Origin of the sequence: Catenuloplanes atrovinosus, assembly GCF_031458235.1 — a bacterium.
GTDB classification, from domain to species: domain Bacteria; phylum Actinomycetota; class Actinomycetes; order Mycobacteriales; family Micromonosporaceae; genus Catenuloplanes; species Catenuloplanes atrovinosus.
Genome location: NZ_JAVDYB010000001.1, coordinates 343,967 through 401,637 on the forward strand (window position 1 = coordinate 343,967; position 57,671 = coordinate 401,637).

Annotated in this window: 48 protein-coding genes (1 of these 48 cut by a window edge); 26 read left to right on the forward strand and 22 right to left on the reverse strand. The window is 72.7% G+C overall.

The window, feature by feature from the left end:
* Window positions 1-33 precede the first annotated feature (33 nt).
* The 5 genes from J2S41_RS01535 to J2S41_RS01555 all read right to left on the reverse strand — a co-directional run bounded on the left by J2S41_RS01535 (window position 34) and on the right by J2S41_RS01555 (window position 7,239).
* A complete protein-coding gene (locus J2S41_RS01535) occupies window positions 34-1,620 on the reverse strand; it encodes a DUF2637 domain-containing protein (protein WP_310362010.1) in 1,587 nt (528 codons plus the stop codon).
* A gap of 229 nt (window positions 1,621-1,849) precedes the next feature.
* Window positions 1,850-3,916, reverse strand: a complete 2,067-nt coding sequence (locus J2S41_RS01540) for a 3-hydroxyacyl-CoA dehydrogenase NAD-binding domain-containing protein (protein ID WP_310362012.1) — start codon at window positions 3,914-3,916, stop codon at window positions 1,850-1,852.
* Window positions 3,917-5,110 carry a thiolase family protein gene (locus J2S41_RS01545; protein WP_310362015.1) on the reverse strand — a complete coding sequence of 398 codons (1,194 nt, stop codon included), beginning with the start codon at window positions 5,108-5,110 and terminating at the stop codon, window positions 3,917-3,919.
* A 138-nt stretch (window positions 5,111-5,248) separates the two neighbouring features.
* Window positions 5,249-6,571 (reverse strand): HRDC domain-containing protein, encoded by a 1,323-nt coding sequence (locus J2S41_RS01550; RefSeq protein ID WP_310362017.1) that lies wholly within the window; start codon window positions 6,569-6,571, stop codon window positions 5,249-5,251.
* Window positions 6,572-6,669: 98 nt separating this feature from the next.
* Window positions 6,670-7,239 (reverse strand): DUF3000 domain-containing protein, encoded by a 570-nt coding sequence (locus J2S41_RS01555; protein ID WP_310362020.1) that lies wholly within the window; start codon window positions 7,237-7,239, stop codon window positions 6,670-6,672.
* A gap of 153 nt (window positions 7,240-7,392) precedes the next feature.
* Here J2S41_RS01555 and hemE point away from each other — a divergent pair, with 153 nt between their 5' ends.
* The 4 genes from hemE (at window position 7,393) to hemQ (ending at window position 11,364) form a co-directional block, all read left to right on the forward strand.
* Window positions 7,393-8,469 (forward strand): uroporphyrinogen decarboxylase, encoded by a 1,077-nt coding sequence (gene hemE / locus J2S41_RS01560; RefSeq protein ID WP_310362024.1) that lies wholly within the window; start codon window positions 7,393-7,395, stop codon window positions 8,467-8,469.
* A gap of 8 nt (window positions 8,470-8,477) precedes the next feature.
* Window positions 8,478-8,972 carry a flavin reductase family protein gene (locus J2S41_RS01565; RefSeq protein ID WP_310362026.1) on the forward strand — a complete coding sequence of 165 codons (495 nt, stop codon included), beginning with the start codon at window positions 8,478-8,480 and terminating at the stop codon, window positions 8,970-8,972.
* 218 nt (window positions 8,973-9,190) lie between these two features.
* Window positions 9,191-10,666, forward strand: a complete 1,476-nt coding sequence (gene hemG, locus J2S41_RS01570; RefSeq protein ID WP_310362029.1) for a protoporphyrinogen oxidase — start codon at window positions 9,191-9,193, stop codon at window positions 10,664-10,666.
* Complete coding sequence (hemQ, locus tag J2S41_RS01575) at window positions 10,663-11,364, forward strand: hydrogen peroxide-dependent heme synthase (protein WP_310362032.1); 702 nt, start codon at window positions 10,663-10,665, stop codon at window positions 11,362-11,364. Before hemG ends, hemQ begins: the two co-directional genes overlap by 4 nt.
* Window positions 11,365-11,417: 53 nt before the next feature.
* On the opposite strand, the gene J2S41_RS01580 is transcribed toward hemQ, so the two are convergent.
* The 4 genes from J2S41_RS01580 to J2S41_RS01595 form a co-directional block, all read right to left on the reverse strand.
* The gene (locus J2S41_RS01580) at window positions 11,418-12,431 is read right to left on the reverse strand and encodes a pectate lyase family protein (RefSeq protein ID WP_310362034.1); all 1,014 of its coding nucleotides are present in this window, start codon (window positions 12,429-12,431) and stop codon (window positions 11,418-11,420) included.
* A gap of 1,419 nt (window positions 12,432-13,850) precedes the next feature.
* A complete protein-coding gene (locus J2S41_RS01585; protein WP_310362037.1) occupies window positions 13,851-14,714 on the reverse strand; it encodes a transglutaminase family protein in 864 nt (287 codons plus the stop codon).
* A gap of 42 nt (window positions 14,715-14,756) precedes the next feature.
* Window positions 14,757-15,755, reverse strand: coding sequence for a FecCD family ABC transporter permease (locus J2S41_RS01590; protein WP_310362039.1), 999 nt, complete (start codon window positions 15,753-15,755; stop codon window positions 14,757-14,759).
* Window positions 15,755-16,744, reverse strand: coding sequence for a FecCD family ABC transporter permease (locus tag J2S41_RS01595; protein WP_310362041.1), 990 nt, complete (start codon window positions 16,742-16,744; stop codon window positions 15,755-15,757). Before J2S41_RS01595 ends, J2S41_RS01590 begins: the two co-directional genes overlap by 1 nt.
* 88 nt (window positions 16,745-16,832) lie before the next feature.
* Here J2S41_RS01595 and J2S41_RS01600 point away from each other — a divergent pair, with 88 nt between their 5' ends.
* The 4 genes from J2S41_RS01600 (at window position 16,833) to J2S41_RS01615 (ending at window position 22,277) form a co-directional block, all read left to right on the forward strand.
* Complete coding sequence (locus tag J2S41_RS01600; protein WP_310362044.1) at window positions 16,833-17,876, forward strand: ABC transporter substrate-binding protein; 1,044 nt, start codon at window positions 16,833-16,835, stop codon at window positions 17,874-17,876.
* Window positions 17,877-17,938: 62 nt separating this feature from the next.
* A complete protein-coding gene (locus tag J2S41_RS01605; RefSeq protein ID WP_310362045.1) occupies window positions 17,939-18,217 on the forward strand; it encodes an isoamylase early set domain-containing protein in 279 nt (92 codons plus the stop codon).
* Window positions 18,218-18,292: 75 nt separating this feature from the next.
* The gene (gene fgd / locus J2S41_RS01610; RefSeq protein WP_310362046.1) at window positions 18,293-19,294 is read left to right on the forward strand and encodes a glucose-6-phosphate dehydrogenase (coenzyme-F420); all 1,002 of its coding nucleotides are present in this window, start codon (window positions 18,293-18,295) and stop codon (window positions 19,292-19,294) included.
* A 187-nt stretch (window positions 19,295-19,481) separates the two neighbouring features.
* A complete protein-coding gene (locus tag J2S41_RS01615) occupies window positions 19,482-22,277 on the forward strand; it encodes an EAL domain-containing protein (RefSeq protein WP_310362047.1) in 2,796 nt (931 codons plus the stop codon).
* Here the strand turns inward: J2S41_RS01615 and msrB are convergent.
* Window positions 22,274-22,684, reverse strand: coding sequence for a peptide-methionine (R)-S-oxide reductase MsrB (gene msrB, locus J2S41_RS01620; RefSeq protein WP_310362048.1), 411 nt, complete (start codon window positions 22,682-22,684; stop codon window positions 22,274-22,276). The genes J2S41_RS01615 and msrB overlap by 4 nt on opposite strands.
* A 192-nt stretch (window positions 22,685-22,876) precedes the next feature.
* Between msrB and J2S41_RS01625 the strand changes: the two genes are divergently transcribed.
* The 3 genes from J2S41_RS01625 to J2S41_RS01635 all read left to right on the forward strand — a co-directional run bounded on the left by J2S41_RS01625 (window position 22,877) and on the right by J2S41_RS01635 (window position 25,247).
* A complete protein-coding gene (locus tag J2S41_RS01625) occupies window positions 22,877-23,536 on the forward strand; it encodes a chaplin family protein (protein ID WP_310362050.1) in 660 nt (219 codons plus the stop codon).
* Between the two features lie 61 nt (window positions 23,537-23,597).
* Window positions 23,598-24,608 (forward strand): non-homologous end-joining DNA ligase, encoded by a 1,011-nt coding sequence (gene ligD / locus J2S41_RS01630; RefSeq protein ID WP_310362052.1) that lies wholly within the window; start codon window positions 23,598-23,600, stop codon window positions 24,606-24,608.
* Window positions 24,609-24,803: 195 nt separating this feature from the next.
* Window positions 24,804-25,247: a potassium channel family protein gene (locus J2S41_RS01635; protein ID WP_310362055.1), complete on the forward strand. Its 444-nt coding sequence runs from the start codon at window positions 24,804-24,806 to the stop codon at window positions 25,245-25,247.
* Here J2S41_RS01635 and J2S41_RS01640 read toward each other — a convergent pair.
* On the reverse strand, window positions 25,198-26,763 hold the full coding sequence (locus J2S41_RS01640; RefSeq protein WP_374728101.1) for an alpha/beta hydrolase: 1,566 nt from the start codon (window positions 26,761-26,763) through the stop codon (window positions 25,198-25,200). The two genes, J2S41_RS01635 and J2S41_RS01640, sit on opposite strands and share 50 nt — an antisense overlap.
* A gap of 101 nt (window positions 26,764-26,864) precedes the next feature.
* Here J2S41_RS01640 and J2S41_RS01645 point away from each other — a divergent pair, with 101 nt between their 5' ends.
* Window positions 26,865-27,788, forward strand: a complete 924-nt coding sequence (locus J2S41_RS01645) for an AEC family transporter (RefSeq protein ID WP_310362057.1) — start codon at window positions 26,865-26,867, stop codon at window positions 27,786-27,788.
* Window positions 27,785-28,438: a hypothetical protein gene (locus J2S41_RS01650; protein ID WP_310362061.1), complete on the forward strand. Its 654-nt coding sequence runs from the start codon at window positions 27,785-27,787 to the stop codon at window positions 28,436-28,438. The genes J2S41_RS01645 and J2S41_RS01650 overlap by 4 nt, the downstream gene beginning before the upstream one ends.
* A 3-nt stretch (window positions 28,439-28,441) precedes the next feature.
* On the opposite strand, the gene J2S41_RS01655 is transcribed toward J2S41_RS01650, so the two are convergent.
* Window positions 28,442-29,509 (reverse strand): ATP-dependent DNA ligase, encoded by a 1,068-nt coding sequence (locus J2S41_RS01655; RefSeq protein WP_310362063.1) that lies wholly within the window; start codon window positions 29,507-29,509, stop codon window positions 28,442-28,444.
* A gap of 30 nt (window positions 29,510-29,539) precedes the next feature.
* A complete protein-coding gene (locus J2S41_RS01660) occupies window positions 29,540-30,649 on the reverse strand; it encodes an endonuclease/exonuclease/phosphatase family protein (RefSeq protein WP_310362065.1) in 1,110 nt (369 codons plus the stop codon).
* 184 nt (window positions 30,650-30,833) lie between these two features.
* On the opposite strand from J2S41_RS01660, the gene J2S41_RS01665 reads away from it, so the two are divergent.
* From J2S41_RS01665 to J2S41_RS01675, 3 genes are read left to right on the forward strand one after another with little or no spacing between them, the layout of a single operon-like run.
* Window positions 30,834-31,832 carry a hypothetical protein gene (locus tag J2S41_RS01665; RefSeq protein ID WP_310362068.1) on the forward strand — a complete coding sequence of 333 codons (999 nt, stop codon included), beginning with the start codon at window positions 30,834-30,836 and terminating at the stop codon, window positions 31,830-31,832.
* Window positions 31,829-32,332: a hypothetical protein gene (locus tag J2S41_RS01670; RefSeq protein ID WP_310362071.1), complete on the forward strand. Its 504-nt coding sequence runs from the start codon at window positions 31,829-31,831 to the stop codon at window positions 32,330-32,332. The genes J2S41_RS01665 and J2S41_RS01670 overlap by 4 nt, the downstream gene beginning before the upstream one ends.
* Window positions 32,329-34,245 carry an ATP-binding protein gene (locus J2S41_RS01675; RefSeq protein WP_310362074.1) on the forward strand — a complete coding sequence of 639 codons (1,917 nt, stop codon included), beginning with the start codon at window positions 32,329-32,331 and terminating at the stop codon, window positions 34,243-34,245. Before J2S41_RS01670 ends, J2S41_RS01675 begins: the two co-directional genes overlap by 4 nt.
* A 67-nt stretch (window positions 34,246-34,312) precedes the next feature.
* Here the strand turns inward: J2S41_RS01675 and J2S41_RS01680 are convergent, their stop codons facing one another.
* The 3 genes from J2S41_RS01680 to J2S41_RS01690 form a co-directional block, all read right to left on the reverse strand.
* Complete coding sequence (locus J2S41_RS01680) at window positions 34,313-36,523, reverse strand: S8 family serine peptidase (protein ID WP_310362076.1); 2,211 nt, start codon at window positions 36,521-36,523, stop codon at window positions 34,313-34,315.
* Between the two features lie 162 nt (window positions 36,524-36,685).
* Complete coding sequence (locus J2S41_RS01685; RefSeq protein ID WP_310362078.1) at window positions 36,686-37,174, reverse strand: DUF3592 domain-containing protein; 489 nt, start codon at window positions 37,172-37,174, stop codon at window positions 36,686-36,688.
* Between the two features lie 327 nt (window positions 37,175-37,501).
* Window positions 37,502-38,965 carry a benzoate/H(+) symporter BenE family transporter gene (locus J2S41_RS01690; RefSeq protein ID WP_310362079.1) on the reverse strand — a complete coding sequence of 488 codons (1,464 nt, stop codon included), beginning with the start codon at window positions 38,963-38,965 and terminating at the stop codon, window positions 37,502-37,504.
* Window positions 38,966-39,028: 63 nt separating this feature from the next.
* Between J2S41_RS01690 and J2S41_RS01695 the strand changes: the two genes are divergently transcribed.
* The 7 genes from J2S41_RS01695 (at window position 39,029) to J2S41_RS01725 (ending at window position 45,741) form a co-directional block, all read left to right on the forward strand.
* Complete coding sequence (locus J2S41_RS01695; RefSeq protein WP_310362082.1) at window positions 39,029-39,553, forward strand: helix-turn-helix domain-containing protein; 525 nt, start codon at window positions 39,029-39,031, stop codon at window positions 39,551-39,553.
* 759 nt (window positions 39,554-40,312) lie between these two features.
* Window positions 40,313-40,948, forward strand: a complete 636-nt coding sequence (locus J2S41_RS01700; protein WP_310362083.1) for a sigma-70 family RNA polymerase sigma factor — start codon at window positions 40,313-40,315, stop codon at window positions 40,946-40,948.
* The gene (locus tag J2S41_RS01705; RefSeq protein WP_310362085.1) at window positions 40,945-41,742 is read left to right on the forward strand and encodes a hypothetical protein; all 798 of its coding nucleotides are present in this window, start codon (window positions 40,945-40,947) and stop codon (window positions 41,740-41,742) included. The genes J2S41_RS01700 and J2S41_RS01705 overlap by 4 nt, the downstream gene beginning before the upstream one ends.
* Before the next feature lie 199 nt (window positions 41,743-41,941).
* Window positions 41,942-42,619: a hypothetical protein gene (locus J2S41_RS01710; protein ID WP_310362088.1), complete on the forward strand. Its 678-nt coding sequence runs from the start codon at window positions 41,942-41,944 to the stop codon at window positions 42,617-42,619.
* Between the two features lie 189 nt (window positions 42,620-42,808).
* Complete coding sequence (locus J2S41_RS01715; protein WP_310362090.1) at window positions 42,809-43,573, forward strand: DUF4142 domain-containing protein; 765 nt, start codon at window positions 42,809-42,811, stop codon at window positions 43,571-43,573.
* Between the two features lie 246 nt (window positions 43,574-43,819).
* The gene (locus tag J2S41_RS01720; RefSeq protein WP_310362093.1) at window positions 43,820-44,683 is read left to right on the forward strand and encodes a Pecanex-like protein 1; all 864 of its coding nucleotides are present in this window, start codon (window positions 43,820-43,822) and stop codon (window positions 44,681-44,683) included.
* Between the two features lie 206 nt (window positions 44,684-44,889).
* Window positions 44,890-45,741: a DNA-3-methyladenine glycosylase family protein gene (locus J2S41_RS01725; protein WP_310376237.1), complete on the forward strand. Its 852-nt coding sequence runs from the start codon at window positions 44,890-44,892 to the stop codon at window positions 45,739-45,741.
* Between the two features lie 600 nt (window positions 45,742-46,341).
* Here the strand turns inward: J2S41_RS01725 and J2S41_RS01730 are convergent.
* From J2S41_RS01730 to J2S41_RS01755, 6 genes are all read right to left on the reverse strand, one after another.
* A complete protein-coding gene (locus J2S41_RS01730; RefSeq protein ID WP_310362095.1) occupies window positions 46,342-46,797 on the reverse strand; it encodes an ester cyclase in 456 nt (151 codons plus the stop codon).
* A 386-nt stretch (window positions 46,798-47,183) separates the two neighbouring features.
* Complete coding sequence (locus tag J2S41_RS01735; RefSeq protein ID WP_310362098.1) at window positions 47,184-48,176, reverse strand: hypothetical protein; 993 nt, start codon at window positions 48,174-48,176, stop codon at window positions 47,184-47,186.
* Window positions 48,173-50,794: an AAA family ATPase gene (locus J2S41_RS01740; RefSeq protein WP_310362101.1), complete on the reverse strand. Its 2,622-nt coding sequence runs from the start codon at window positions 50,792-50,794 to the stop codon at window positions 48,173-48,175. Before J2S41_RS01740 ends, J2S41_RS01735 begins: the two co-directional genes overlap by 4 nt.
* Window positions 50,791-51,957 (reverse strand): exonuclease SbcCD subunit D, encoded by a 1,167-nt coding sequence (locus tag J2S41_RS01745; RefSeq protein WP_310362103.1) that lies wholly within the window; start codon window positions 51,955-51,957, stop codon window positions 50,791-50,793. Before J2S41_RS01745 ends, J2S41_RS01740 begins: the two co-directional genes overlap by 4 nt.
* A gap of 12 nt (window positions 51,958-51,969) precedes the next feature.
* Entirely contained in the window at window positions 51,970-53,733 is a 1,764-nt protein-coding gene (locus J2S41_RS01750) for an ATP-binding protein (protein ID WP_310362105.1), read from the reverse strand.
* Between the two features lie 102 nt (window positions 53,734-53,835).
* Complete coding sequence (locus J2S41_RS01755) at window positions 53,836-54,570, reverse strand: pyrimidine reductase family protein (RefSeq protein ID WP_374728102.1); 735 nt, start codon at window positions 54,568-54,570, stop codon at window positions 53,836-53,838.
* A gap of 271 nt (window positions 54,571-54,841) precedes the next feature.
* Here J2S41_RS01755 and J2S41_RS01760 point away from each other — a divergent pair, with 271 nt between their 5' ends.
* The 3 genes from J2S41_RS01760 to J2S41_RS01770 all read left to right on the forward strand — a co-directional run.
* Entirely contained in the window at window positions 54,842-56,149 is a 1,308-nt protein-coding gene (locus J2S41_RS01760) for an ABC transporter substrate-binding protein (protein WP_310362108.1), read from the forward strand.
* 109 nt (window positions 56,150-56,258) lie between these two features.
* Window positions 56,259-57,257 (forward strand): carbohydrate ABC transporter permease, encoded by a 999-nt coding sequence (locus J2S41_RS01765; protein WP_310362111.1) that lies wholly within the window; start codon window positions 56,259-56,261, stop codon window positions 57,255-57,257.
* 77 nt (window positions 57,258-57,334) lie between these two features.
* Window positions 57,335-57,671 carry the start of a carbohydrate ABC transporter permease gene (locus J2S41_RS01770; protein ID WP_310376242.1) on the forward strand. The gene runs 488 nt beyond the window's last position, so only the first 337 of its 825 coding nucleotides appear in the window; its start codon is at window positions 57,335-57,337; the stop codon falls past the right edge of the window.

The following is a 57,671-nucleotide window of genomic DNA, read 5'->3' on the forward strand; positions in this document are numbered from 1 at the left end:
CCGTGCTGCGGGGCACCCGGCCGGGGTCCGGGCTCAGGCGGGCAGGGTGTCGGCGGCGCGGCGGACCTCGCGGAGGCGGCGCGTGGTGATGCCGAGTTGGTCGGCGACGGCGGCCTCGGTGATGCCGGGGTTGCGGGCCTCGATGTCGGCGGCGAGGGCCGCGGTCTCGGCGGCGGAGCGGCGTGGCCGGGCGCTGGTCTGGCCGGTCGATGCCATAGTCGTCGACGTGGCGGCCGGCCGTGTGCCGTGTCGCGAGGCGCCGAGGTCTTCGCCGTTGCCGCCGGCCCGGCCGGTGCCACCGGCGGCGTTGCTGCCGGTGGCGCGGCCGGTGGTGTCGGTGGCGCTGGTGGCGGGGGCTGTGCGGGCGGTGATGCGGCCCGTGGTGGTCTGCCTGGTGGTGGAGGTGGCGGCGGAGGTGCGGGCGGTGCTGCGTGCCGGGGAGATGCGCTGCGTCGCCGGGTCGGTCTGTGCGGTGCCGGCCGCTCCGGTGGTGGCGGGGACGTCGGCCGGGGCGCCGTCGTCCGGGACCGTCGCGCGGCCGGCGAGCGAGCCGCTGGCCGCGGAGATGCCGGCGCGACTGCGCGGGCTGGCGCCGCCGCGCACGCCGCGGGCGACCGGGCGACCGCTGAGCGCGGCCTCGACGGCGGCGGCGACGTCGGAGGCGAGCATCGGCTGGGAGCCGGTGGTGGTCAGCGGGTCGCGGTCGCGCCGGTCGCCGGCCATCGCGGCGGCGCGCCGGCGGTCGGCCGCGTCCACCAGGCGGTACTCGTCGGTGGCGTACCCGTCGCCGCGGGCCGGGCCGCGACCGTCGGCGGCGGTCGTGAGCTGGGGGTACGCGTCGGTGGACGACGGAGTGAGCGGACGCGGGACCAGGGCCGCGATGCCGGGGACGTCGTGGTCGGTGAGACGGTCGGGGTCGTCCGGCCATTCGTCGTCCGCGCCGGGCCGCGAGGCGGTCGCATCGGCACGCGAGGCGGTCGCGCCGGCGGATGCTGTGGTCACGTCGGGCCGCGAGGTGGCCGCGCCGGCGGGTGGTGTGATCGCGCCGGGGTGCGTGGCGTCCGGTCCGGTGGCGTGGGGGGTGTCCGTGCCGGGACGGGAGCGGGCGGCGGGCTGGAGCGCGGGCCCGACCGGCAGCGAGTGCTGCTCGTCGGCGACGTGGCCCGCGGCCGGGACGCCGGTCGCTGCCGCGGCGGCGGCCTCGGCGGCGGCGCGCTTGGCGGTCTGGGCGTCGGCGATGCGGCCGCCCAGCTCGATCAGGCAGATGGAGGCGACCACGATCAGGCCGTCCACGGAGATCGGGAGCAGGTAGGCGCTGGCGCCGGTCTCGCCGTACTTGGCGGCCACGCCGGCCATGTGCCAGTAGGAGATCCAGGCGGCGATGCCGGCGATCGCGGCGGTCGCGACCATCCGGATGAACGCGAGCGACCGCCGGTGCACCGGCACGCGCGAGATCAACTCGACCGTGAGCAGCAGAGCGAAGGGAGGCCAGGCGGCGATGGCTTGGCTGATCGGGTTGTCGACGGCATGCAGAACGTTGGCGACCACCGAGGCGGCGACACCCAGCAGCAGGGTTGCGCGAACGGCCCAGCGGATGCGGAGAAGCTGGGGGAGGGTCACCGGTATCGCTCCAATCGTCGGCGACAAGATCCGTGATTATGTCGCAGACATCCTGAACCGGGAATGTTTCCTGACCGAGTACCTCCACGTCGTTCGGCGTGTCGCTCTTGACGAAACCAGAGATCGTCACCTTCCGTTCCATCGTGGAGCCTTGCGCGGGCCGCGTGACGGCGACCGCCCGCCCCCGCGACGATGGCGCGGGGACGGGCGGCCGGCAGGCGGTACGTGGTCAGGCGAGCGAGGCCGTGCCCTTCGGCAGGAACCGCTGGCCGGTGACCGACTCGGAGGTGCCGGTGCGGTCCAGGTAGGGCGTGATGCCGCCCAGGTGGAACGGCCAGCCCGCGCCGAGGATCATGCACAGGTCGACGTCCTGCGCCTCCGCGACCACGCCCTCGTCGAGCAGGATGCGGATCTCCTGGGCGAGGCCGTCGAGGACCTTCTGGCGGACCTCGTCCGGGGAGAGCGGCGCGTCGCCCACCGTCAGCAGCGCGGTGACCGCCGGATTGATCTCGTCGTCCACCAGCAGCGGCAGGCGGGCGTCGGCGAGCGCCTTCAGGTTGGCGCTGAGCGGGAACCGGTCCGGGAACGCGGCGTGCAGCGTCTCCGTCACGTGGTACGCGATCGCGGGCCCGACCAGCTGGAGCAGGGCCAGCGGGCGCATCGGGAGGCCGAGCGGGTCGATCGCGGAGTCCGCCACCTCCAGCGGCGTGCCCGCGTCGATCGCCGACTGGATCTCCGACAGGAAGCGGACCAGCACCCGGTTGGCGACGAACGCGGGCGCGTCCTTGACCAGCACGCAGCTCTTCCGCAGCTGCTTGCCGACCGCGAACGCGGTGGCCAGCGCGGCGTCCGAGGTGCGCTCACCCCGGATGATCTCCAGCAGCGGCAGCACCGCCACCGGGTTGAAGAAGTGGAAGCCGACCACCCGCTCGGGGTGCTCCAGGTCCGCGGCCATCGCGGTGACCGACAGCGAGGACGTGTTGGTGGCCAGCACCGCCTCCGGCGAGACGATCTTCTCCAGCTCGGCCCAGACCTGCTTCTTGACGGACAGTTCCTCGAAGACCGCCTCGATCACGAAGTCCGCGTCGGCGAAGACCGACTTGTCGACGGAGCCGGTGACCAGCGCGCGTACCTTCGCCGCGGTACCGGTGTCCATCCGGCCCTTGCCGACCGCCTTGTCGATCTCGGCGTGCACGTAGGCGACGCCCTTGTCGACGCGCGCCTGGTCGAGGTCGGTCATCACGACCGGCACCTGGAGGCGCCGCGCGAACAGCAGCGCCAGCTGCGAGGCCATCAGGCCGGCGCCGACCACGCCGACCTTGGTGACGTCCTTCGCGTGCGCGGGCGACGGCGCGCCGACCGGCTTCTTCGCCCGGCGCTGCACCAGGTCGAAGGCGTAGAGCCCGCTGCGCAGTTCCTCGCTGAAGACCAGGTCGGCGAGGGCCTGGTCCTCCAGCGCGGTGCCCTCGGCGAACGTGGCGCCCTTGGCGACGCCGATCAGCTCCAGCGCGCGGTTCGCGGCCGGCACGGCGCCGTGCAGGCGCTTGTCCAGCATCGCCTTGGCGAAGTAGAGCACGCCGTCCCACGAGTCGCGGTCGACCTCGGGGCGCTGGACCGTGACCGTGCCGGAGACCACGTCCGCGGCCCAGGCCAGCGAGCGCTCCAGGAAGTCGGCCGGCTCCAGCAGCAGGTCCGCGATGCCCATCTCGGCGGCCTGCTTCGGCTTCAGCATGCGATTCTGCGTCAGCGGGTTCTGGATGATCACCGTGGCCGCGTTGGCCGGGCCGATCAGGTTCGGCAGCAGTTGGGTGCCGCCCCACCCGGGAACCAGCCCGAGCGAGACCTCGGGCAGCGCGAGCGCGGCCGCGCCGGAGGAGAGCGTCCGGTAGTGACAGTGCAGCGCCAGCTCCAGGCCGCCGCCCATCGCCGCGCCGTTGATGAAGGCGAACGTCGGGATCGTGCTGTCCTTGAGCTTCGCGAAGACGCGGTGACCGAAGCGGCCGAGCTCCAGCGCCTGCGCGTGCGTCTCCAGCAACGGCATGCCGGTGAGGTCCGCGCCGACGCAGAAGACGTACGGCTTGCCGGTGATCGCGATGAACGCCGGGTCCGCCGCGATCGCCTCGTCGATCGCCGTGGACAGCGATGTCAGGCCGCCGGGGCCGAACGTGTTGGGCTTCTTGTGGTCGAAGCCGTTGTCCAGCGTGATCAGCGCGACCTGTCGCTCGACGCCCGGGACCCGGATGAGCCGCAGCAGCGACTTCGTCACGACCTCGGACGGGAAGGAGATGTCCGTCATTTACTTGTCACCCTCCCAGGCGGGGTTCTCCCAGATGACCGATCCGCCCATGCCGATGCCGATGCACATGGCGGTGATGCCGTACCGGACCTGCGGGTTCTCCGCGAACTGGCGGGCCAGCTGGGTCATCAGCCGGACGCCGGACGAGGCCAGCGGGTGCCCGACCGAGATCGCGCCGCCCCACGGGTTGACGCGCGGGTCGTCGTCCGCGATGCCGAAGTGGTCGAGGAACGCGAGCACCTGGACCGCGAAGGCCTCGTTCAGCTCGAACAGCCCGATGTCCTCGATGCCCAGGCCGGCGATGCGCAGCGCCTTCTCCGTGGCGGGGATCGGGCCGACGCCCATCACCTCGGGCTCGACGCCGACGTACCCGAACGAGACCATCCGCATCGCGACCGGCAGGCCCAGCTCGCGGGCCACGTCCTCGGCCGCGATAAGGCTGGCGGTGGCGCCGTCGTTCAGTCCCGCCGCGTTGCCGGCGGTGACCTTGCCGTGCGGGCGGAACGGCGTCTTCAGCGTGGCGAGCTTCTCCATGCTGGTCTCGCGCGGCGCCTCGTCCGTGCTGGCCAGACCCCAGCCGGTCGCCGGGTCGCGGACCGCCATGGTGACCAGGTCGGGCTGGAGCTTGCCGTCCGCGTACGCCTTGGCGGTCTTGACCTGCGACGCCAGCGCGAACGCGTCCGCGCGCTCCTTGGTGATGCGCGGCGCGCGATCGTGCAGGTTCTCCGCGGTCGCGCCCATCACCAGCGCGGACGGGTCGACGAGCTTCTCCGCCAGGATTCGCGGGTTCGGGTCGACGCCCTCGCCCATCGGGTGGCGGCCCATGTGCTCCACGCCGCCGGCGATGGCCACGTCGTAGGCGCCCATGGCGATGCCGCCGGCCACGGACGTCACCGCGGTCATGGCACCGGCGCACATGCGGTCGATGGAGAAGCCGGGCGTGCTCTTCGGCAGACCGGCCAGCAGCGCGGCCGTCCGGCCGATGGTGAGGCCCTGGTCGCCGATCTGCGTGGTGGCCGCGATCGCGACCTCCTCCACGCGGTCGGGCGGCAGCTGCGGGTTGCGCGCCAGCAGCTCCCGGATGCAGCGGATCACGAGGTCGTCGGCGCGGGTGTCGGCGTACATGCCACCCGCCTTGCCGAACGGAGTGCGGACACCGTCGACGAAGACGACGTCCCGGACTTGACGGGGCACAGCGGGCCTCCTCGCGAAATCTCAACGTGTGCGGCAATGCTACTCGCCGGTAACCAAGCGTCGCAGGCCGACGCCCCTATGGTCCAGGCCACACCTGAACATCCGCACGATTTCACAGGGAAGGCCCCGCCGTCCGTCTCACTCCTGCGGCGGCAACGCCTCCGCCAGTCCCGGGGACAGCAGGTTCACCTGCCAGTTGCGGGCGTTGTATCCGCGCAGCGTGTCGCCGACCGTCGCGGTGGTGATCTCCTCCGGTGGCGTCCACGCCAGGCGCCGGATCGAGTCCGGGGAGATCAAGTTCTCCGGCGGCAGGTTGTGCGCGCCGGCGACCTGGAGCACCACCTCTCGGCAACGGGCCAGCCGGGCGGCGGCGGCCGGGTCCCGATCGGCCCAGCGGTGCGGCGGCGGCGGACCCTCTATCGGCGGCGAGACCGGCAGCTCCGAGTCCGGCAGCGCCCGGGCCTCGCGCAGCGCCTCCAGCCAGGTCTTGGCCAGCCGGCGCACGGATCGGCCGCCGAAGCCCGGCACGGTGAGCAGCGTGCGCTCGTCCTGCGGGTCCAGCTCCGCCGCGGCGATGATGGCGGCGTCCGGCAGCACCCGGCCCGGCGCGGAGTCACGGCGGGCGGCGACGGCGTCCCGGGCGTACCAGAGCGCCCGCACCCGCGCCTGCGCGCGCTGGCCGCGGATGCGGTGGATGCCGGAGGTGCGCCGCCACGGGTCGGTGCGCACCTTCGGCGGCTGCCCGCCGGACGCGACCAGCGCGGCGAACTCCTCCGCCGCCCACTCCGCCTTGCCCTGGCGCTGCAACTCCTCCGCGAGGACGTCCCGCAGATCGGTCAGCATCTCCACGTCCAGCGCCGCGTAGGTGAGCCACGACTCCGGCAGCGGCCGGCTGGACCAGTCCGCCGCGGAGTGGTGCTTCTCCAGCGAATAGCCGAGCAGCGACTCGGTCAGCGCCGCCAGCCCGACCCGTTCGAACCCGCCCAGCCGCGCGGCCAGCTCCGTGTCGAACAGCCGCCGCGGGCGCAGGCCCAGCTCCGCGAGGCAGGGAAGGTCCTGGTTGGCGGCGTGCAGCACCCACTCCGCGTCGGCGATCGCCGCGTCCAGGACGCGCAGGTCACCGAGGGGCAGCGGGTCGATGAGCACGGTGCCCGCGCCGACCCGGCGCAACTGCACCAGGTACGCCCGCTGGCTGTAGCGGTATCCGGAGGCGCGCTCGGCGTCGACCGCCACGGGCCCGGTGCCGGCGGCGAACCGGGCGACGGCGTCGTCCAGTTCCTTGCCGGTCTCCACGGGCTTGGGCGTGCCGTCGCGGGGCACGAGCAAGGGGACCGCCCCGCCGGGGGAGGGGTCGGGCCTCACGTCTGACTCCGCCGCCGGGCGGTCGTCGGCTGGGTTGTGCGGTCCGTCCCCTGCCTGGCGTTGCGCGTCCCGACGGTGCAGGGGTGGTTCGTCGGTCACCTTGTAACCCTACGGGTTGCTGGACGTTAACCCGCCTCAGCACCTGTGTCGGCGCGTCGGAACCGGGTCCGGCGGCCGTTACCGCAGGTGAGCCCGGCTCAACGGTGGAGGGGGGAGATCGCGGTCACGCCGGGCGGCGGCAGGCCCGCGGTGGAGGAGAGCAGCGCGCACCAGCCGAGCAGGTGGGCGGTGAGCGCGGGTGCGGTGTCGTCCAGCGGGGTCCAGGACGCCCGCAGCTCGATGTCGGCGGTGGCCGGCGGCCCGGCCAGGTCGCCGAACCGGGTCGACGTGGTCTGCGTGACCGTGCCGGCCAGCGCGGTGTGCGTGGCGCCCTGGGTCTCCAGCGCGTCGGTCAGCCAGGTCCAGGCCACGGCCGGCAGCAGCGGGTCCGCGGCCAGCTCCGGTTCGAGCTCCGCGGTGACGTAGCTGACCAGCCGCAACCGGCCCTGCCACGCCTCGTGACCGGCCGGGTCATACAGCAGCACCAGGCGACCGGTCGCCACCTCCTCGCCGTCGCGGAGCACCGTGGCGCTCAACGCGAACGCGTAAGGAGCCAACCGCTGCGGGGCGGTGACCTCCTCCAGCAGGATCTCCGGGCGGGGGGTGGTGGCGCGCAGGCCGGCTACGGCACGCGCGAACGTCTCCGGGAGAACGGTCGAGGGTGCCATGTCCGCAGCCTAAGCGCGGGCCTTACCGGATCGACACCCGGCGCGCCGAGGGCATCGGCGTCGATCGTGTCGCGGCCACCGGGATCGCGTACCGGCGAAGGGAAGCGCGAGGGGCGGCGGAGCCGGCCGGGAGAGCGTGCGAGCATGGAGGGGATGACCACCACAGCCTCGGGCGCCGCCCGCGCCTCCTCCCAGGTCCCGGCCACCGCAGACTCCGCGTTCGTGCGCGCCGCCCGGGGTCTGCCGGTGCCGCACACGCCGGTGTGGTTCATGCGCCAGGCGGGCCGGTCCCTGCCGGAGTACCGCAAGGTCCGCGAGGGCATCCCGATGCTGGAGTCCTGCCGCCGGCCCGAGCTGGTGGCGGAGATCACGCTGCAGCCGGTGCGGCGGCACGGCGTGGACGCGGCGATCTTCTTCAGCGACATCGTGGTGCCGATCGCGGCCGCCGGCATCGATCTGGAGATCGTGGCCGGCACCGGTCCGGTGATCGCCGAGCCGATCCGGGACGCCGCCGATGTGGACCGGCTGCGGCCGATCACCGTGGACGACGTCTCGTTCGTCGACGAGGCGGTCCGGCTGCTCACCGCCGAGCTCGGCGCGACGCCGCTGATCGGGTTCGCCGGTGCGCCGTTCACGCTGGCCAGCTACCTGGTCGAGGGCGGGCCGTCGCGGACGTACACGCGGACCAAGGCCATGATGTACGGCGCGCCCGAGCTGTGGAACGCGCTGCTGGACCGGCTGGCGGACATCACGCTCGAGTTCCTCCGCGTGCAGATCGCGGCCGGCGTCTCCGCCGTGCAGCTGTTCGACTCGTGGGCCGGCGCGCTCTCCGAGGCTGACTACCGCCGGTACGTGCTGCCGCACTCGCGGAAGGTGCTGCACGGGCTGGCCGACGCCGGCGTGCCGCGCATCCACTTCGGCGTGGGCACCGCGTTGCTGCTCGGCGCCATGGGCGAGGCCGGGGCGGACGTGGTCGGCGTCGACTGGCGTACCCCGCTGGACGTGGCCGTGACGCAGCTCGGCGCCGGCCGGGCGGTGCAGGGCAACCTCGACCCGGCCGTGCTCTTCGCGCCGTGGCCGGTCGTCGAGCAGCACGTGCGCCGCATCCTGGACGAGGGCCGCGCCGCACCCGGGCACGTCTTCAACCTCGGGCACGGCGTGCTGCCGGAGACGGACCCGGACGTGCTGACCCGCGTCGTCGAGCTGGTCCACGCGGCCTCCACGCGGTAATCGCGGCCATGGTCGAGCTGCCGCGGGTTCCCGAGGACGAGCGGGCGCTGCGCGCCGCGTACTCCCGGTTCCCCAGCGGCGTCGTCGCGGTCGCGGCGCTCGTCGACGGCCGCCCGGCTGGCATGTCCGCCAGCTCGTTCACGTCCGTCTCGCTCGACCCGCCGCTGGTCTCGGTGAACGCGCACGTCAGGTCCGCCACCTGGGCCCGGCTGGGGGACCGGCCGCGCCTCGGGCTGAGCGTGCTCAGCGAGGACCAGGCCGGCATCTGCCGCCGCCTCGCCACCCGCGGGCTCGCCGACCGCTTCGCCGGAATCCCCTGGCGGGCCACGGACGGCGGCGCGGTCTTCGTCGAGGGCGCCACCGCGTGGCTGGAGTGCGAGATCACCCAGCGCGTGCCGGCCGGGGATCACGAGATCGTGCTGCTGCGGCTGCACGCGGTCGCGACCTCACCGGAACGGCGTCCGCTGGTCTTCCACGCCAGCGCCTACCACCGCCTGGCCTGACCGCCGCAGCAGGATCGGTCACGATGATTCGCGGTTGTCCACAGGGCTGGAGACGCGGAGGTGGTGCCCGGCAGGGTGGAGGCATGGTCGGCGAGAGAGATGTCCTCACCAGCGCGGCGGTCCGCCGCTGCGGATCGGCTCGGGCGGGCCGAAGGCCACGGGGGAGATGGGTCACCCGGCCCGGTGCGCGAGGGACCGGAGGTGGCAGGCTGGGGTGCATGGGCAACGAGCGGGTCGCGGTGGTCGGAGGCGGCATCGCCGGGCTGGCGGCGGCGCTGCGGCTGCGGGAGCGGCTGGGGCCGGACGCGTCGATCACGATCTTCGAGCGGGACGCGGCGCTCGGCGGCAAGCTGCGCACCGGGGAGCTGGCGGGCGGCGTCCAGGAGCTGGGTGCGGAGACGTTCCTGGCCGGCGATCCGGCCGGCGGCGAGTCGGCCGCGGTGTCGCTGGTGCGGCGGGTCGGCCTGGGCGATCGGCTGGTGCATCCGGGCACCACGCAGGCCGCGCTGGTGATCGGCGGCGCGCTGACCGACATCCCGGGCGGGACGCTGATGGGCGTGCCGGAGGACCCGGCGCGGGTGGCGTCCGTGGCTCGCGTGGCGGAGGGGCGCGACCCCGACCGGGGCGGCCCGCTGCTGGGCGACGGCGAGGACGTGGCGATCGGCGCGCTGACCCGGCGCCGGTTCGGCGACGCGGTGGTGGACCGGCTGGTGGACCCGCTCCTCGGCGGGGTCTACGCGGGGCGCGCCGACGAGCTGTCGCTGGACATGACCGTGCCGGGGCTGGCACGCGCCGCGCGGAGCGAGCACACCCTGGCCGGCGCGGTGCGGGTGGCCAAGGCCGCCTCGGCCCGGGCCCGGGCGTCCCGGGGCGGCACCGGCGGGGCCGAGACCGCGACGAGTGCCGCGCCGCCGATCTTCGCCACGGTCGACGGCGGGCTGAGCCGGCTGGTGGAGGCGGTCGCGGACGCGGCCAAGGCCGAGGTGCGGCTGGGGCTGCCGGTGCGCGCGATCGACCGCACCGCCGACGGGGACTGGGTCCTGACCGTCGGCGCGGCGAACGGCGCCGGCGCGGGCGAGCGGCACCGCGTCGACGCGATCGTGCTGGCGGTGCCGGCGAGGGCCGCCGCGCGGCTGCTGCGGGACGTGGACGCGGCCGTGGCGGAGACGGTCGGCGCGCTGGACTACGCGAGCATCGCGCTGATCAACATGGCGCTCCCCGCGGCGGAGCTGCCGCCGCTGTCCGGGCTGCTGGTCCCCTCGGTCGAGGGGATGCTGATCAAGGCGGCCACATTCTTCGGGGTCAAGTGGCCGCACCTGCGGCGGGTGGACGGGGTGGTGCACGTGCGCGCGTCCGTCGGTCGGCACGGCGAGGAGCATCTGCTCCAGCGGGACGACGCCGACCTGGTCACGGCCGCGCTCGCGGAGCTGTCACGCGTGTTGGGCGCCCCGCTGCCGGCGCCGGCCGACACGGTCGTGCAGCGGTGGGGCGGCGCGCTCCCGCAGTACGCGCCGGGTCACCGCGCGCGGATCACGTCCGCCCGGGAACTGTTGCGGGCCGCGCATCCGACCATCGTGCTGGCGGGTGCGGGCTACGACGGGGTGGGCATCCCGCTCTGCGTGCGGTCGGGTGAGGCGGCGGCGGACGAGCTGGCGGCCACGATTCAGGTCGATGGGAATAGGGAGAGGGCATGAGCGAGCAGACCAACGCGTCGCGGATCAAGGAGCTGAACGCGACGATCCGGTACACGATGTGGTCGGTCTTCAAGGCCGAGTCGCCGCTGCCGGCGCTGCGCGACGATCTGACCGCGGAGGTGGACGCGCTCTTCGAGCAGCTGGAGGCGAAGGGTGTGGCGATCCGCGGCACGTACGACGTGTCCGGCCTGCGCGCGGACGCCGACCTGATGATCTGGTGGCACGCGGAGACCAGCGACGCGCTCCAGGAGGCGTACTCGCTGTTCCGCCGCACCGCGCTCGGCCGGCACCTGAGCCCGGTCTGGTCGCAGATGGCGCTGCACCGGCCCGCCGAGTTCAACCGCAGCCACATCCCGGCGTTCCTGGCCGGCGAGGAGGCGCGGCCGTACCTGTGCGTCTACCCGTTCGTGCGCTCCTACGAGTGGTACCTGCTGCCCGACGAGGAGCGGCGGGACCTGCTGCGCGAGCACGGGCAGATGGCGCGCGGCTACCCGGACGTGCGGGCGAACACGGTCGCCTCGTTCGCGCTCGGCGACTACGAGTGGATGCTGGCGTTCGAGGCGGACGAGCTGCACCGGATCGTCGACCTGATGCGTGATCTGCGCGCGTCCGGCGCCCGGCGGCACGTCCGCGAGGAGGTGCCGTTCTTCACCGGCCGCCGCCGGACGGTCGCGGAGATCGCGGTGTCCCTGCCGTAACGCATGGATCAGGGGGTACGAGCGGGTCGCCCGTACCCCCTGAGGGTCTTGACTCAGATCTTGCCGGTGCCGGCCTGCGCGGTGACGATCGACTTCACCGAGCTGGCCGCGTCGCAGCTGTACGAGTAGGGGATGGAGGCGACGCTTCCACCGGTCTGGCCGGAGCCGGAGTTGACCATGTGGTTGTTGCGCGCGACCAGCGAGCCCTCGTCCGACGAGCCCTCACCCAGGTGGTACGGGTCCTCGACGTTCTCGAAGTAGTTGCACTCCACGAGCACGCCCGCGTTCTCCGTGGACGCGACGCCGTACGACCCGACGTTGCTGTAGTAGTTGTTGAACACGTGCACCGGGTTGCCGAAGCGGACCCGCGGGTTCCGCTGGTTGGTGCCGTCGAACCAGTTGTGGTGGTAGGTCACGCGCAGCCGGCCCGTGTCCTCACCGGCGTTGTCGTCACTGTGCCCGAGCAGCATGTTCTTGTCGTGGTCGTGGCTGTGCACGTAGGACACGGTGATGAAGTCGCTGCTCCGCTTGATGTCCAGCAACCCGTCGTAGCCCTCGGCCATGTCGAGGTGGTCCAGCCACACGTTCGTCGAGTACTGCACGTTGATCGAGTCGTCGCTCGCGTTCCGGAAGTTCAGGTTCTGAATGATCACGTTGCGCGCGTTGGCGATGTTCAGCCCGCCGCCGGTGATCGTCGCGTTGGCCCCGACACCACGGATCGTCTTGTTCGAGGCGACCTTCTGCATGCCGCTGATGGTGATCGTTCCGGACACGTTGATGACCGCGGCGCTGCTCGATTGCATCGCGCTGATCAGGGCGGACGCGGTGGTGACGGTGACCGGGGCGGCGCTGCCGCCGCCGGTGGTGCCGCCGTTCTGCGTCGCCCAGCCGACCAGGGCGGGAGCCGCGAGGGTACCCGTGCCGGCGTTGGCCTGCGACACCTCGCCCGCGTTGGCGACCGCGCCCATGCCGGCCACGAGCGCGACGGCGGTGAGGCCGGCGCCGATCGTGAGCGGCAGGGTGCGGCGCCGCGGGATGCGGTGCCGAGCCGGAGCGTTGTCCTGCATGTGCCGTTCCTCCTTCGGTGGGGCGTCCGCGGTGGACATCCCTCGACGGGAGGCGGTGACCCTGGTCGGCCGTGGGCGCGGCCGGTCCGGGCGTGCTGTTGCGATAGGGCCACCGCCTGACGCGGCCGGGGCTTCTGCCCGCCCCGGCATCGCGTCGTGGGGCGATACGTCGGATTCCGAAGCCACGGCCGATGACCGGTCGCGTTAACGACTCCGAAACCTTCTGGCCCCACGGTAGGCAGCCGCAACGAAAGGGGTCAATGCACTGGATTTGCAGATTTATTGCGCCGAATTCGGGCAAACAAGGATGGCCGGTGCGCGATTGATTCGTGATGCGCCCGGTTCCGTCCGGTTTCAGCCTAGCGCCCCAAGGCTGGCTTTGCAGTTGATGCGCGTCGATATGTGCAAGCGGCCTGCCGAACGCGCTCAACAGGGCGTCCTGCGGCCACGTTCCTGCCCGGAAAACCCAAGTTCTTGATCTTCCCGCTACCGGCGGCTCAGGAACCGCATGCTCCCGCGGGCACCGGTCGTCGCTGGCGCTCCTCCCTGCCGGTCCCGGCGCCAAGCCCGAAAAGCCAACCCTCGCCACGCTCCGCACGGAGTGGCCGGGGATGTGGCGGTTGGTGGAGAGGAAACACTGGTCTGAGCGGCTGCGGTCGCGGACTTCGGCGTGACGGCAGCGCTGGCGCGGCGGTGGGCACCAGGCCGCGTGACGCGTGTGTCGCGGCCTCCGGGCGCGCCCGAGGGCTCGCCGTGGATCCGGCGGTGGAGGAAGCGTGTGGTGGCGCTGACCGGGACCACTCTGCTGAACCGGGCGTGTCGATCGGCGTCGTGAGCGGTGGGCCCGGGTACGGCGATGTCCGGCGGTCGCGTGGTCGCGCCGATGCCGGGCGGGCCGCATGGTGGCGCGGGCATCTGGCGGCTCAGAGGCCCATCGTGAACGCTGTGGCGACATCCGGCGGAATCGTGACCAGGCCGGCGACCGGCGGCCCGGGCCGGTACCGGGGCGGGCGCAGCGGAGAGCCGGATCCGAGCATCACGGCGGGCGGCGGGAAGCGGATCCGAGTACCGCGGCGGGAAGCGGAACTGAGTACCGCGGCGGGAAGCGGCGGGAGCGGAACTGAGTACCGCGGCGGGAAGCGGAACCGAGCGCCGCGGCGGGCTGCGGCGGGAGCGGAACCGAGTGCCGCGGCGGGCTGCGGCGGGAGCGGAACCGAGTGCCGCGGCGGGCTGCGGCGGGAGCGGAGCCGAGTGCCGCGGCGGCTGCGGCGGGAGCGGAGCCGAGTGCCGCGGCGGCTGCGGCGGGAACGGAGCCGAGTGCCGCGGCGGCTGCGGCGGGAACGGAGCCGAGTGCCGCGGCGGCTGCGGCGGGAGCGGAGCCGAGTGCCGCGGCGGCTGCGGCGGGAATTGGAAGCCGGGCTACGCGCGGTCGAGGACGTGGACCGTTTGGGAGGACGTGAGGCGGCCGCCCGGGGCACCGACGTAGGTTCCTGACGTCGGGGGGATGTCGGCGTAGTCGCGGCCGGTGGCGACCGTGATGTAGGCGTTGCCGGCGCGACGGTCGTTACAGGGGTCGAAGGCCAGGGCGACCGCGCCGGTGGCGGCCGGGACGATCGTCTCGACCCAGGCGTGGGTGGCGCCCTCGCCGATCAGGTGGCCGGAGACGTAGCGGGCCGGGATGCCGGCGGTGCGGCATACGGCCAGCATGACGTGCGCGTAATCCTGGCAGACGCCGGCGCCCAGGGCGAGCGCCTCCGCGGCGGTGGTACGCACGCCGGTGGCGCCGGGGCGGTAGACCAGCGAGCGCCGGACCGCGTGGTTGATCGCCTCGACGGCGGCGACCGGGTCGGCGAGGGGCGCGATGCCGCGCAGGGCGGAGCGGGCCAGGTCACGGACCCGGTCGTCGGCGGTGGTCAGGTGGGTGGGGCGGAGCAGGAGGGGGTCGTGCAGCGCGGTGGCGGGCAGCCGTCCGGGGCCCTCGGACCGTACCCGGGAAAGCTCTGCGACCAGCCGGAACTCCAGCGACGAGGATACCGACGGCACCAGCACGCGCAGCACGGAGTTGCCCGCGCGATCGTGGCGGCTGCGGCGGGGCACCCGGACGGCGGGGCCGTCGGCGAGGTGCACGGAGAGGCGGTGCCGGCGGCGGTGCTGGTCGCCGTGGTGCAGGCGGGGTACGCAGATCAGCCGCTGGCGCACCGAGGTGACCGGGCTGTCGTAGTCGTAGCGGAACGTCTGCTCCACCCGGTACGTCACCCGGTCCGCGTCGTCGAGGTCGGACATCGAGCCTCACTCCCGAGGGGTCGGCGGGGAGATCAGCATAGGTCACGAACGGCGGCCCCCACGCTGGACGATCAGGAGGATCACCAGGTACACGCCGCCGAAGACGCTGGTCACGATGCCGACCGGGAGCTGTACCTGCAGCGCGTGCTGGGCCGCGAAGTCGGACGCGACCGTGAGCAGCCCGCCGGTGACCGCGGCCGGGAGCACGTTCGGGCCGGGGTTGCGGGTGAGCCGGCGGGCCAGGTGCGGCGCGGCCAGCGCCACGAACGGGATCGGACCGGCCATCGCGGCGGCGGCCGAGACCAGCAGGATCGCGGCGAGCAGCGGCACCAGGCGGGTGGCGAGCACGCCGACGCCGAGCGCGGTGGCGGTGTCGTCGCCGAGTTCCAGCATGGACATCCGGCGGTTGTAGAGCAGGACCACCGGCAGCAGCACGGCCAGCGCCACCGCCACCAGCGTCACGTGGTCCCAGCCGCGCCCGGAGACGTTGCCGACCTGCCAGGCGACCGCGCGCTGCGCGTCGCCGAACGTGGCGCGGGTGATCAGGTAGCCGTTGAACGCCATCAGGACGGTGGAGATGCCGACGCCGACCAGCACCAGGCGGTACCCGTTGAGTCCGTGCCGGCCGACCAGCGCCAGGATGAGCAGCGCGGTGGCGAGCCCGCCGGCGGCCGCGCCGATCGACGTGCCGACCGTGCCGCTCGCGGTGAGCAGGATGGCCGCGATGCCGCCGGTGGCCGCGCCCTGCGAGAAGCCGATCATGTCGGGGCTGCCGAGTTGGTTGCGGCTGAGGCTCTGCATGACCGCGCCGGCCACGCCGAGCCCGGCACCGGCCAGCGTCGCGACCAGCAGGCGCGGCAGCCGCAGCGTGTTGACCACGAACTCCGCGGCCGGCGGCGCGTCGCCGGTGACCGCGAGCAGGACGTCGCCGATCGGCACCCGGAAGTCGCCGGTGGTCATCGTGAAGCCGGCCATGACGATCAACGTCACGAACAGGCCGGCGGTCACCAGGACGGCGCGGAGCGGGATTCGGAGCCGCATCAGAGGTGCACCACCCGGCGCGCGCGGACGATGGCGATGAACACGATCCCCCCGATGACGTCCATGACGATGCCGACCTGGAGTTCACCGGGCCGGGCCAGCACACGGCCGAGCACGTCCGCGCCGAGCAGCACCACCGGTGCCAGCAGCATGCTGTACGGCAGCACCCACCGCTGATCGGGCCCGGTGAACGCGCGGACCAGGTGCGGCACCATCAGCCCGACGAACGCGAGCGGCCCGCATGCGGCGGTGGCGGCGCCGCACAGCACGGTGACCGCGACCAGCGCCAGGACCCGCGTGCCGGCGACGCCGGCGCCGAGCGCGCGGGCGGTGTCGTCGCCGAGCGCGAGCGCGTTGAGGCTGTGCGCCAGGAGCAGGCTGAGCGCGATGCCGGCCGCGAAGAACGGCGCCAGCTTCCACAGCGTGCCGGCCTCCCGGTTGGCCAGCGAGCCGACCACCCAGAAGCGCATCTGGTCCAGCGCGCCGCGGTCCGCGAGTTGCAGCGCCTGCACCACACCGGCCAGTGCGAACTGGACCGCGACGCCGGCCAGCGCGAGCCGCGCCGGGTTGGTGCCGCCGCGCCCGGCGCTGGCGCTGTAGACGACCAGCATCGCGAGCACGGACCCGGCGAACGCGAACCAGACGTACCCGGCCGGCGAGGTGACGCCGAAGATCGTGATCGCCAGCACCACGCCGGCGGCGGCGCCGAGGTTGACGCCGAAGATGCCGGGGTCGGCGAGCGGGTTGCGGGTGAGCGTCTGCATGAGCGCGCCGGACAGGCCGAGCGCGGCGCCGGCGATCAGCCCGAGCAGGGTGCGCGGAATGCGCAGCTCACGAACGGTGAGCACGTCGTCCGGGTCGCCACCGCCGCCCAGCGCCGCGAGCACATCGCCGAGCGGGATGACACGGCTGCCGACCGCGATGCTGAGCGCCACGGTGATCAGCAGCAACACGACGACGAGCAGGAGGCCGGCCAGGCGTTTTCCCACCAATGACTCCCTGTTCGAGGTGCGGGGCAGAGCGATCATAAACACCCTGACTTCCCGGTTAACTGAGGGAAGGCTAGCCTTACCTCCCATGCGATACGACCTTGGTGCCCGTGCCTCGCGCCGTGGCCTCCTGACCGGAGCCCTCGGCCTCGGCGCCACCGCCGTTCTCGCCGCCTGTGGCGGCTCCGATGACGAGACCCCGTCCGCGTCCGGCAGCTCCGCCGCCGCGGGCCCTTTCACATACACCGACGGCCGCGGCCGGCCGATCTCGCTGCCCAAGACGCCGACCAAGATCGTTGCCCAGGTCGGCGCCGCCGCCGCGCTCTGGGACTTCGGCGTCCGCCCGATCGGCATCTTCGGTCCGTCCACGAAGGCCGACGGCACGCAGGACCCGCAGTCCGGCAGCATCGACCTCAAGGCCGTGACCTCCGTCGGCAACGTGTACGGCGAGTTCAACATCGAGAAGTACCTCTCGCTCTCGCCGGAGCTGCTGATCGCCGGCATGTACGACCCGAAGCTGCTCTGGTACGTACCGGAGGAGTCCGAGGCCCAGATCGAGCAGATCGCCCCGACGCTCGGCGTGCAGCTGACCGCGGTCGACCTGGTCAAGGCGATCGGCCTCTACGAGGAGCTGGCCGGCAAGCTCGGCGCGAACCTCGGCACGCCGGAGCTGGCCGCCGCGAAGGCCGCGTTCCAGGCCGCGGACGAGGCCGTGAAGACCGCCGGTGCCGCCGCGACCGCCGCGGGCCTGCGCGTCGCCGCGTTCTCCGGCAGCAAGGACGTGCTGTACATGTCGGTGCCGAAGTACAGCCCCGACCTGTCGCACTACCTGGCGCAGGGTGTGCCGCTGACCGTGCCGGCCAAGCCGGACGGCCCGGACGCCTGGTGGGAGTCGCTGAGCTGGGAGAACGCGGCGAAGTACCCGATCGACGTGATCCTCTACGACGCGCGCACGCAGGCGCTGCCGCACACCGAGCTGGTCAAGACGCAGCCCGCCTTCGCCGCGCTCCCCGCGGTGAAGGCCGGCCAGATCATCGACTGGTTCTCCGAGGCGCAGTACAGCTACCAGGGCTACACGCCGCAGCTGACCAACCTGGCCGCCAAGCTCCCCACGTTCAAGAAGGTCGCCTAATTTCGTACCCCCGTCTGGCTCGTTGATCTCTTAAAGACCGGGCCAGGCGGGGGAGCGGACGCGTGATCAAGCGAAGCAGGCTGTTCGGCGGCAAGACCAGGGTCACGTTCTGCCTGCCCGCGGACCATCCCGGCGGCACGGTCAGCGTGGTCGGCTGTTTCAACGGCTGGGAGCCGGGAAGGCATGAGCTGGTGCCGCGACGCAACGGCATCCGCACCGTCAGCCTGCCGCTCGGGCCCGGCCGCTACCACTTCCGCTACCTCGCGACCGGTGGTGTCTGGCTCGACGACGAGGGCGCGGACGCGGTCATCGACGGCCTGGGCTGCCGCCTGGATCTGTGACGTTCGCTCCGCCGCCCCATGGAAGGGCGGAGCGTGGGGCAAGATCGAGGCTGACGGCCCGACAAGGAGAGCGTGATGGTGCGGTTCGGATACAAGGCCTCCGCCGAGCAGTTCAGCCCCACGGAACTGCTCGACTTCACTGTCCAGGCGGAGGAGTCCGGCTTCGACTCCGTCTTCATCAGCGACCACCTCCAGCCGTGGCGGCACACGCACGGCCACGCGCCGGCCGCGCTGCCCTGGCTGGGCGCCGCGCTGGCGCGCACCAGCCGGGTCGCGATCGGCACCAGCGTGCTGACGCCGACGTTTCGCTACCACCCGGCGATGGTCGCGCAGGCGTTCGCGACGCTCGGCCTGATCGCGCCGGGCCGGGTCATCCTGGGCGTGGGCAGCGGCGAGTCGCTGAACGAGGTGCCGCTCGGCACGGTCTGGCCGGAGCCGAAGGAGCGCTTCGCCCGGCTCAAGGAGGCGGTCACGCTGATCAAGCAGCTGTGGGCCGAGGACCGGGTCGACTTCGAGGGCACGTTCTACCGGACCGAGAAGGCGACCGTCTACGACAAGCCGGAGACGCCGGTGCCGCTCTACATCGGAGCGTCCGGCCCGGCCGCCACCCGGCTGGCCGGCCGCGTGGCGGACGGCTTCATCACCACCAGCGGCAAGGGCCACGACCTCTACACCGGTACGCTGCTGCCCGCGCTGACCGAGGGGGCCGGCAAGGCCGGTCGTACCCTCGGCGATCTCGATCTGATGATCGAGGTCAAGGTGTCGTTCGACCACGACGCCGAGCGCGCGCTCAACGACACGCACCACTGGGCCGCGCTCGCGCTGTCGCCGGAGGAGAAGACCGGCGTGGAGGACCCGATCGAGATGGAGCGGCTGGCCGACGCGCTGCCGGTGGAGCGCTCCGCGAAGCGGTTCATCGTCTCCACCGATCCGGACGAGCACGTTGCCCGCATCCAGGAATACATCGACATGGGATTCACGCACCTCGTCTTCCACGGCCCCGGCCCTGACCAGGCGCGTTTCATCGACGTGTACGGCAAGGAGATCCTTCCGCGACTGCGCGCCGGGAATTCCTAGTTACTCCTTCCGGGGCGGAGGGAGACCACGGTCACCCGCCGTCCCGCTAGGGTGACTCCTGCACCTATGGCGCGCGCTTCGCGACGGCGCAGGGATGCACGGTCGGGCGAGCGGCCGTGCCGTCGACCGTGAAGGCCGCCCGACGGCAAGGAGGCCTGCACAGGTGTCGGGAGCTCGCACCCTGGGCGTGTTGTCGCCCTTTCTCGGCGGTTGGTACTACGGCGGTCTGCTGCGCGGCGTGTCCCGCGTCGTGACCCACGACGGCGGGGACCTCATCGCCGTGCAGACCCTGGACGCGGGGACGGACCAGGTCGAGGTGACCGCGCCGGCCACGATGGCCGGACGGATCGCCTGGCGGGCCGCGGACGGCTTCGTCGTCGTGATCAACGCGGTCCCGGACGGGTACGTCGCCGCGCTGCGGCGGACCGGGAAGCCGGTGGTGGCGGTCAGCCGTTCCTATCCCGGCGCCGGCCTGGTCCGCCCGGACAACCGCACCGGCGTGCGCGCCGCGATCGGGCACCTGATCCGGCACGGGCACACCCGGATCGCGTTCGCCGGCTACTTCGGCGCGGCGGACGTGTGCGAACGGCACGCCGCCTACGTGGAGGCGATGCACGCGCACGGGCTGGACATCGACCCGGAACTCCGCTTCGACGTGCCGGACAACCAGGCGACCGGCGGCCGGGACGCGGCCCGCCAGCTGCTCGCGGCCGGCGTGCCGTCCACCGCGATCGTGCTCGGCACGGACGCGAACGCGCTCGGCCTGATGGACGCGCTGCGCGCCGCCGGCCTCCGCACCCCCCGCGACCAGGCCGTGATCGGCTTCGACGACCGGCAGGCGGCGTCCTACACGGCGCCGCGACTGACCAGCGTGGAGCAGCCGATGGAGTCGGTCGGCGCGGCGGCCGCGGAGATGCTGCTGCGGCGGCTGGCCGGCGGCCCGGCCCCGGCGCGCGTGGAGGTGCCGACCCGGCTGGTGGTCCGCGAGTCGTGCGGGTGCACGCCGGGCAGCCGCGTGCTGGACGGCCCGCCGCTGCCCGAGGAGGTGCTCGCGGCCGTGTCCGCGCCGCCCGCGCCGGGATCGCTGCGCGGGCTGGTCGGCATGCTGGCCGAGCCGGGCCGGCCGCGGGAACTGCTGGAGGCCGCGCACCGGGTGCACGCGCGGGCGTCCGGTGACCCGTCCGCGCTGCTGCTGGAGCTGATGGAGGCGCAGGGACGCGCCCAGTTCGAGGAGCAGGAACACCTGCAACGGGTGATCAGCACGCAGTACGAGGTGAGCCTCGACCTGCTGCGCAGCCACCACAAGGACCCGCGCGCGCTGGGCTGGCTGGGCCGCACCGGCGTGGTGGCCGGCGCGCTCGGCATCTGGCGCGAGCACGGCGAGACCGTGGAGATCGCCGGCGTCTTCGCGCCCGCCGACCCGGCCGCGTCCGCGCAGGTCGGGCGCGTGGTGCCGATCGACGAGTTCCCGCCGGAGCCGCTGCGCCGGCTGGCGGACGCGCACCCGGACCGGACCGTGTTCGTGGTGCCGGTCAAGGTCGGCGACGGCGACTGGGGCGTGCTCGCGGTGGTCGACTCGATCGACGACCGGGTCGCCACCGGACGCGAGCCGCTGAGCCAGTGGGCCGCGCTGCTCACCGTGGCGCTGGAGCACGAGGAACTGGTGGCGCGGCTGCGCGCGCGGGAGGACGAGCTGGAGCGGGCCGCGCTCTACGACCACCTGACCGGGCTGCCGAACCGGACGCACTTCCTGGAGCGGCTGCGCGAGGCGATGGACCGCCGCGACTGCCACGGCGTGCTCTTCTTCGACCTGGACGGGTTCAAGCGGGTCAACGACGTGCACGGGCACGACATCGGGGACGAACTGCTGGTCAGGGTGGCCGAGCGGCTCCGCGGCGAGCTGCGGGACCACGACGTGGCGGCCCGGTTCGGCGGCGACGAGTTCCTGGTGCTGCTGGACGGCGTGGAGCATCCGAGCCTGATGGTGCAGGTGGCGAAGCGCATGCAGCAGGCGGTGTCGCGGCCGTACCGGCTGGACGGCGTGGACGACGAGGTGGTGATCGGCACGACCGTCGGCGTCTGCATCGGCGCGGAGCACTACACGGACGCGCAGCAGCTGCTCCGCGACGCGGACGCCGCGATGCTCACCGGCAAGGCGCGCGGCAAGGGCCAGGTGGTGTCGTTCACGCTCTCCATGCACACCCGGTTCAAGGACCGGCAGCGGCTGGAGAAGGAGCTGCGCGACGCCTTCCACGCCCGGCGGTACCGGGTGTTCTACCAGCCCATCGTGGACCTGCGGACCCGGCGCACGGTCGCGTTCGAGGCGCTGCTGCGCTGGCTGCACCCGCAGCGCGGGCTGCTCGACGCGCAGGAGTGGATCCAGCTCGCGGAGGACAGCGGCACGCTGGACGCGATCTGCGTGCGCACGATCAGCGAGGTGACCACGCAGGTGGAGGACTGGCGCGCCGCGGGCGACCCGGCCGGCGACGTCGCGCTGCGGTACAACGTGGGCGCCAGCCAGTTCTTCCACAAGAACCTGATCGAGGACGTCGAGGCCTGCCTGACGTACCACCACGTGGAGCCGGACCGGTTCGCGATCGAGGTGACGGAGAACGTGCTGATGCTGGACCCGGAGGCCGCGGTGACCGTGCTGGACGGCATCCACGCGATCGGCGCCGAGGTGCACCTGGACGACTTCGGCAGCGGTTACTCGTCGCTGGAGCTGCTGCCCCGGCTGCCGATCGACGCGCTCAAGATCGACCGGTCGTTCGTGTCCCGGATGACGCTGGACCCGAAGGCGGACGACATGGTCGACTCGATCGTCCGGCTCGGCCGGAATCTGGGGCTCGGGCTGATCGCGGAGGGCGTGCAGACGGAGGAGCAGCGCGCGATGCTGCTGGACCTCGGCTGCCACCTCGGCCAGGGCTACCTGTTCTCACCCGCGGTGCCGGCCGACCGGGCCGGCACCGTGATGTCGTTCTAGCTCGCCTTCGGCTCCAGGCGGACCGAGATCGAGTTGACGCAGTGGCGCGTGTTCCGTGGGGTGAAGCCCTCGCCGCGGAACACGTGACCCAGGTGTGAGCCGCAGTTCGAGCAACGGATCTCGGTGCGGAGCATGCCGAGCGACCGGTCCTCGATCTCCACGACCGTGCCCGGGATCGCGTCGTCGAACGACGGCCAGCCGCAGTTGCTGTCGAACTTGGTGTCGCTGCTGAACAGCTCCTGGCCGCAGGCGCGGCAGTGGTAGACGCCCTCGGTCTTGGTGTTGACGTACTCACCCGTCCACGGGGCCTCGGTGCCCGCCTGGCGGAGCACCCGGAACTCCTGCGGGTTGAGGCGGACCCGCCACTCCTCCTCGGTGGTGGGCAGGGCGCTCTTCTCGATGGTCATGTCTCCACGGTAGTCCGGCCGTCCGCCGCCGCCAGTGTCCTCTCCCTCACCTTGAGCGTTAGGGGTGGAGTGCGCGTGTTGGTCCCTTTTGCCCCTGAGAGCCGGTAGGCTTCGGGGGCAAAAGGGTCTTTAACCGTTTATACCCACATAAGCCTCACCCGCCACCCTTGAGGAGAACACAGCGTGACGAGCATGAAACGGCGCATCATCGCGGCGGCGACGCTGCCGGCCGCCGGGTTCACCATGTTCGCGGCCGCGCTCGCGCTGGGCGCCCAGCCGGCGAGCGCGGCACCGGACGACACCAACGGCATCGCCAACGGCGCCGCGGTGCGCCTTCCGATCAACGCGCCGGTCAACGTCTGCGGCATCGCGGCCGGCATCCTCGGCGACGCCACCGCCAAGTGCGCCGCCGCGCGCGTCGCGCCCACCCCGGGCTACGGCGGCGAGGGCCCGGACCGCGGGCAGCCGGGCTACGGCACCCCGTCGCCGGGCGGCCCGGGCGCGGAGACGCCGCCGGAGACGCCGCAGGCCCCGGAGAGCCCGGAGACGCCGGAGAGCCCGGAGGCCCCCGAGACGCCGTCGGAGTTCCCGACGCCGACGCCGTCCGGCTCCGTGCCGACCGCCGGCCAGCAGGAGGTGCCGCCGACCGGTGGCGTCTTGGCCGGCTCGCCGGAGGCCCCGGTCCCGACCGGCCGGGTGCAGGGCGCGGAGGGCGAGGAGACCCCGCCGAGCGGGGAACTCCCGATCACCGGCCTGCCGCTCGCCGGGCTTCTCGGCGCGGGCGCGCTGGTCACCGCCGGCGGCGCAGCGCTGCTCTACACCGGCCGGCACCGCCGCCGCTTCGAGAGCTGACCCGCTGCCCCGGGGGTCGCTACGGCCCCCGGGCGGCGTCTCGTCGCGTAGGGTCGCGACCATGGCGTCGAAAGCCGAGGAGATCGAGGTCGCCGGCCGGGCCGTGCGGCTGACCAGTCCCGACAAGGTCTACTTCCCCCGCCGCGGGTTCACCAAGCGGGACGTCTTCGAGTACTACCTCGCCGTCGGCGACGGCATCATGCGCGCGCTGCGCGGCCGGCCGACCACGCTGCAACGCTTCCCCGACGGCATCGAGGGGGAGATGTTCTTCCAGAAGCGGGTGCCCGCCCGCGGCGTACCCCCGTGGATCGAGACCGCGACGATCACGTTCCCGAGCGGCCGGGGCGCCGAGGAGCTCTGCCCCGCCGATCTCGCGCACGTGGCCTGGGCGGCGCAGATGGGCACCATCGTCTTCCATCCGTGGCCGGTCCGCGGCACGCACGTGGACTCGCCAGACGAGCTGCGCATCGACCTCGACCCGCAGCCCGGCACCGACTTCGCGGACGCGGTCGAGGTGGCCGGCACGGTCCGCGAGGTGCTCGCCGAACTGGGCGCCACCGGTCACCCGAAGACCTCCGGCGGACGCGGCGTCCACGTCTACGTGCGGATCGCGCCGCGCTGGTCGTTCGTGGAGGTGCGCCGCGCCGCCATCGCGCTCGCCCGCGAGGTCGAGGCCCGGCGCCCGGACCTGGCCACCACCAACTGGTGGAAGGAGGAACGCGGCACGAAGGTCTTCCTCGACTACAACCAGATGGCCCGCGACCGCACCATCGCCTGCGCCTACAGCCTGCGCGCCAACGCCCGCGCCACCGTCTCCACGCCGGTCACCTGGGACGAGCTGCCGGACGTCGAGCCGGACGACTTCGACCTCCGCACGGTCCCGCCGCGCCTCGCGAAGCTCGGCGACCCGCACGCCGCGATCGACGACGACGCCTTCGACATCACGCCGCTGCTGGAGTGGGCCGCGCGCGACGACCGGGGCGACCTGCCGTACCCGCCGGAATATCCCAAGATGCCGGGCGAGCCGATGCGTGTCCAGCCGTCGCGGGCCAAGAAGCCCAAGGACGAATGACTTCCCGCTTCCGGCGTGGTCCGGCCCGCATGCTCGGCGCGGGCACCGGTCGTCGCCGGCGCTCCTCCCTGCCGGTTCCGCGGTGGAGCACGGTCGCGCCACCCACCGCCCCGGCGCACCGGCGGCGCCGATCCGCGCCCGCGCATACCGGAAAAGCCGACTTGCGCGGGCGGCCCGCGGAGTGACCATGGTCTGATGCTGACCCTGTTGCTGGCGCCGTTCCGGCTGGTCTACCGCGGGCTCGTCTACCTCGCCAACTCACCCAGCACGCTGATGGGCTCGTACCTGGGCCTGATCATCATCTGCGGCGCGCTCTACAGCCACTTCGAGCGGGCGAGCATCGGCGACTCGATCTGGTGGGCGGTGGTCACCGCGTCCACGGTCGGGTACGGCGACATCTCGCCCGAGTCGTGGCCGGCCCGGGCGATGGCCGCGCTGCTCATCTCCGTGATGGTGCTGCTGGTCATCCCGCTGATCACGGCGCACTTCGCCAGCAAGCTGATCGTGGACGCGGACGCGTTCCGGCACGAGGAGCAGGAGGAGATCAAGAACAACCTGCGCGCGATCCGGGAGCTGCTGGAGACCCGGCTCAGCCAGCCGGGCAGCGCAGATCCTTCGCCGGCACCGTCAGATCGATGAGGTAGCCGTCGACCGCCCGCGTGATGCACCGCGTGTTCGGGTACGCGGTGTGGCCCTCGCCCTCCCAGGTCAGCACCTGCCCGGTGCCGAGCATGCCGGCCAGCACCGCGGTCTGCTCGTACGGTGTGGCCGGGTCGCCCACCGTGCCCACCACCACGATCGGCGGCGCGCCCTGCGCGGCCCCGGTCGGGTACGGGTCCCGCGCGCCCGGCCAGAACGCGCAGCCGAGCATGCCCAGCGCCAGCGGCGGGCCGAACAGCGGGTACTTCTTCTCCCAGTCCCGCTGCAGCGTGCGTACCTGCTCCGGGGTCACCCGCTCGTCGCTGTCCGCGCAGTTCACGGCCAGCAGCGCGTCCGCCTGGTTGTCGTACTCGCCCTGGTCGGTGCGGCTGGTGTACGTGTCAGCCAGCTCCAGGACCGGGTCCGGCCGCCCGTCCCGCAGCTCGCCGAGCGCCTTGCCCAGCTCCGGCCAGTACAGCTCCGTGTAGAGCGCCGCCACCGCCGCGTAGAAGATCCACCCGGCCGTCACCTCGCGGCCGTCCGCGCCGCGCAGCGGGGTGGCGCGCGCCCTGTCCAGCAGCTCGGTCAGCGTGCCCCGCGCGTCCGGCGCGATCGGGCACTGCCCGGGCGTCGCCGCGCACCAGGTGGCGAAGTTGTCGAACGCGCGCTCGAAGCCCTTCGCCTGCGACTCCGAACCGGCCACCATGCCCTGCATCGGGTCGACCGCGCCGTCCAGCACCATCGCGCGGATGTTCTGCGGGAACAGCTGCGCGTACGTGGCCCCGAGCAGCGTGCCGTACGAGTAGCCCAGGTAGGTCAGCTTCTCGTCGCCGACCGCGGTGCGGATCGCGTCGATGTCGCGGGCCGCCTGCTCGGTGGAGAACAGCGGCAGGTCCGCCCCGTACCGGGCGCCGCACTCCTCGCCGATCCGCTTGTTCAGCGCCACGATCTCGTCGAACTCGGCCTGCGACTCCGGGTCCGGCTCGGAGCCGTAGCTGGCGTCCAGGTCCGCGTCGGAGATGCACTTCACCGGCGAGGAGCGGGACACGCCGCGCGGGTCGAACCCGATCACGTCGAACCGCTCCAGGATCTCGGTCGGCAGCCCCTGCACCTGCGGGCCGAACGACAGGTACGCCGCGGTGTCGATGCCGGACCCGCCCGGGCCGCCCGGGTTGATCAGGAGCGAGCCGATCCGGTCCCGCTGCTCGGTGGAGCGCACGCGCATCAGCGCCAGCTCGAACGTCTGGCCGTTGGACGGGTTGTTCCAGTCCTTCGGCACCTGGATCGTGGTGCAGTCGTAGCGGGTGCGCGGCGCCTTCTGCCCGTAGAGCTGCTGCGGGATCTCGGCGCAACTGCGCCAGGTCAGGTCCTGCGTGCTCGGCCCGCCGCCGCCGGGGCCGGGCCCACCGGCCGCGCTGGTGTCCCCACCCGGTGAGAAGACCGGCAGCGAGCAGCCGGACACCGCCAGCATCGTGGCGACCAGCGCGACGACCGCGCGGTGAGGTGTACGGAACACTCGGACATCCTTCTCGACGAGGCGGCGGGGACGCATCGAGGTTATCCGGTCCGGCGGTCCCGGGTCGGCCGTGACGGCGGTCACCAGGGATGATCGTGGGAATGGGCGCGGTACTCGGCGGTTTCGCGGCGATCTGGGTGATCGCCACGCTGGGTTACCTGCTCGCCCGCGGCCGGGTCCTCGGCGAGCACGCGCCGGCGGTGCTGGGCCGGCTGGTCTTCTTCGTCGCCACGCCCGCGCTGCTGTTCGTCACGCTCAGCCGCACCAGCCTGGACCGGATCGTCACCGGCGCGCTGCTGGTCTTCGTGGCCGGCACGGTGCTGGTGGCGCTGATCTACACGCTGATCGCGCGGCTGGTCTGGCGGCGCGGCACGGGCCGGACCACGATCGGCGCGCTCGGCGCGTCCTATGTCAACGCGGCGAACCTGGGGCTGCCGATCGCGGCGTACGTGCTCGGTGACGTGTCGCTGGTGGTACCGGTGCTGCTGTTCCAGGTCCTGCTCGCGGCGCCGTTCGCGCTGACCGTGCTGGACCTGGCCAGCGGGCAGGGCCGGCCGTCGCTCACGTCGCTGGCGCTGCTGCCGGCCCGCAACCCGATCATGGTGGCGTCCGCGGCCGGCATCGCGGTCGCCGCGTCCGGGTGGACTCCGCCCGCGCTGCTGCTGGAGCCGTTCGAGCTGGTCGGGGCCGCGGCGGTGCCGGCCGCGCTGCTGGCCTTCGGCATGTCGCTGCCGGGCGCGCGGCCGCTGCTGCCCGGGCCGGACGCGCCGGACCGCTACCTGGCGGTGGCGCTGAAGGTGATCGTGCAGCCGCTGCTGGCGTACCTGATCGGGCGGTTCCTGTTCCGGCTGGACGACGCCGCGCTGTTCGCGGCCGTGGTGACGTCCGCGCTGCCGGCGGCGCAGAACGTGTTCGTCTTCGCGCTGCGCTACCGCGAGTCGGAGACGCTGGCCCGGGACGTGGTGATGCTCTCCACGCTCGCGTCCCCACTCACCATGATCGTCGCGGCGGTGTTCCTCACGTGAGTGGACGACGGGTTCCGCCCGCGTACCGGGCGGACGACGACATCCCCGGGTGGATCCGCTATCCGGCGCGGGCGATCGCGCTGCTCGTGGTGGTGCCGATCCGTTTCGTCTGGGAACTCCTCCGGCATACCGGCCGCTTGATCGGCGCCGCGGTCGCCTGGGCCGGCGTCTACCTGCTCTGGCTGCCGCTGCGCTGGCTCTGGCTGCACCTGTTCTGGCTGCCGCTGCGCTGGACGTGGCTGACCCTGCTCCGGCCCCCGCTGAGCCGGCTCGTCCGCTACCTGGTGATCATCCCGGTGGTCACGGTGATCTACCGTCCGCTGCGCCGGCTCGCGCTGGCGCTGCGCCCGGTCGCGGTGGCGGTGCTGAGCGCGCTGTGGCACGTCCTCCACCGCTGGTTCCTGCGCCCGGCCGGCCGCGCGATCGCCTGGGTGTGGCGGGTGCTGGCGGACGCGCTGGCGTGGGCGTGGCGGCACTCCGCGGTCCCGCTGGGCCGCGGCATCGCCTGGCTGTGGCGGCACACCGTGGTGCCGGTGGCGCGGGCCGTGGCCGCCGTCTGGGCGCACACGGTCACGCCGGTGTGGCGCCGGCTGCGCGACGAGATCTGGCGTCCGGCCCGGGAATTCCTCCGTGAGCTGGGCGGCCGCTGAGCGTCAGCGCGTGCCCAGCACGTCCGCCAGGTGGAAGCGCACCGGCCGTTCGAGCTGCTCGTAGGTGCAGGTCAGCGGGTCCCGGTCCGGGCGCCAGCGCTCGAACTGCGCGGTGTGCCGGAAGCGGACGCCCTCCATGTAGTCGTACCGAACCTCGACCACGCGCTCCGGCCGCAGCGGCGTGAACGACAGGTCCTTGCCCGCGTTCCACCGGCTCTGCTCGTTGCGGCGCGGCGTGCGCTCGCCCTGCTCGTGCGCGGCCCAGTTCCACGGGTGCCCGTCGAAGCCGGTGACCAGCGGCTGCAACTCGTGGAACAGCTCCTGGCGGCGGGCCATCGGGAAGGAGCCGATCACGCCGACCGAGACCAGCGTGCCACGCTCGTCGTAGAGGCCGAGCAGCAGCGAGCCGATCCGGTCGTCGCCGGACTTGTGCAGGCGGTAGCCGGCCACCACGCAGTCGGCCGTGCGCTTGTGCTTGATCTTCGTCATCACGCGCTTGTCCGGCTGGTACGTCAGCTCCGGCCCCTTGGCGATCAGCCCGTCCAGCCCCGCGCCCTCGAACTCGGCGAACCAGCGCCGCGCGGTCTCCAGGTCGTCCGTGATCGGCGTGAGGTGGACCGGCGCCTCCGCCTCGGCCAGCGCCGCCTCCAGCCGGCGCCGCCGCTCCGCGAACGGCAGCTCGGTCAGGTCCTCGTCGCCGAGCGCCAGCAGGTCGAACGCCACGAAGCTGGCCGGCGTCTCGGTGGAGAGCAGCTTCACCCGGCTGGCCGCGGGGTGGATGCGCTGCTGCAGCGCCTCGAAGTCGAGCGTGTTCCGGGCGGTGTCCGCGACGATTATCTCGCCGTCGATCACGGCGCGGTCCGGGAAGTTCGCCAGGACCGCGTCCACCACCTCCGGGAAGTAGCGCGTCATCGGCTTCTCGTTGCGGCTGCCGATCTCGACCTCGGCGCCGTCCCGGAAGATGATCGACCGGAACCCGTCCCACTTCGGCTCGTAGAGCTGCCCGGTGGGGATCTCGCTTATCGGCTTGGCGAGCATCGGCGCGACCGGCGGCATCAGCGGAAGATCCATGGGCTATGCATACACCCTGATCACGTTCGGTTAAAGGGACACGTCCGCGAAGATCGCGGCGTGATCGGAGCCGGCGTGCACGGCCGCGGTCATCGTGTCGTAGATGGGCCACAACCTCCCGTTCCGCCCGCCCCAGACACCGCGCCGGAGGATGCCGCCGCCGGTGCACGCGTCCCACAGCGGCGGCGAGAGCAGCACGTAGTCCAGCTTGTTGCGCGCGGTGCAGGAGCCGTAGGTGCCGGGCCGGCCGTCGTCGTCGAAGCCGGGGTGCGTGGAGACGTCGCGCAGGTCCGTACCGGAGAGCAGCGGTTCCAGCGGCTCGCTGTCCGGCGTGTCGTTCAGGTCGCCGACCACCGCCACGTGGTCGATCCCGCGCGCGACCAGGTCGGCGTAGATGGCGGCGACTCGGGCCGCCTGCCGCCGGCGGATCGCGTCGGAGGCCACCTTCCCGCCGTACCCCTTGGACTTGAAGTGGTTGACCAGCAGCGCGACCGTGGTGCCGGACGGCGTGGCGACGTGGTACTCGGCGCAGTCCCGGCTGAAGACGCGGCCGACCTCGTCCACGTCGTCGACGTGACTGCGCTGCGCGATCAGCGGGTAGTCCGCGGTGGAGAGCATGCCCACGTCGATGCCGCGCTCGTCGTTGCCGTCGACCACCATGACGTGCGGGTAGATCGGGCGGCGGCCGTCCACCAGGCCGGCGTCCGCGAACCGCTTGAGCGCCAGCCGGGACTCCGCCTCCACCACGCCGACCAGGTCGGCGCGCAGGTCCCGCAGGACGCGGGCGGTGTTGGCCAGCGCCACCTCGTCGCAGCGCTCGGTGGTCAGCTCGACCCAGCCGATCCAGTCGGCGCGCCCGCCGGCCACCACGTGCACGGAGCCGTCGCGGGAGCGGCGCAGCAGCCGGCCCCGGTTCTGGCGCAGCCGCGCGTAGCGGGCCGCGTCGCCGTTGCGCAGGCCGAGCCGCTGGAGTTCGCGGAGGATGCCGCGCTGGATCTCCTCGGTGTAGACCGGCTCCTCCAGCAGCGCGGTCACCGCCTCGAACGCCTCCAGCACGGGACGCCCGGCGGCCCAGTTGCGCGGATCCAGCGCGCGGGCACGATTGAACAGATTCTCGACGTTGTAGGCGGCGATTCGCATCGGGCCCCCTGTCCGAACGATCAAGGTCCTGAGCGGCAGATTGTCGGCAATGGACATCCATAGGCGGGTGGGGCGACCAACAACGGTTGAAGACGAGAGAAATACTTGACTTTGGGTGCCTGCACGATTGCAGATCGTCATCTAACCGCGCAATAGTGATCATCATGTGAGCGGGGAGGGAGAGATGACGCCGTCGGCTGCCACTACCAGACTCGCCGCGGGCGAGCCTCCGATCAACTTCGCGTCCCATCAGTTCCGGGCCGGGAACATGGCCGGTGCGCGGGACGACTTCGAGCAGATGCTGGCGGCGCTGATCGCGTCCGTCCACCCCGGAGCGCGCGCGATCGCGGCCAACCCGGGCGACTGGGGCATCGACATCCTGCTGGGCGAGCTGTCCGGGCTCGTGGTGATCTGGCAGTCCAAGTACTTCTGGCCGGTGACCGGGCGCGCGGCCCAGGCGCAGATCCGCGAGTCGTTCGACTCCGCGCTGCGCGCCGCCGAGCGCAACGGCTACCGGCTGGACCGGTGGGTGCTCTGCGTGCCGTCCAGCATGGACCCGGAGACCGCCCGCTGGTGGGACCGGTGGCGGGCGCGCCGGCAGCGGGACAGCGGCGTGGTCATCGACGTCTGGCACGAGACGACGCTGCGCGAGATGCTCATGCGCCCGGACGCGGCCCACGTGCGCCGGCACTACTACGACCCGTACCAGCCGGTGACCGCCGGGGACGCGCCGCGGCGCCCGCTGACTGACCTGGCCGGGAAGGACGCCGACGTACTGGAGGACGCGCTGTTCGTCCGGCAGCTGCGCGCGGCCGGTCACGCCGAGGTGGAGGGCGCCAAGCACGAGTTCTTCAACGCGGATCTGCTCGCCCGGGAGATCCTCGACAAGGGGGTACGGGCCGAGCTCGACGCGCTCGGCGAGGCGGACGGCGTCGCCCGCGGGATCTGGGAGGCCAGGTTCAACGCGGTCGCCGCCGCCCGTCCCGCCGACCCGCTCCTGTCCGGCCTGCACGCGGCGGTGATGGGGGAGATCCGCGAGTCGGGCGCGTTCCCGGTCGCGCTGCGCGCCGGCCGGGTGCACCGCTGCGGCCTGATGCACCGCATCGTGCAGGACCGCCGCGCCGGCTGGGTCCGCGACTGGCGCCGGATCGCCAGCGAGCGCGTCGAGGAGGCGGCCGCGTGAACCCCGAGGACACCGCCGCGTTCCGCTGTGCCCGGCTGCTGATCCTGCTGCTGATCGTGGAGGACGACGCGCCGCACGGCATCGACGCCGAGCGGCTGGGCGTCTACGACTTCCTCGCCGCGCACCCGCTGCTGCTCGCCCGCGCGCCGGACGACCCGGACCGCGCGTCGCTGCGGATGGCCGGGTTCGACGACCGCGCGCTCGCCTACGCCAGCCCCGGCCAGCGGCTGGTCACCGCGCAGCAGCACCTCGGCCGCGACCTGGACGTGCTGCTCGGCACCGGGATGGTGGTGCTGGGCGCGGCCGGCCGGGTCCGCTACCGGCTCACGACGAAGGGGCGGGATGCCGCGACGGCCCTGAACGCCGCATATGCCCGTTCATACGCCGACGCCGCCCGGATCGTCGTGCGGAGACTGCGACGGCTCAGCGGCCGTAGACTGAGGCAGACGCTCCGCGAATGCATTTCTCAACCGCACCTTCCCGCGAAGGATCTGATATGAGAAACGGGTTCCGGGCTCACGGCATCCGCATCCGGCGCCTCCGGCTCCACGCCGACGGGCGGCCGTACGACGTGGACTTCCGCCTCGGGGACGTGCCCCGCCCGCTGTCGGTCATCGCGGGCGCGTTCGGCACCGGCAAGACCACGATCCTCGAGTTCGTGGACTACTGCCTCGGCGCCGCCGACCACCCCCGGCACCCGGAGATCATGCCCCGCGTGCGGGCGGCCACGCTGGAGGTCGAGCTGTCCGGCACGCCGCACCTCATCCAGCGCCCGGTCGGCGAGCCGTCCGCGCACGCGTACGTCAGCCAGGGCCGGCTCGACGACACCGGCACCGCCACGCCGGAGCGCCGCCCCCTGCGCCCGGCCGGCGATCCGAACAGCCTCTCCAGCCTGCTGCTCTCCCACTGCAAACTCGAGGGGGTACGCCTCCGCGACGGCCACGCCGGCACCGAGACCGACACCGACCCGCTCAGCTTCCGCGACCTGATGTGGCTCTGTTTCCTGCCGCACGACCGCCTCGACAGCCGCGACCTCCTCTTCGAGGACGTGCCGATGAAGCAGCTCAAGCTGCGCCAGGTGGTCGACGTGGTCTTCGACGTGCACGACGACCGCGCGATCGAGCTGGGCCGCCGCATCCGCACGCTGGAACCGCGCCTGGCCGCCGCCGAGGAGCGCGGGCGCACCGAGACCGCGATCGTGGCGGAGCTGGCCCCCGGCGAGGTCGCCGACCTGGAGGAGACCGCGCGCGCCGCCAAGGCCGAGCTGGCCGAGGCCGCCCAGGCGGTCGCCGCGCTGGACGGCCGGGCCCGCGCGGACACCACGTTCGCGGAGGACCTGCGCGAGCGGCACCGCGCCGCCGCCGACGCCGCCCGGCGCGCGTCCGGGCTGCTGCGCGACCGGGAGACCCAGGCGGCCCGGATGACGTCGCTGCGCGCCACGTACGCGGACGACGTCGCCAAGCTCGTCATGCTGACCGAGGCCGGTGCGCTGTTCCCGCCGCTGCGCCTGGACGTGTGCCCGTCCTGCCTCACCCCCGCGGTGCCCGGCGAGCGCCGCTGCGCCACCTGCCAGGCCGACCTGGGCCCGGACGGCGCCGGCCCGCCGGACGTCAGCGGCGAGCTGCGCGCCGCCCGGTCCCGGCTCGCCGAGCTCACCCGCTACCTGGACGACCTGGAGGCGGAGATACCCCGGCTGCGCGCCGCCGCCGAACGCGCGCAGGAGGTCGAGTCCCGCGCCGCCGCCGACCTGGACGCGGCCACCGCCCACGCGGTCACGCCGTACCTGGCGCAGCGGGACACGCTCGCCCGCCGCCGCGAGGAGGCCGCCGCCACGCTGCAACGCGCCGAGGACGGCCTGCGCCTGCGGCACGGCCTGCGCGAGCGCGCCATCGGCGTGGAGAGCCTCCGCGCCCAGCTGGCCGGCCTGCGCGAGGAGGCCGCCGCCCCCGACCGGCTCGCCGCCGCCGCGGAACGCGCCGCCGTGATCGCCGGGATCAGCGCCCGCTACCGCGACATCCTGCGCGAGTGGCGCTACCCCCGGCCCGACGACGCGCGCGTCGCCGATGACCTCACGCCGTGGGCGCGCGGCAAGCCGTACCCCGCCGCCTCCTCCGGCGGCCGCACCCTGATCGCGCTGGCCTGGCAACTGGCCCTGTTCGAGACCGCCTGGGAGTCACGTTCGTCGCACCCCGGCTTCCTGCTGCTGGACAGCCCGCAGAAGAACCTCGGGCCGAAAGAGGTCGACCGCCTCTACCGCCACCTCGAACGGTGGCTGGCCGGCGCGGGCTCCGGCGCCCAGGTCATCGTCACCGACACCGCCCCACCACCGGCCGCCGACCCCGACGTGGTCGTCCGCTTCTCCCGCCGTGTCGACCGCCCGCCGTACGCCCTCATCGACGACGAAACGGACTGACGTCTCGTACTGTCGCGACCGGAGGCCGCCGCGACCCTCCGGCGGGGAGGGTCGCGGCGGCCGCCGTTCACAGGGTGAGTCTCCAGCCGTCGATGTAGCCGTCGTTCCCGGTCGTCCAGTCGGTGTCCTGCACCCGCAGGGTCCACCGCCCGTTCGGCCGGTGGCCGGAGAGGTCGACGACGTACGTCGTCTGGATGTCGACGGCGAAGTTGCGCCGCGGGTCGAAGAGGGGGAATTCCACGCCGTCCGGTGCGACGAGGGTGGTCTCGAGGTGGTGCGCGTACTGGTTGAAGATGTGCAGCTCGGCGTAGGCGTGGCCGCCCGCGTCCGCCGCACAGCCGGTCACCGTCAGGTGGCTCTCCACGGTGGCCGCGGCGCCGATCCGCACGTCGGTGTCCGTCATGCCGCCGCAGGCGGGGGCCGGCAGCGGATCGGCACCGAGGTCGAGGCCCCAGGAGTCCAGGAATCCCGTGCCGACCGATCCGCTGTCCACGATGCGCAGCTTCCAGGTGCCGTTCGCGACCTCGGCGGAGAGGTCACGGGTCATCGTGTAGCGGAAGTCGGACAGGCCGAACCCGCTGCGCGACACGAGCAGGCCGACGGTGCCGTCCGGGGAGACGAGGTAGAACTCCAGGTCGGAGATGTCGGTGTGGTCGATGTCGACCGCGATGGTGCTGGTCGGCGACGCGTTCCCGGAGCAGCCGGTGACGGTGATGGGCAGGTCGATGGTGCGGCCCATGACCAGTGACACGTCCATGCTCGTGGCGCCGGCGCAGCCGGGCGCCGGGTCGACGGTGAGCTGGAACACCGCGGGCCGGGTGGCGCCGCTGCCCGCGCCGACCAGGGCGAGCTGATAGCTGCCGGCAGGGGTCGCGGTCGTGGTCGACACGGTGAGCGTGGCGCTACCGCCGGCGTCGACGGTGCTCGTGCTGAAGGTCGCCGTCGCACCGGCGGGAAGCCCGGAGACCGACAACGTGACCGGCTGTGGTGCGCCGCGCGTGACGGTCGTGCTCACCGTGGTCGACACCGTCCCGCCGGCCGTCGTGCTCAGGCTCGCCGGGGTGGCGGACACGGTGAAGTCGTCCGCGGGTGCCGCGCCGTCCACGTACAGCAGTCGGTTGGGTGATCCGGCGCCGGGATCGGTGACCACGTCCGGGGTCGCCTCGGCGAGGAGTTCGGTGGTGACCTGGGCGGGGGTGTAGGTCGGGTGGTCGGCCAGGATGAGGGCCGCGGCGCCGGTGACGTGCGGGGCGGCCATGGAGGTGCCGTTGGCGGTACGGGTGGCGGTGTCGCCGCCGATGAAGGCGGAGGTGATGCCGGCGCCGGGGGCGAAGACGTCGACGCAGGAGCCGATGTTGGAGAACGCGGCCCGGCTGTCGTCCGCGGCCGTCGCGGCGACGGCGATCGCCGCCGGCACGGCTGCGGGGAACGTGGCGCAGGCGTCCGCACCCCGGTCGTTGCCGGCGGCCACGCCGTAGGTGATGCCGTCGGCGATGGAGTCCGTGAGCGCTTGCATCATGGGTTCGTACACGGTGCCGCCGAGGCTGAGGTTGGCGACGGCGAGTTCGTGCGGGTCGTGGTCGGCGGTGACCCAGTCGATGCCGCCGATGACGGTGGCGGCCGTGCCCCAGCCGTCGCAGTCGAGCACGCGGACGGCGACCAACCGCACGTCGGGCGCGACCCCGAAGGTGGCGCCGCCGACGGTGCCGGCCACGTGGGTGCCGTGCCCGAGGCAGTCGGTGGCGTCGTCGTCATGGTCGATCGTGTCCGTCCCGGACACCACCCGGCCGGCGAACTCCGCATGGGTGAGGTTGATGCCGCTGTCGATGATGTACGCCCGGACCGCCGGCGCCGTCCGCGGAGCGGTGTACGAGCCGTCCAGCGGGAGTGCGCGCTGGTCGACGCGGTCCAGACCCCAGGAGGCGACGTCGGTGGCGCGCACCCGGTGGTTCTGGGTGACCGACGCGACCGCCGGGTCGGCGGCCAGCCGGCGGGCGGCAGTCTCCGTCAGTTCCGCCTCGAAGCCGCGCAGCGCGTGCCGGAAGGTCCGGTTGACCCGGCCGTCGTGCCGCTCGGCGAGCGTGCCGGCGAGGTGCTCCACGCTGTCGGCGCCGTCCTCGAGCGTGACGATGTAGGAGTCGGGGATCGCGGTCGGGCCGCCCGCGGCCGCTATCCGACCCTCGGCGGCGGGGGTCGGTGGTGCCGCCGAGGCGTGCCCGGCGACGGCCAGCGCCGCCACCGACATCAGGGCCGTCACGGTCAGGCGCAACTTGTCCACGGTGTCCTCCCAAAGCAGGCTGAGCGGACACTATCCGTGTGATTTCAGACCAATCTCAGCCTCGGCGCGGAACGGTCGCGCGCTCGACAGGGCTCCACGACCGGACGCTCCGCGCCCGCTGTCACGCCGCCCGGCCTGTGCTGATCGCGGCGAGATCCCGGGTCAGTGGTGGAGGGTGCGCCAGCGGACCCGGCCGGTGAAGGACAGCGGCGCGAGGACGCCGAAGAGCAGGGCGAGACCGCACAGCAGCCAGGTGACCAGCGGGTTCGGGGTGGAGTAAGCGTTCGTGACGCTGTGGCCCGGGTCGATCGGGTCGTAGATGACCTTCGCGGTGTCGCCGGCCACCGGGGCCGGGTTCCAGTCCAGCGCGCCCACTTCGGCGGTGATCTCCTGCCCCTGCGCCGTGGTGAAGCGGAGCAGCACGCTGCGATCGTCGCCCGCGCGCAGGACGTCCGCCTGTGCCTGAATCCCGCGTTCCCGCAGCGCGGACGCGTGCCGGTGGGTGAGGAGACCGCCGGTCAGGCAGAGCAGCGCCGCCAGCATGCACAGCGCACCGGTGACCGGGGGACTGTTCGCCCAGGCGAGGAAGCCGTCATGCGGCGTGAACGGGTTCCGGTGCAGGCCGCGTGGACGTCGCCGGTTCGCTGACACCGCGCCTCACTCCCGCCGGGCGAATCACTCATCCCTTGATACATCGCCCGCCACCCGCCGCACCCCGATTCCTCCGAATCACCTCGAACCCCCGCCCCGGCTGCGCCGGATCAAGCCCATCCGCCGGTACGCCGTCCCCGCGCTGCGCGGCGGTGCAGGGGCGGCGGTGCAGGGGCGGCGGTGCAGGGGCGGCTTCACGCGGGCCGCGGTGGCCGCCCGGCCCGCTGCCCCCGCCCTCGACCCCCTCGGGCGTTCCGAAGGCACCCGCAGACCTCGGCCGCCGTCGGAATGCCGAGGGGGTCCGAACTCGCGGCAACCTCCGCGATCTCAGTGCCCTGCGCGATCTCCGGCGCCTCCGTGGTTCCCGGCGCCTCCGTGATCTGGGTGCCCGGCGCCAGCTGGCGGTTCGACGACCTCGGCCAGCTCGGCGATCTTGGCCCGTATCGGGATCTGGGCTGGCTCCGAGATCTCAGCAGACTGCGGGACCCCGGCGGACTGCGGGACCCCGGCGGACTGCGGGACCCCGGCGGACTGCGGGACCCCGGCGGGCTCAGAGATACCGCCGGCCTTCGGAACCACCCCCGGAACCGGGGCCACCCCCGCACCGCGCTCAGAATCCCCCGCATCGCTCATCGCGACACGGCGCGCCCGCAGCAGCAACAGCAGCAGCGTCCCCGCGATCAGCCCCCAGAACGCCGATCCCACCCCCAGGAACGACACCCCCGACGCCGTCACCACGAACGTGACCACCGCCGCCTCGCGGCCGGAGGGATCGGCGACGGCGGAGGAGAGCGCCGAGGCGAGCGCGGAGAGCAGCGCCAGCCCGGCCACCGCCTCGATCAGGACCGGCGGGGAGAGCAGGACCAGCGCGGTCGCCACGCCCGCGCCCAGGCCGAGCACGATCATGAAGCCGCCCGCGCTCACCGACGCGATCCAGCGGCGTGCCGGGTCGGGGGCCGCGTCCGGGCCCGCGGCCAGTGCGGCGCTGATCGCGGCCAGGTTCACCGCGTGCGCGCCGGCCGGAGCGGTGATCACGGTCGCGGCGCCGGTGGTCAGCAGCACCGGCCGCAGCGGCGCCCGGTAGCCGAATCCGGCCAGCACCGCCATGCCGGGCACGTTCTGCGAGGCCATGGTGACCAGGAACAGCGGCACGGCCAGCGAGATCAGCGCGGTGGGCGTGAACGCGGGCGCGGTGAGCGCGAGTGACGGCCACAGCGTGACCTCGCCGAGGCCGCCGGCGGGCGCGGTCAGCGCGATGCCGGCCGCGGCGACCGCGAGCGCCACCGGCACGGCCCACAGCCGGGCGAAGCGGAAGAGCAGGCCCCAGACCACGATCACGGGTACGGCCAGCGCCGGCACCTCCGCGACCGCGCGGACCGGGGCGAGGCACAGGTCGAGCAGCACCCCGGCGAGCATCGCGCCCGCGATCGGCTGCGGGATCGCCGCGATCCAGCGCCCGAGCGGCGCGAACAGCCCGGCCAGCACGATCAGCAGGCCGGTCGCCAGGAACGCGCCGACCGCGGCGGGCCAGCCGCCGTCCGGGACGCCGGTGGCGACCAGCAGCGCGGCGCCGGGCGTGGACCAGGCGATCGCGATCGGCAGACGGTGCCGTACCCCCAGGATGATCGCGACCAGGCCGACGGCCAGGCAGGCGGCGAGCAGCCCGGACGAGGCCTGTGCCGGTGACGCGCCGACCGCGCGCAGCCCGGCCAGCACGACCGCGAACGAGCTGGCGAACCCGACCACGGCCGTGACGGCACCGGCGACGATCGGCTGTACGACTGGCGACATCTCGACCCCCGAATGACAGGCGTTCCATAAACGGAACGCTCGGTCATCGTGCACCATGGCACGGTGACCACGCCAGGGGGAATCGGCCGCCGGCTGCGCGAGCTGCGCGAGGCCCGGGGTCTGTCGCTGTCCGAGGTGGCTCGCCGCGCCGGGGTCGGCAAGGCGACGCTCTCCGGCCTGGAGACCGGCACCCGCAATCCCACGCTGGAGACGCTCTACGCGGTGACCGCGCAGCTCGGCGTGCCGCTGAGCGCGGCGCTGGAGGCCGACCCGGGGCAGCGGGTCAGCGGCGCGGCCGTGACCGCGACGCTGCTGGACACGTTCGAGGAGCCGGCGGCCGTGTTCGAGGTGTACCGGCTCCGCGTGGCCCCGGGCGCGCGCCAGTCGTCGCCGGCGCACCAGGCGGGCGTGACCGAGCACCTGACCGTCTTCGCGGGCACGCTGCGGGCCGGGCCGGTGGACGCGCCGGTGCTCACCGGCGCCGGTGAGTACGTGTCCTGGCGCGCCGACGTCCCGCACGTCTACGAGGCGGTGGGCGAGACGGACGTACACGCGTCGCTGTTGATCCGGACGCCGCGCGGCAGGTAACGGAACGGTCACGGTCACCGTGATCGACTTGAATTCCCGACACGCGTTATGAATAGTTGTCTCGCCCCTATCGAACGATTCTTTTCGATTGATTAAGGAGCTATTAGACGACTTAAAGTTCCTCTGCGAAAACACGCCAATGCAATTTGGTAGTGCAGGCTCCCGGATCGGGCGCCGGCCACGACCGCGCAGCTCACCAGCCCAGTGGGCCGCGATGGCAAACGGTCGTCCCGGATTTGGCCGACGCTCGGTGTAATCGGCCGGCATGCGGTGTGCCCACGCCGCGTGCCGGCCGTTTCGTCGTCATGGGAAAGCGCGCCGGGCGTCCGTACCCCCGGAAGTCCCGAAGTATGAAATGTGACCAGATGCACAGGCTCGGGCACTTTTCCGGCGAATCGGACCCGTCACTCGTGTGAGTGACCGAGGCCACATGGATTCACGGATTTCTCCTCGTCGGGTTGATCCAACGGCCCCTGCCTCCGCGTACTTACATGCGATCGAGTCGAGCAGCGACCGTAACCGTACGAGGAGGTGGCGATGCACCAGGTAGCCAGCGGTGGTCGTGGAACGGACACACTGTGTGCCCCTGGGCAGCCGCGATCAATAAACCGGTGGCTGACGCTCGACGCAGGCTCGATCAACCGCAATGATGGGCCGGTGACGCCACGACCGGCTCCCCGGCACGAGGCCAGGCCTGCCGCGCACGAGGCAACTCCTGGCGTCTCGCGCTCAGCCATGAACCCCGCGCCATCCCCGCGCATGCCCGCCGTGCCCGGCGGCCCCACCGGACCGATCGACCCTCGCGGAAGAGGGCGACGCGGCGGGGGCGGCCCGGGCGACGACGGCGAGACCACCGGTGGCTTCGGCCCGACCGGCTCCGCCAAGAGCGAGGACGCGCTCGTCCGCACGCTCTACGAGGAGCACGCCGGCCCGCTGCTGATGTTCGTGCTGCGCCTGACCGGCGGTGACCGGCAGCGCGCCGAGGACATCGTGCAGGAGACGCTGCTGCGGGCCTGGCGCAACGCGCACCGGCTGGGTGCCCAGGGACAGACATCGCTCAGGCCGTGGCTGGTGACGGTCGCCCGGCGGATCGCCATCGACGATCACCGGAGCGAGCGGGCCCGCCCGACCGAGACCTATGACCGAGAGCTGGAGACGTTCCCCACGACATCCGACGAGACCGATCGGCTGTTGCAGGAGATGACCGTCTCCGACGCGTTGCGCACGCTCACCACGGCGCACCGGGAGATTCTGGTGGAGACTTACTTCAAGGGGCGCACGGTGCAGGAGGCCGCATCTGCGCTCGGGCTGCCGCTCGGCACCGCCAAGTCGCGCGTCTACTACGCGCTGCGGGCGCTGCGGTCGGCGCTTCAGGAGCGGGGGGTGACGGGGTGAGCGACCGGTTCTCGACGTCTGCCCCGGACGGGGCGGCGCCACACACCGACGTGGGGTCCTACGCGATCGGCGCGCTCGACGAGTACGAGACGGCGCGCTTCGAGGAACACCTGATCGACTGCGACGAGTGCGCGGCCGAGCTGGAGTCCCTGATGCCGGTGGTCGACGTGCTCAGCCGGGTGGACCCGCCGAGCTACGTGGCCGCGGAGCAGACGCACCGCGAGGGCCGCGTGCTGCAGCGGATGATGGGCACGGTCGGCAAGGAGCGCCGCCGGGCGCGCCGCCGCGCGCTGGTCACCAGCGCGTTCGCGGTGGTGCTGCTGGCCGTGGTGACCACCCTGTCGCTGTTCGCCGGCGCGCAGATGTTCGGCGGTGACCCGGCCAGCACGCCGGAGGCGCTGCCGACCCAGGGCGAGCAGCTGCCGCCGGACCCGGACGGTCCCGGCATCGGCGGCCCGAGCGGCGGCGACCAGTTCCAGGGCACCGACCCGCGCACCGGCGTCCAGCTCCTGGTGGACTTCCAGGAGAAGGACTGGGGCACCCAGGTCAACTTCATGGTGCGCAACATCAAGGATGTCGAGGAGTGCCGGCTCGTGCTCCTCACGACGGACGGCAGGGAAGAGGTCGTGACCAGCTGGAAGGTTCCGGACGCCGGTTACGGCACCGCCGAGAACCCGAACGCGCTGGAGCTGACCGCGCAGACCGCGCTCGAGCGGTCGGAGATCGCCTTCGCGTCCGTGCAGGCGATCTCGGCGGACGGCAAGAGCGCCACCATGGTGACCGCGCCGAACTGATCCGTACCAACGCTGGAATGCGCCGGGGCCCGTACTACACGGGCCCCGGCGCTTTTTGGTTCAACGTATCGATGTGAAATTGTCCACCGCCGATCCCCGATCCACTCCGCGACGTCCTGCGTATTCACCGGCAGAACCGAAAAGCGGACGAACCCTCAGGGAGATCAACGTGGTTACCCAGAAGCGAACCCTCCTCGCCATGAGCGGCACCCTGGGTGCGCTCGCCGCGGCGCTGATGATGGCGTCGGGTTGCGCGCCGGTCAGCTACGACACCGCCGGAGAAGGCAACGCCGTTCCCGCGGCGAACTCCGTGAGCGAGTCCGCGGAGCCGGAGGCCAGCGCGGACCCCGAGGCGTCCGAGGCGCCGGAGGAGGAAGAGGAGGTCGAGCTGGCCCCCGAGCAGCTCACCGAGAAGCTCGTCGCGCAGTCCCCCGACGCCATGGGTGACGTGGTCGCGAACGAGGAGGGCTTCCTGCTCTACCGCTTCGACAAGGACAGCAACAAGCCGGCCATCTCCAACTGCAACGGCGACTGCGCGCTGGTCTGGCCCCCGGCGCTGACCGACGGCGAGCCCGAGCTGGAGGGCATCGACGAGGAGCTGGTCGGCACCGTGCTGCGGTCGGACGGCACCCGTCAGCTGACGCTGGACGGCTGGCCGCTGTACACCTACATCGGTGACGAGAAGCCGGGCCAGTGGAAGGGCCAGAAGGTCGGCGGCACCTGGTTCAACGTCCAGCCGGACGGCAAGAAGAACCTGAACTGCCTCCCCGAGGGCACCCCGAAGGCCGTGCCGGTGCCCAAGAAGGAGGACGGCAAGGGTGGCGCCGAGCCGGCGCCCAGTGCCTCCGGTGCGTCGTCGAGCGACTACGACTACTGATCGCGAACGAGCGATAACAGAAAGGACCGGCCGCATTGCGGCCGGTCCTTCTTATTGAGAACCGGCCCATCACCCGTACGGGTGAAGATCCAGGTTCAAAACAAATTCGCAGAATCATTTTTCCACGGCTTGAACCCTGCGGCCCCTCGAATCCGTGAGACGTGATGTGTCGACTAATGGAGGTGAATGATGGCAGCTGTGCGGCTCCGGCGTAGCGGTGCACGCGCGGTTTCCACCCTCGCGATCCTGGGTGCCGTTCTGTTCTCCGCGCCCGCCGTGGCGTTCGCCGCGCCGACACCCGACGTGGTGGTTCCGGCCGAGCAGGACGCCTCCGGCCCGATCGGCTCCTCGGACGAGCAGTTCGTGATCGCCGTGCGCCTGGCCGGCCTCTGGGAGATCCCGGCCGGCGAGATGGCGGCCGAGAAGGGCGAGTCGCAGCGGGTGAAGGAGGTCGGCGCCGACATCCGCGAGCAGCACATCGAACTCGATGAGCTGACCCGGAACGCGGCCGAGAAGCTCAACATCCAGCTGCCGAACGAGCCGAACCAGGACCAGCAGAACTGGCTGGCCGAGATGGAGGCGGCCGAGGGAGCGGAGTTCGACGAGATCTTCGTGGCGCGGCTGCGCGCCGCCCACGGCAAGATCTTCCCGGTCGTCAGCACGATCCGGGCCTCGACCCGCAACGACGTGGTCCGCGCGCTCGCGCAGCAGACCAACGCCTTCGTGCTCACCCACATCACCCTGCTGGAGAGCACCGACCTCGTGAACTACGCGGGACTGCCTGCCGCCCCCAACGCGCAGGCCGACCCGGTCACCGGTGCCAACGCCATGCTGGCGGCGGCGCAGGCACGTGGTGCCACCGGGGGCTTCGACACGACCGCCATCTGGCTGGTCCTGGTCGTGGCCGTGGTAGCCGGCGCGTTCGGCGCCGTTCGCATCATCCGAAGTCGATAAAAGCGCTGCCTAACCCCAACCCCGGCAACGCTCGATCTGTAGTAAGGAAGGTTGCCCGTCATGCCCAGGTGGACGGATAAGGTCAGGTACTCCCTGGCAACGCGGAACAGGAAGATCGTCGCCGCTGTCGCGACCGTCGCGGTGTTCGGTGGCATCATCGCCGTCACCCAGGTGTCTAACGCGGCGACGAACCGGCGGAACTTCCCCAACCGGGGCCAGGCCTGCCAGGCAGCGCCACAGCCGCAGGTGAGCTCGACGACGTACCCGCGCAACGGCCGTGGCTCGTTCATCGACGAGAACGGACGCCGGCAGAACGTCGGCGACGGCCAGGCCTCCGAGCAGGAGATCAACGAGGCGCGCCAGCGGAACCGCCGCAACCGCGGCTGCACGCCGGCCTCGCCGCCGGCCGCGACCCCGTCCAGCACCACCGGCAACAACAACGGTGGCGGCAACAACAACGGTGGCGGCAACAACAACGGCGGTGGCAACAACAACGGCGGCGGCAACAACGGCGGCGGCCAGAACCCGGGTGCCGGCGAGGGCACGGTCCGCGAGGACACCAACGGTCTCGCGATCCTCGGCGACGACTGCGGCGAGAGCCAGCTCCAGCCGCACACCGGTTTCCAGGAGGGCAACCGCTGCGTCGACACCGAGTTCGGTGAGGTCGGCAGCGCGGCGAACAACCCGTCGCTGCTGATCACCGAGATCCCGGACAACGTGGGCGTGAACCAGCCGTTCACCATCTCCGTCAGCACCCGCAACCTGGTCCGTGACCGCTTCCTGGGTGCCGCGGCCGGCGGCTACTACCTGGAGAGCTCCTTCCTGAACGACGACGGCCTGGTCCGTGGCCACTTCCACACCGCCTGCCGGGTGCTGGAGAACAACGACGTCGCGCCGGACGCGGCGCCGGCCCCGGCGTTCTTCGTCGCGACCGAGGACGGCGGCGGCGGCCGCGAGCCCGACACCGTGCAGATCAACGTCCCGGGTCTCCCGGCGGCCGGCGAGTTCCAGTGCACCGTGTGGGCCGGTGACGGCTCGCACCGTACGCCGATGATGGAGCGCGCGAACCAGACCCCGGCGATCGACTCCGCCCGGGTCCAGGTCGGCTGACACTTCCCGCGGTACCGGCCGCCGTCACAGACCTACCCCCCTCGTGACGGGCGGCCGGCACCAAGGGTTCGAAAAGAGGCGGCGCCGGGGCATGTGAAGGGATGCCCCGGCGCCGCCCTTTCGCGTGCGGCGCGGGGTGGCACACTTGCCGCGTGGTTCGTGAACGCCGACTGACGCCGCCCGAGGGCTACCACCTCGCCGGCTCGATGCGGCTGCTCGGCCTCGGGCGGTTCGACCCGTCCGCCCGCTTCGCCGGCGGCGTCTTCTGGTTCGCCGCACACACGCCCGCCGGGCCCGCCTCGCTCGGCCTGGCCCGTGACGGCGGCGAACTGCTCGCCACCGCGTACGGCGACGGCGCCACCTGGATGCTCGACCACGCCGCCGCGCTCGCCGGCCTGGACGACGACGTCACCGCCTTCCCCGCGCTGGCCGCCACCCACCCGGTCGTCGCGGAACTTGCCCGGGTGCACCGCGGCATCCGGTTCCCCGCCACCGGCCTGGTCTTCCCGCGCCTGACCCGTGCGATCCTGGAGCAGAAGGTCACCGGCAAGGAGGCGTTTCGCGCCTGGTCCGGCCTGGTCCGCCGGCACGGCACCCCCGCGCCCGGCCCGTGCCCCGACCTGTGGCTCCCACCCACCGCCGACGTCGTCGCCGGCCTCGCCTACTGGGCCCTGCACCCGTTCGGCGTCGAGCAGCGCCGTGCCCAGACGATCCTCCGCGCCGCCACGCTCGCCGCTTCGCTGTCCCGCTGCACGGACTCCGCCTCGCTGACCCGCCGCCTGCTCGACATCCCCGGCATCGGCCCCTGGACCGCCGCCGAGACCGTCCGCACCGTCTTCGGCGACCCCGACGCGGTCAGCGTCGGCGACTTCCACATCCCCAACACGGTCGCCTGGGGCCTGGCCGGCGAAGCCCGCGGCGACGACGCCCGCATGCTCACCCTGCTGGCCCCGTTCGCCGGCCACCGCGGCCGCGTCTGCGTCCTGCTCGAATCCGCCGGCATCGCCGCCCCCCGCTTCGGCCCGCGCATGCCCATCCGATCCTTCGCCCGCTTCTAGCGGCCCTCGCGGATTCATCGCTCTCCCGGCCGCCGGTCCGGCCCGCATGCTTCCGCGGGCGCTGTGCCGGCCGGGGACGATCCAGCCCGGTGCGGCCCGGTGTGTCGGCTCCAGGAACGACCCCGGAACCCGATTTTCCCGCTTCCGGCGTGGTGCGGCCCGCATGCTCCCGCGGGCCAACCTCCGGCTCCCCTCCGACTCCGCTGGCGCTCCGCTCCGGTCCGCCGGTCGGAGCCGGCGTCCGTGTGGTCACCGAGCCCCGCGGCCGTCGCCGGAGCCTGATCCCGGCCGCGGCGGCGGGTCGTGCTCTCACCGGCGTACCGGTGCTCGCTGTACCCGTGAACCGCCGCGATCGGGTATGCGGCCTCCTCCAGGAGCTCGTGACACCGGAATCTGCCGGACCTCTAGGGCAGGGCCGGGACGGTGATCGACCGTAGGCGGAGTCGTTCGGCGTGCCGTGACCGTGCGGCGTCCGGGGCGTGGCCCAGTGCGGGGCGCGATTCGTCCCGGCATCAATATGACGAGTCGAACACGGGGGAGTGCGCCGAGTGCGCGACGGCGAAGACGTGCGTGTTCCGTCGCATACTCGGCGCCGTAGAGCTACGCCTTTGCGGCGGCCTCGATGGCCGACGTGAAGTCGGGAGTCGCCCCGATCTGGGCGAGCAGCACGTTCGCCGCGTTGTAGCAGTTGAACCGCTCGATCCTGCCGTCCCGGAGATACCAGAGATCCGCCGTCGGCACGTCGATCCGGTTACCGGTCGGACGGATGTCGCCCAACGGCGTCGGGAACGCGCCGAGATGCGTTCCCTGAATTCGCAGCTCGACGGCGACGACGTCACCGAGCGCATGCACTTCGAGCAGCTCACGGTGGACATCCGGAAAAACGCCGGCGAAGCCGGTCAACCCCAGAGGAATCTCGTCCCCGCGCAGGGTCAGCGAATTCGGCACGTCATTGAACGTTCCATCCTCCGTGAACAGGGCGCGAAAACCATGTCCGTCGAGAACGTTCCCTTCCGCCAGCCGGTACGCCTCACGGACAACCTCTTCGTTACTCATCACTTCGGTTCTTCCTCAAGCCTTGGTGTCGCCATGGGAATAGGTCGCTGCCGCCCGGCAGGAGGCCTCACTGGGGCGCGCTTCCGCCACGCTAACAGGTTCTTGACCGATCGGTCAAGAACGAGGGGTCGTGGTGACCAGCGGCGGCACCGGCTCCGACGCGGCGTCGGAGCGGCGGCGGAGCCGCCGCGGGTTTGCCCGCGGGAGCATGCGGACCGCGACCACGCCGGAAGCGGGCATATCGCTCGTGGAATCCAGGGCTCGGCCGCGGGGAAGCACGATGCCCGCGGGAGCACGCCGCCGCCGACCGCGCCGGGGACGGCCGGCTCAGTGCCCGCGGGACCACACACGGACCGCACCGCGCCGGGCGTCGGGAGGGAAGGTCGTCAGCGGTCGCGGGTGGCGGCCTGGTACGCGGCGCGGGCGGCGGATTGGGTGAGGGCGCGGTGGAGGAGGCGGGAGTCGCCGAGCATGGAGCGGAGGCGGCGTTCGAGCCCGGCGATGGGGATCAGGTTCTGGGGGGCGCGCGGGTCCTTGTACGCCGTGGAGGCGAAGCGCGGCAGCGTGACGAGCGACAGGTCGGCGAGCGCGAAGGCGGCGGCCGGGGGCAGGTCGGCGGAGCACTCGGCGCGGACGATGCCGGCCCAGGGGGCGCCGGGGCGGCCGGGAAGGCGAAGGTACCAGGAGTAGCCGCCCCAGGTCGTGCCGGTCAGGAAGACGGGAGAGCGCTGACCCGGCTTCAGCGAGGTGACCACGGCGGCGAGGCGGGGTGGCAGGTACTGCCGGTGCTGGGTCTTGATGTAGCCGATGGTGCGGGCGAGCTGGCGGCGGTTGCGCAGCGGGCCGTCCACGACGAGCAGGTCGTCCTCGCCGGCGCCGGCGCGGGCCTCGGTGGAGACGTCGACCTCGAGCGCGGTGAGCGGCGCCTGGATGGCGGCGGGGAGCTTGCTCTGCTCGCCGCTGCCGGAGACGCGCTGCACGGTGTAGCGGATCGAGCCGGCGACCGCGTCGGTGGCGCTGGGGCTGGCGGTGAACAGGCCGCGCTGGACGCGCGCGCCGGCCAGCTCGGCGACGCCGCGGTCGAGGTCGCAGCGGACCACGCCCGCCGCGTACGAGGCGGCCAGGCCGGGGTACGACGCGCCGTCCTCCTCCTCGGTCCACAGCCCCGCGTCGATCCGGCGCACGCCGTCGACCAGCAGGACCACCCGCGGCGGGCGCAGGTCCGGCGGCGGGAGCAGTGGCTGCCAGGCCTCGTCCGGCACCTCGACGGCCGCGTCGACCTGTGCGGTGCTCTGCTCGGACGGGCCGGCGAAGGCGCCGTCGGACTCGATGGACGAGCCGTACGCCGGGTCCCACGCGTCGATGAAGTAACGGGTCACAGGCCGCTCCGGGTCACTCTCGCGCTACGGGCATCCTTGCGCACCTCGAAGCGGACCGGGATCCGCTCGGCCAGCGCGCCGACATGGGTGACCACGCCGACCATCCGGTCGCCGCGGGCGGCCAGGTTCTCCAGCGTGGCGGCGACGGAGTCGAGCGTGGCCGCGTCCAGCGTGCCGAAGCCCTCGTCCAGCACGATCGACTCCAGGCTGGCCGCGGTGGTGGACATGCCGGACAACTGCTCGGAGAGCGCCAGCGCCAGGGCCAGCGACGCCTGGAACGTCTCGCCGCCGGAGAGCGTGCGCACGCCGCGGCGCAGGCCGGCGTCGTGGTGGTCGACGACCCAGAACTCGCCCTTGTCGTGCACCAGCTCGTACTGCCCGCCGGAGAGTTCACGCAGGATGCGCGAACCGCCGTCGACCAGCAGGTCCAGCGCCTCCTCCAGCAGCCATCGTTCAAAGTTGTTAGCCCGGAGGTGGCCGGCGAGCGTCTTCGCGACCCGGCCGGCGCGCTCGTGCGCGGCCCGCTGCTCGCGCAGCTCCGCGGCCTGCTCGCGCCGCTCCTCGATGCGCCGCAGCGCACCCTCGGCCCGCTCGGTCGCCACCGCCGCGGCCCGCAGGTACTCCGCCTCGCCGCGCTTGGCCGGTGCGGACAGGCCGACGCCCTCGAAGAGGCCCTGAATCCTCAGGTGCACGTCGTCCGCGCCGTCCCGCGCGGCCCGCAGCTCCGCCTCGGCCGCGGTCCGGGCGTCCGCGCGCCGGGCGACCTGCTCCGCCGCCCACCCGGCCAGCCCGGTCCAGGCCGCGGCCACGTCGTCGCGGTCCGGCGCGGGCGGCCCGAACGGCGCCACCGTGTCGCGCGCGGCGTCGAAGCCCTGCCAGGCGGCCCGCAGCCGCTGCTCCGCCCGGTCCGCCTCGGCCTGGGCGCGCCGCTGTGCCTCCCGGGCCCGGCGCACGGCCGCGCCCGCGGCGTCCAGCTTCGTCCGCAGCGCGGCGATCTCGTCCAGTTCACGGCGCAGCGCGGCGGGGCCGGGCGAGCCGGCCACCTTCTCCGTCGTGGCCTTCAGCCGCAGTTGCAGGTCGTCGTGGCGGGCGCGGGCCCGGTCGAGCGTGCGCTCCAGCTCGCGGGCGGCCTGCTCGCGCTCGGTGACCAGCGTGGCGGCGCGGTCGGCGGCGGCGCGTGCGGTCTTCCCCTCGGCCTCGGCGGCGGCCACGGCGGAGCGCCCGGCGGCCCGCTGCGCGGCGGCGTCGGGCTGACCGGCGGCCGCCCCGGCGCGCGGCCGTGGTGCCCCGGCCCGTGCCCGGCCGCCGTCGATCGCGCGGCCGGCGCCGTCGACCGGCACCGCGAACCCGGCCGGCGACTCGACCGGCAGCGCGGTGACCGGCTGCGCGCAGACCGGGCAGGCGTCGCCGACCGTGAGGTGCAGCCGGAGCGCGGTGGCGCGGTCCGCGTTCTGCGCGTCCTGGTACGCCTGGCGGGCCGCCTCCAGCGCGGCGGTGGCGCGTTCGTGCTCGGCGCGGGCCGTGGCGACGGACGCGGCGGCCGTGCCGTGCTCGGACTCGGCGGACGCCAGCATCGCGGTCAGCTCGGCCGCCTGCGCGGTCAGCTTGTCCAGGTCGGCGTGCGCCTCCAGCAGCAGGCGCAGCGCGGCCGGGTCGCCGCTGCCCGCGACCTCGCCGCGCACCTTCTCCTCCTGCTCCTCCGCGGCGTGCACGGCCGTGACCGTCTCGGCCGCGGTGGCGCGCGCGGACGCGGCGGCACCGGCGATCGCGGTCACGTCCGCGGGCGCGCGCACGCCGCGCAGCTTCGCGATCTCGGCGTCCAGCGTGGCGAGCGCGACCGTGGCCGCCTCGGTCCGGGACGCGGCGGCGCGCAGGTCCGGCAGCGCGGCCTCGACGCCCTCGGCCAGCTCGATCACCCGGTCCAGATGGTCGGCCGCGGCGGCGAGGTGCGCGTCGTCCGTGTCGTCCAGCCCGGACAGCAGCTGGTCGACCGCGGAGAGCTTGGCGTCCGCGGCGCCGGCCCGGGCGGTGGCGCGGCGCTGCACCTCCTCGTAGACGCCGAGGTCGAGCAGGTTGACCAGGATCTGCTGCCGGGTCGCGGGCTTCGCGTGCAGGAAGTCGGCGAACTGGCCCTGCGGCAGCACCACGCACGTGGTGAACTGCTCGTACGGCAGGCCGACCGCCTCCTGCACCGCCTTGTCCATCTCCGCGGGCGTGCCGGCCAGCACCTCGCCGAGGTCCTCCGGGGACAGTCCGGTGTCCAGCTTGGTCACGTCGAACCCGCGCGGCATCAGTTGCAGCCCGGCGCCGCTGGTGGTGACCCGTCCCTTGCCGTCCCGGCGCACCACCCGGGTGGCCACGTACCGCTCGTTGGCGGACTCGAAGACCAGGCGGACGCGCGCCTCGACCGCGGACGGGGAGAGCGCGTTGACGATGCCGCGGGCCGTGCCCCAGCGCGGGACCTGGCCGTAGAGCGCGAACGTGATCGCGTCCAGCACCGTGGACTTGCCGGAGCCGGTCGGGCCGACCAGCGCGAAGAAGTCCGCGTCCGTGAAGTCCACCGTGGTCTGCTCGCGGAACACGGTGAATCCGGACATGTCCAGCCGCAGCGGCCTCACGACGCGCCTCCCGGGATCTCCTCGTAGATCTCGTCGAACAGCTCCTGCACGCCCTCGTCGTCGTGCCCGCGCACCGTCAGGTAGTCGGCGAACAGCGAACTGGGGGAGCGGCCGGCCCGCTGCGCCGCGGTCGGGCTGGTCCGGGTGGGCAGCATGTCCGGGTCGATGCGCACGTCCAGCGCGTTCGGCAGCAGGTCCTGCACCTCCTCGCGCAGTCCGGCGCGCGGCATCTCGCGCACGTAGACGCGCAGCCAGCCCGGCGCGTCCGCGTGGCGCTCGGCGAACCGCTGCAGGTCGGCGAGCGTGCCGCGGACCGTGCGCAGCGGCGTCGCGCTCCCGATCGGCACGGACCGGGGCCGGGCCGGCGTGGTGGCGGTGACCTCGACGATCGTGACGGACGGCGTGTTCTCCTCCTCGCCGAAGTCGACCGCGAGCGGGCTCCCCGAGTACCGGATCGGGCAGGGGCCGAGGATCTGCTGGGTGCGGTGCAGGTGCCCGAGCGCCACGTAATGCGCGGTGGACGGGAACACGCTGGCCGGCACGGCGTAGCCGAGCACGGTGTGCGCGTCCCGCTCGCCGCCGCCCATCTTCGCGCCGACCACGGTGAGGTGGCCGGTGAGGACGTTGACGGCGCTGCGGTCCGCGAAGTCCTCGGTCAGCTTCGCGATCAGCCGGCCGATGTGGTCCGCGTACGTCTGCTGCGCCTCGGACGCGGTCAGCTCGTACATCTCCACCGCGCGCACCGCGTACCGCTGGGACAGGAACGGCAGCGCGACCAGCCGCCACGCCTCACCGCCGGCCGTGGTGCCGGTCAGCACGTGCTCGGACGCGGTCTCCCGGACCGTGCCGCGCAGCTGGATGCCGGCCGCGTCCGCCCACGGGCGCAGCGCGTCCAGCGCGGCGCCGTTGTCGTGGTTGCCGCCGATCGCGACCACGTCGGCGCCGGTGGCCCGCAGCGCGGTCAGCGCGCGCGTCACGATGCGCGTGGAGTCCGGCGTGGGCGCGGCCGTGTCGTATAGGTCGCCGGCCACCACGACCAGGTCGGGCCGCTCCCTCTGGGCGATCTCGACCAGGTCGCGGAGCACGTTGATGTGCTCCTCCACACGGGTGTGTCCCTTGAGGACCTTCCCGACGTGCCAGTCCGAGGTGTGCAGGATCTTCATGGGTGTCCGTCGCTAGAAGGGGATGTCGTCGTCGGAGATGCGGGAGCCCGGGCGCCCTCGCCCCCCGACCACGGCGAACGGGTCCGCGGCCTGGACGATCGAGCGGAGCGTGCCGGTGGGGGCGTCACCGGCCTCGGACACGCGGGTGGCCCACGCCGGGAACGGGAACTCCACGCAGAGCGGGACCGGGATGTCCGGCTGGTTGACGAACATGGTGCCGGGCTTGGCCAGCAGCACGCGCTGGCGTTGCGCGGGCGGGAGGAACCCGTACTCCGGCCGGCCGGCCTCGGCGGGGTCGAGCCGGCCCACCACGCGGACCGCGGAGTTCGTCACGATGCGGCGCTCCACCTCGCTGGCGGTCTGCTGCGCCCCGATCAGGATCACGCCGAGCGACCGGCCGCGCTCCGCGATGTCGAGCAGCACCTCCTTGATCGGGGAGGTGCCGTCGCGCGGCGCGTACTTGTTCAGCTCGTCGAGCACCACGAACAGCAGCGGCTTGGCCGTGCCCGCCTTCTCCTTGCGCTCGAACTCGCTCTTGAGCGTCACGCCGACCACGAACCGCTGCGCGCGGTCCGGCAGGTTGTGCAGGTCGACCACGGTGACCTGCGCGCTCTCCGACGTGTTGATCGAGTGTGGACGGCGCTGGGCCAGGTCGCCGCGGATCAGCCGGGACAGGTCCTTCTTGCTGGAGATCAGGCGGCGGGCGAACGCGTTGGTGGTGCCGATGCCGACCGCGGAGCCGGCCCAGTCGCGGCGGGTGTCCTCGTCGCTGAGCTGCTCGACCAGGAAGTCGACCAGGTCGCCGTAGGAGCCGATGCGCTTGCCCTGGATGCTCACGCCGCCCTCGGCCGGGACCGCGACGCGCGCCAGGTGCGCGGTGACCGCGTGGACGACCATCGTGTACTGCTGGCGCTCGTCGTCCGCGTCGGCGAACACGTACGGCAACAGGCCGGTCTCGCAGAACTCGGCGAGCGTCCAGTAGAACGCGTCCACACCGGTCAGCCTGCTGCTCACGTCCGGGGTGCCGGAGGCGTCGCCGATCCGCGGCGGCGCGTAGACCCGGACGTCCGCGAACGCGTCGGCGGGCAGGCCGAGCTTCCCGTACGCCTCCGTGGTCCGCTCGTCCAGCCGGGTGTTGGGGTGGTCGAGGAAGAGCAGGTCCTCACCCTTGACGTTGAAGATCAGCGCCTTGGAGTTGACGCTCTCCGCACCCAGCACGCCGGAGCGGAACACCGAGTACAGCAGGAACGTGGCGAAGCTGGTCTTGGTGGCCACGCCCGAGATGCCGGAGATGGAGACGTGCGCGCCGCGCGTGCCGTCCAGGAAGTCCGCGTTCAGGTAGACCGGGACGCCGTCGCGCCCGGTGCCCATCGGGATCGGCCGCTCCATCCGGTCGAAGTGCAGCGCCTGCGCGCGGGCGACGCCCTCGGCGCGGTGCACCGGTGCGCCGGGCGCGGGCGGCACGTAGAGCTCCGGGTCGACGCGGGTGGTGGTGATCTCCGCGGCCTCCTGGACCAGCGCGGGCAGCGTGCCCTCCGCGATCGCGAACACATCGGAGTCGAACTGCGCGCCCTCGTGCCGCGCGCGGACCTGGGTGACCACGCCGGCGATGGTCACCGGCTCGCGGTCGGGCAGTTCCCGCCGGGTCACCACCACGTCGTCGAGCTGCAGGTACGCCCCCGGGGTGACGGCGGTCCAGAACTGCAACGGGGTGGCGTCGGCGGTGCCCAGCACGCGGCCGACGGCGGGGCCCGGGTCCGAGGGGTCTACTGGCACCCGATCATCGTGCCCCACGGGTACGACAACAACGGAAGCCACGCCGTGGTTGGCACCTCCTGTCCCCACGTTTTCCACAAGATCTTGTGGTTTCCCACAGGGTTATCCACAACGGGTGGGCGTGGGCTCATCGTCCGGGTGACCTCGGACATACCTGATCATCAGGTGCTCGCCACCGCGCAGCACGTGCGCCGGGCGCATCCGCCGCGCCGCCGCGACCGGCCCGGCCGCGATCCGGGACGCGCCGGCGCCGGCCAGCACCGGCGCCACGGTCAGGCACAACTCGTCGACCGCGTCCGCGGCGAGCAGCGTGCCGAACAGCCGCGGGCCGCCCTCGCAGAGGATGTGGTGCAGCCCGCGCGCCCGTACCGCCGGAACCGGGTTGTGATCGTCGAACCGGACCACGTCGGCGACCCTCTCCAGGCCGGCGTTGCGGGCGCGGGAGGGGGTGAGCACGATCGGGCGCACCGGCGCGTCCGCGAGCGCGGGCATGGCGGGGTCGAGGTCGAGCGAGGCGGAGACCGTGACCAGCGTGGGTACGTCCGGCAGGCCGTGCGCGCGCCGCCACTCGATCCGCGGCGGGCTGAGCCGGATCGGGCGGTAGTTCTCCCGGCGCAGCGTGCCGGCGCCGACCAGGATCGCGTCCGCGAGCATGCGCAGCACCCCGAAGACGCGCTTGTCCTCGGCCCCGGACAGCGCGGTGGAGAGCCCGTCGATCTCCATGGCGCCGTCCGCGCTCGACACGAAGCTGACCCGGAGGCTCGGCCCGGCCGGGCGCGCGTAGTGCGCGATCAGCGTCTCGTCGTCGAGGTCAGGGCCGGGAAGCAACTCGTTCACGCCAAAAGCCTAATGGTGACAAGGTTTTTCGCCGGTCGTCCCGGTGACCTCACTCAGCGTGGTAACGAAATGGGAACGCTCCCATCGGCCCCTTGACACCCTCGTAACGCGTCGGCAATCTCATGGGAGCGCTCCCGAGTATGCAGTGGGCGGCACCACACCACGCTGGGACATCGGGCACGTCCGTCGATCTTCCATCGGTCGACTTCAGGGTTCTTCGGGCACACGACATACCCACCATCACCACCATCACGACCTGAGAGGGGTCAGGATGAGCGTTCCGAGGCGCCGCCTGCGCGGCATCGCGGCGGCGGCTCTCGCCGCCGGTTTGGTTCTCTCCGCCGCGGCGTGCAGCGCGAGCGACGGAGACAGCGGCGAAGGCGGACAGAGCACCATCGTCCTGCAGTACTTCGGCAGCCCCGGCTTCGACGCGGCGGTCGCCGCCTTCCAGTCGGCGAACCCGGACATCAAGGTCGACGCCCAGAACATGGGCGAGCTGAAGGACTTCACGCCGAAGCTGAACCAGTGGCTCGCCACCGGTCAGGGCGCCGGCGACGTCGTCATGCTCGAGGAGGGCACGCTCCTGGGCTACCTCGAGACGCCGGACAAGTGGACCAACCTGCTCGACCTGGGCGCGGCCTCGCTGGAGGCGGACTTCCTGCCCTACAAGTGGGCCAACGGCTTCACCGCGGACAAGTCGAAGCTGGTCGGCCTGGGCACCGACATCGGTGGCCTGGCCATGTGCTACCGCACCGACCTGTTCCAGAAGGCCGGCCTGCCGACCGCGCGTGACGAGGTCTCCAAGCTCTGGCCCACCTGGGAGCAGTACGCGGCGACCGGCAAGCGCTTCAAGGAGTCGGACGCGGTCAAGGACGTCGCGTGGATCGACACCGCGACCGCCGTCATGCAGCCGTACATCATGCAGAACTCGCAGACCTGGTTCTACGACACGAACAACAACTACATCGTGGAGCAGAACCCGATCGTCCGTGAGGCGTGGGACTTCGGCCTGCAGATGGCGTCGGACGGGCTCACCGGCAAGCTGCAGCGCTGGCAGCCGGACTGGAACGCCGCCTTCGCCAACGCCGCGTTCGCGACCGTGCCCTGCCCGGCGTGGATGACCGGCTCGATCGCGGAGCGCGCCGGCGACGCCGGCAAGGGCAAGTGGGACATCGCCACGATCCCGGGCGGCAGCGGCAACTGGGGCGGCTCGTACCTGGCCATCCCGGAGCAGAGCAAGAACAAGGAGGCGGCCTACAAGCTGCTGACCTACCTGACCGGCAAGGACGGCGAGCTCTCCTCGTACAAGGAGAAGGGCAACATGCCGTCGAACGTGAAGGCGCTCGACGACCCGGCGTTCAAGGACTCGACCAACGAGTACTTCAGCAACGCGCCGACCGGCGAGATCTTCGGCGCCAGCGCCAAGAGCCTCAAGCCGATCTACCTCGGCCCGAAGCACCAGGGCATCTGGGAGAACCACTTCGAGACCGAGATGCGCAACGCGGAGCAGGGCAAGAAGACGTCCGATGAGGCCTGGGCCAAGGCCGTCGCGGACGGCAAGAAGCTGGCCGAGGGCTGATCGACCGGTAACGCGTCACGGTGGCGCCCACGCGAACGACGAGCGTGGGCGCCACCGTCACACGGTCTGGAGTCACCGGCCGCGCCGGCCGGGGAAGGAACCCCACCACATGAGCGTCAACACCCACGCGGCGGGCATGCCGCGGCACGCGGCGAGTCCCCCGCCGCTGGACCCGGGGCAGCGCCGCAAGCAGGCGCGCCAGGTGCGGCTCGGACGGCTCGACCTGAAGATGTCGCCGTATCTCTACGTCGCGCCGTTCTTCATCCTCTTCGCCGTCTTCGGCTTCTTCCCGCTGATCTACACCGGCTGGGTGTCGATGCGCGAGTGGGGCCTCATCAAGGGCGACCAGGGCTTCGTCGGCCTGCAGAACTTCCAGGAGGTGCTGGCCGACGCCAACTTCTGGAACGCCATGCTCAACACGTTCGGCATCTTCGTGGTGGCGACCGTCCCGCAGCTGCTGCTCGCGCTGATGCTGGCGAACTGGCTGAACCGGAAGCTGCGCTTCCGCACCGCGCTGCGGATGGGCATCCTGCTGCCCAACATCACCTCGGTCGCCGCGGTCGGCATCGTGTTCGGCTTCATCTTCGCCGACCGGTACGGCCTGGCGAACTGGGTGCTGCAGTCGCTGAGCCTGGACCCGGTCTCCTGGCGGGGCAGCCGCTGGGCCTCCTGGACCGCGATCGCGTTCATGGTCGACTGGCGGTGGACCGGCTACAACGCGCTGATCTACCTGGCCGCGATGCAGGCGATCCCGCGCGACCTCTACGAGTCCGCCTCGCTGGACGGCGCGTCGCCGACCCGTCAGTTCTGGCAGCTCACGGTGCCGCTGATCCAGCCCACCATCCTGTTCACGGTGATCATCTCGACCATCGGCGGCATGCAGCTGTTCACCGAGCCGCTGATGTTCAACTACGGCGCGGCCGGCTCCGGCAGCGGCCTGGAGAACTTCCAGACCATCGCGATGTACATCTACACCACGACGTTCGAGGGCAACTTCAAGTACGGCCTCGGCTCCGCGATGTCCTGGCTGCTCTTCATGTTGATCATCTTCTTCGCGCTGATCAACTTCCTGCTGGTCCGCCGCTCGCTGAAGGGGTCCGTCAAGTGACCGCGCTGACTACCCGGCCCGCGCCGAACGCGCCGGCCGAGCACAAGCCCACCCGGCGGCGCCGGCCCGGCGCGAAGCTGTGGGAGGCGAGCCCGCTCACCTACGTCGCGCTGATCATCGCGGTGCTGCTGGCGATCTTCCCGATCGCCTGGTCGTTCATCGTCGCCTCGCGCGACAACTCGTCGGTCTACAAGATCCCGCCGCCGCTGGTGCCGGGCGGCGAGTTCGCCGCCAACACGCAGCGACTGCTCGCCAACGACCAGGCCCACTTCCTGATCGGCCTGGCCAACTCGATCTTCGTGTCCAGCGTCGTGACGATCTCCGTCGTGCTGTTCTCCACGCTGGCCGGGTTCGCCTTCGCCAAGCTGCGGTTCAAGGGCGCGAACGCGCTGCTGCTGATCATCATCGTGACGA

Bases quoted from the DNA above. Each gene is read 5' to 3' on its own strand.
- J2S41_RS01585 (WP_310362037.1), bottom strand. From the start codon at position 14,714: ATGTCCGACCTCGACGACGCGGACCGGGTGACGTACCGGGTGGAGCAG.
- J2S41_RS01580 (WP_310362034.1), bottom strand. From the start codon at position 12,431: ATGCAGGACAACGCTCCGGCTCGGCACCGCATCCCGCGGCGCCGCACC.
- fgd (WP_310362046.1), top strand. From the start codon at position 18,293: ATGGTGCGGTTCGGATACAAGGCCTCCGCCGAGCAGTTCAGCCCCACG.
- ligD (WP_310362052.1), top strand. From the start codon at position 23,598: ATGGCGTCGAAAGCCGAGGAGATCGAGGTCGCCGGCCGGGCCGTGCGG.
- msrB (WP_310362048.1), bottom strand. From the start codon at position 22,684: ATGACCATCGAGAAGAGCGCCCTGCCCACCACCGAGGAGGAGTGGCGG.
- J2S41_RS01660 (WP_310362065.1), bottom strand. From the start codon at position 30,649: ATGCGAATCGCCGCCTACAACGTCGAGAATCTGTTCAATCGTGCCCGC.
- J2S41_RS01600 (WP_310362044.1), top strand. From the start codon at position 16,833: ATGCGATACGACCTTGGTGCCCGTGCCTCGCGCCGTGGCCTCCTGACC.
- J2S41_RS01540 (WP_310362012.1), bottom strand. From the start codon at position 3,916: ATGACGGACATCTCCTTCCCGTCCGAGGTCGTGACGAAGTCGCTGCTG.
- J2S41_RS01700 (WP_310362083.1), top strand. From the start codon at position 40,313: ATGCCCGCCGTGCCCGGCGGCCCCACCGGACCGATCGACCCTCGCGGA.
- J2S41_RS01715 (WP_310362090.1), top strand. From the start codon at position 42,809: ATGGCAGCTGTGCGGCTCCGGCGTAGCGGTGCACGCGCGGTTTCCACC.
- J2S41_RS01625 (WP_310362050.1), top strand. From the start codon at position 22,877: ATGAAACGGCGCATCATCGCGGCGGCGACGCTGCCGGCCGCCGGGTTC.
- J2S41_RS01635 (WP_310362055.1), top strand. From the start codon at position 24,804: ATGCTGACCCTGTTGCTGGCGCCGTTCCGGCTGGTCTACCGCGGGCTC.
- J2S41_RS01710 (WP_310362088.1), top strand. From the start codon at position 41,942: ATGAGCGGCACCCTGGGTGCGCTCGCCGCGGCGCTGATGATGGCGTCG.
- J2S41_RS01590 (WP_310362039.1), bottom strand. From the start codon at position 15,755: ATGCGGCTCCGAATCCCGCTCCGCGCCGTCCTGGTGACCGCCGGCCTG.
- J2S41_RS01665 (WP_310362068.1), top strand. From the start codon at position 30,834: ATGACGCCGTCGGCTGCCACTACCAGACTCGCCGCGGGCGAGCCTCCG.
- J2S41_RS01655 (WP_310362063.1), bottom strand. From the start codon at position 29,509: ATGGATCTTCCGCTGATGCCGCCGGTCGCGCCGATGCTCGCCAAGCCG.
- hemE (WP_310362024.1), top strand. From the start codon at position 7,393: ATGACCACCACAGCCTCGGGCGCCGCCCGCGCCTCCTCCCAGGTCCCG.
- J2S41_RS01555 (WP_310362020.1), bottom strand. From the start codon at position 7,239: ATGGCACCCTCGACCGTTCTCCCGGAGACGTTCGCGCGTGCCGTAGCC.
- J2S41_RS01675 (WP_310362074.1), top strand. From the start codon at position 32,329: ATGAGAAACGGGTTCCGGGCTCACGGCATCCGCATCCGGCGCCTCCGG.
- J2S41_RS01745 (WP_310362103.1), bottom strand. From the start codon at position 51,957: ATGAAGATCCTGCACACCTCGGACTGGCACGTCGGGAAGGTCCTCAAG.
- J2S41_RS01765 (WP_310362111.1), top strand. From the start codon at position 56,259: ATGAGCGTCAACACCCACGCGGCGGGCATGCCGCGGCACGCGGCGAGT.
- J2S41_RS01565 (WP_310362026.1), top strand. From the start codon at position 8,478: ATGGTCGAGCTGCCGCGGGTTCCCGAGGACGAGCGGGCGCTGCGCGCC.
- J2S41_RS01760 (WP_310362108.1), top strand. From the start codon at position 54,842: ATGAGCGTTCCGAGGCGCCGCCTGCGCGGCATCGCGGCGGCGGCTCTC.
- hemG (WP_310362029.1), top strand. From the start codon at position 9,191: ATGGGCAACGAGCGGGTCGCGGTGGTCGGAGGCGGCATCGCCGGGCTG.
- J2S41_RS01730 (WP_310362095.1), bottom strand. From the start codon at position 46,797: ATGAGTAACGAAGAGGTTGTCCGTGAGGCGTACCGGCTGGCGGAAGGG.
- J2S41_RS01645 (WP_310362057.1), top strand. From the start codon at position 26,865: ATGGGCGCGGTACTCGGCGGTTTCGCGGCGATCTGGGTGATCGCCACG.
- J2S41_RS01690 (WP_310362079.1), bottom strand. From the start codon at position 38,965: ATGTCGCCAGTCGTACAGCCGATCGTCGCCGGTGCCGTCACGGCCGTG.
- J2S41_RS01725 (WP_310376237.1), top strand. From the start codon at position 44,890: ATGCGGCTGCTCGGCCTCGGGCGGTTCGACCCGTCCGCCCGCTTCGCC.
- hemQ (WP_310362032.1), top strand. From the start codon at position 10,663: ATGAGCGAGCAGACCAACGCGTCGCGGATCAAGGAGCTGAACGCGACG.